This window comes from Streptomyces sp. PsTaAH-137, assembly GCF_003259365.1.
Taxonomy (GTDB): Bacteria; Actinomycetota; Actinomycetes; order Streptomycetales; family Streptomycetaceae; genus Streptomyces.
Genome location: NZ_QLLY01000001.1, coordinates 172,548 through 230,218 on the forward strand (window position 1 = coordinate 172,548; position 57,671 = coordinate 230,218).

General features: G+C 72.7%; 42 protein-coding genes (2 of these 42 cut by a window edge). 25 read left to right on the plus strand and 17 right to left on the minus strand.

Annotated features, from left to right (window positions below; all coding sequences use genetic code 11):
- Positions 1-32 carry the 3' end of an ABC transporter ATP-binding protein gene (locus tag K377_RS00695; protein ID WP_111661076.1) on the plus strand. It extends 1,873 nt beyond the left edge of the window, so only the last 32 of its 1,905 coding nucleotides appear in the window; its start codon lies off the left edge, out of view; it ends in the stop codon at positions 30-32.
- Between the two features lie 89 nt (positions 33-121).
- Entirely contained in the window at positions 122-718 is a 597-nt protein-coding gene (locus K377_RS00700) for an XRE family transcriptional regulator (protein ID WP_258394939.1), read from the plus strand.
- A 10-nt stretch (positions 719-728) separates the two neighbouring features.
- Here the strand turns inward: K377_RS00700 and K377_RS00705 are convergent, their stop codons facing one another.
- Positions 729-1,586 carry an SIS domain-containing protein gene (locus tag K377_RS00705; protein WP_237551856.1) on the minus strand — a complete coding sequence of 286 codons (858 nt, stop codon included), beginning with the start codon at positions 1,584-1,586 and terminating at the stop codon, positions 729-731.
- Positions 1,587-1,727: 141 nt separating this feature from the next.
- On the opposite strand from K377_RS00705, the gene K377_RS00710 reads away from it, so the two are divergent.
- From K377_RS00710 to K377_RS00730, 5 genes are all read left to right on the plus strand, one after another.
- The gene (locus tag K377_RS00710) at positions 1,728-2,138 is read left to right on the plus strand and encodes an SRPBCC family protein (protein WP_111661078.1); all 411 of its coding nucleotides are present in this window, start codon (positions 1,728-1,730) and stop codon (positions 2,136-2,138) included.
- 62 nt (positions 2,139-2,200) lie between these two features.
- A complete protein-coding gene (locus K377_RS00715) occupies positions 2,201-3,394 on the plus strand; it encodes a damage-control phosphatase ARMT1 family protein (RefSeq protein WP_375605888.1) in 1,194 nt (397 codons plus the stop codon).
- Between the two features lie 80 nt (positions 3,395-3,474).
- Positions 3,475-4,347, plus strand: a complete 873-nt coding sequence (locus K377_RS00720; protein WP_111661079.1) for a hypothetical protein — start codon at positions 3,475-3,477, stop codon at positions 4,345-4,347.
- A 113-nt stretch (positions 4,348-4,460) separates the two neighbouring features.
- On the plus strand, positions 4,461-6,077 hold the full coding sequence (locus K377_RS00725) for an MFS transporter (protein WP_111661080.1): 1,617 nt from the start codon (positions 4,461-4,463) through the stop codon (positions 6,075-6,077).
- Positions 6,078-6,137: 60 nt separating this feature from the next.
- A complete protein-coding gene (locus K377_RS00730; RefSeq protein ID WP_111661081.1) occupies positions 6,138-6,560 on the plus strand; it encodes a PPOX class F420-dependent oxidoreductase in 423 nt (140 codons plus the stop codon).
- Positions 6,561-6,562: 2 nt separating this feature from the next.
- On the opposite strand, the gene K377_RS00735 is transcribed toward K377_RS00730, so the two are convergent.
- Positions 6,563-7,618: a biotin/lipoate A/B protein ligase family protein gene (locus K377_RS00735; RefSeq protein ID WP_111661082.1), complete on the minus strand. Its 1,056-nt coding sequence runs from the start codon at positions 7,616-7,618 to the stop codon at positions 6,563-6,565.
- A gap of 272 nt (positions 7,619-7,890) precedes the next feature.
- On the opposite strand from K377_RS00735, the gene K377_RS00740 reads away from it, so the two are divergent.
- From K377_RS00740 to K377_RS00760, 5 genes are all read left to right on the plus strand, one after another.
- Positions 7,891-8,889 carry a LacI family DNA-binding transcriptional regulator gene (locus K377_RS00740; RefSeq protein ID WP_258394940.1) on the plus strand — a complete coding sequence of 333 codons (999 nt, stop codon included), beginning with the start codon at positions 7,891-7,893 and terminating at the stop codon, positions 8,887-8,889.
- 125 nt (positions 8,890-9,014) lie between these two features.
- Positions 9,015-10,352, plus strand: coding sequence for an extracellular solute-binding protein (locus K377_RS00745; RefSeq protein ID WP_111661083.1), 1,338 nt, complete (start codon positions 9,015-9,017; stop codon positions 10,350-10,352).
- A gap of 6 nt (positions 10,353-10,358) precedes the next feature.
- Positions 10,359-11,363, plus strand: a complete 1,005-nt coding sequence (locus tag K377_RS00750; protein WP_111661589.1) for a carbohydrate ABC transporter permease — start codon at positions 10,359-10,361, stop codon at positions 11,361-11,363.
- 122 nt (positions 11,364-11,485) lie between these two features.
- On the plus strand, positions 11,486-12,250 hold the full coding sequence (locus K377_RS00755; protein ID WP_237551881.1) for a carbohydrate ABC transporter permease: 765 nt from the start codon (positions 11,486-11,488) through the stop codon (positions 12,248-12,250).
- Between the two features lie 50 nt (positions 12,251-12,300).
- Positions 12,301-14,529 carry a glycoside hydrolase family 3 N-terminal domain-containing protein gene (locus K377_RS00760; RefSeq protein ID WP_111661085.1) on the plus strand — a complete coding sequence of 743 codons (2,229 nt, stop codon included), beginning with the start codon at positions 12,301-12,303 and terminating at the stop codon, positions 14,527-14,529.
- Positions 14,530-14,710: 181 nt separating this feature from the next.
- Here K377_RS00760 and K377_RS00765 read toward each other — a convergent pair whose 3' ends face one another.
- The 4 genes from K377_RS00765 to prcB form a co-directional block, all read right to left on the minus strand.
- Positions 14,711-15,499, minus strand: coding sequence for a helix-turn-helix transcriptional regulator (locus K377_RS00765; RefSeq protein ID WP_111661086.1), 789 nt, complete (start codon positions 15,497-15,499; stop codon positions 14,711-14,713).
- A 348-nt stretch (positions 15,500-15,847) separates the two neighbouring features.
- Positions 15,848-18,013, minus strand: coding sequence for a DEAD/DEAH box helicase (locus tag K377_RS00770; protein WP_111661087.1), 2,166 nt, complete (start codon positions 18,011-18,013; stop codon positions 15,848-15,850).
- A 246-nt stretch (positions 18,014-18,259) separates the two neighbouring features.
- Entirely contained in the window at positions 18,260-20,053 is a 1,794-nt protein-coding gene (locus K377_RS00775; protein ID WP_111661088.1) for an ABC transporter ATP-binding protein, read from the minus strand.
- A gap of 83 nt (positions 20,054-20,136) precedes the next feature.
- Positions 20,137-20,964 (minus strand): proteasome subunit beta, encoded by an 828-nt coding sequence (gene prcB / locus K377_RS00780; protein ID WP_111661089.1) that lies wholly within the window; start codon positions 20,962-20,964, stop codon positions 20,137-20,139.
- A gap of 117 nt (positions 20,965-21,081) precedes the next feature.
- Here prcB and K377_RS00785 point away from each other — a divergent pair, with 117 nt between their 5' ends.
- The 3 genes from K377_RS00785 (at position 21,082) to K377_RS00795 (ending at position 24,223) form a co-directional block, all read left to right on the plus strand.
- Positions 21,082-21,822, plus strand: coding sequence for a Mut7-C RNAse domain-containing protein (locus K377_RS00785; RefSeq protein WP_111661090.1), 741 nt, complete (start codon positions 21,082-21,084; stop codon positions 21,820-21,822).
- Between the two features lie 230 nt (positions 21,823-22,052).
- On the plus strand, positions 22,053-23,597 hold the full coding sequence (locus tag K377_RS00790; protein ID WP_111661091.1) for a polysaccharide lyase family 1 protein: 1,545 nt from the start codon (positions 22,053-22,055) through the stop codon (positions 23,595-23,597).
- 86 nt (positions 23,598-23,683) lie between these two features.
- A complete protein-coding gene (locus K377_RS00795) occupies positions 23,684-24,223 on the plus strand; it encodes a hypothetical protein (RefSeq protein ID WP_258394941.1) in 540 nt (179 codons plus the stop codon).
- Positions 24,224-24,226: 3 nt separating this feature from the next.
- Here the strand turns inward: K377_RS00795 and K377_RS00800 are convergent, their stop codons facing one another.
- The 3 genes from K377_RS00800 to K377_RS00810 all read right to left on the minus strand — a co-directional run bounded on the left by K377_RS00800 (position 24,227) and on the right by K377_RS00810 (position 29,380).
- Positions 24,227-26,383, minus strand: a complete 2,157-nt coding sequence (locus tag K377_RS00800; RefSeq protein WP_111661092.1) for a PQQ-binding-like beta-propeller repeat protein — start codon at positions 26,381-26,383, stop codon at positions 24,227-24,229.
- A 91-nt stretch (positions 26,384-26,474) separates the two neighbouring features.
- Positions 26,475-27,974 (minus strand): hypothetical protein, encoded by a 1,500-nt coding sequence (locus K377_RS42115; RefSeq protein WP_237551858.1) that lies wholly within the window; start codon positions 27,972-27,974, stop codon positions 26,475-26,477.
- A gap of 158 nt (positions 27,975-28,132) precedes the next feature.
- The gene (locus tag K377_RS00810) at positions 28,133-29,380 is read right to left on the minus strand and encodes an MFS transporter (RefSeq protein ID WP_111661094.1); all 1,248 of its coding nucleotides are present in this window, start codon (positions 29,378-29,380) and stop codon (positions 28,133-28,135) included.
- Between the two features lie 160 nt (positions 29,381-29,540).
- Here K377_RS00810 and K377_RS00815 point away from each other — a divergent pair, with 160 nt between their 5' ends.
- Together K377_RS00815 and K377_RS00820 are read left to right on the plus strand one after the other, a co-directional pair.
- A complete protein-coding gene (locus K377_RS00815) occupies positions 29,541-30,236 on the plus strand; it encodes a FadR/GntR family transcriptional regulator (protein WP_111661095.1) in 696 nt (231 codons plus the stop codon).
- Positions 30,237-30,302: 66 nt separating this feature from the next.
- A complete protein-coding gene (locus K377_RS00820) occupies positions 30,303-31,943 on the plus strand; it encodes a cytochrome bc complex cytochrome b subunit (RefSeq protein WP_111661096.1) in 1,641 nt (546 codons plus the stop codon).
- Positions 31,944-32,378: 435 nt separating this feature from the next.
- On the opposite strand, the gene K377_RS00825 is transcribed toward K377_RS00820, so the two are convergent.
- The 3 genes from K377_RS00825 to K377_RS00835 are packed head-to-tail and all read right to left on the minus strand — an operon-like array spanning position 32,379 to position 37,835.
- Positions 32,379-33,512: a serine hydrolase gene (locus K377_RS00825; protein WP_111661097.1), complete on the minus strand. Its 1,134-nt coding sequence runs from the start codon at positions 33,510-33,512 to the stop codon at positions 32,379-32,381.
- 56 nt (positions 33,513-33,568) lie between these two features.
- Positions 33,569-34,972 (minus strand): hypothetical protein, encoded by a 1,404-nt coding sequence (locus K377_RS00830; protein WP_111661098.1) that lies wholly within the window; start codon positions 34,970-34,972, stop codon positions 33,569-33,571.
- A complete protein-coding gene (locus K377_RS00835) occupies positions 34,959-37,835 on the minus strand; it encodes a peroxidase family protein (RefSeq protein ID WP_111661099.1) in 2,877 nt (958 codons plus the stop codon). Before K377_RS00835 ends, K377_RS00830 begins: the two co-directional genes overlap by 14 nt.
- A 353-nt stretch (positions 37,836-38,188) precedes the next feature.
- Between K377_RS00835 and K377_RS00840 the strand changes: the two genes are divergently transcribed.
- Positions 38,189-39,451 (plus strand): hypothetical protein, encoded by a 1,263-nt coding sequence (locus tag K377_RS00840; RefSeq protein WP_111661100.1) that lies wholly within the window; start codon positions 38,189-38,191, stop codon positions 39,449-39,451.
- A 29-nt stretch (positions 39,452-39,480) separates the two neighbouring features.
- On the opposite strand, the gene K377_RS00845 is transcribed toward K377_RS00840, so the two are convergent.
- From K377_RS00845 to K377_RS00865, 5 genes are all read right to left on the minus strand, one after another.
- Positions 39,481-42,291, minus strand: a complete 2,811-nt coding sequence (locus K377_RS00845; protein WP_111661101.1) for an NHLP bacteriocin export ABC transporter permease/ATPase subunit — start codon at positions 42,289-42,291, stop codon at positions 39,481-39,483.
- A gap of 1 nt (position 42,292) precedes the next feature.
- Positions 42,293-44,518 carry an NHLP family bacteriocin export ABC transporter peptidase/permease/ATPase subunit gene (locus K377_RS00850; protein ID WP_258394942.1) on the minus strand — a complete coding sequence of 742 codons (2,226 nt, stop codon included), beginning with the start codon at positions 44,516-44,518 and terminating at the stop codon, positions 42,293-42,295.
- The gene (locus K377_RS00855; RefSeq protein WP_111661592.1) at positions 44,515-45,315 is read right to left on the minus strand and encodes an HlyD family efflux transporter periplasmic adaptor subunit; all 801 of its coding nucleotides are present in this window, start codon (positions 45,313-45,315) and stop codon (positions 44,515-44,517) included. The genes K377_RS00850 and K377_RS00855 overlap by 4 nt, the downstream gene beginning before the upstream one ends.
- Positions 45,316-45,455: 140 nt before the next feature.
- Positions 45,456-45,671, minus strand: a complete 216-nt coding sequence (locus tag K377_RS00860) for a type A2 lantipeptide (RefSeq protein WP_111661102.1) — start codon at positions 45,669-45,671, stop codon at positions 45,456-45,458.
- A 284-nt stretch (positions 45,672-45,955) separates the two neighbouring features.
- Positions 45,956-46,684: a DUF1275 family protein gene (locus K377_RS00865; protein WP_111661103.1), complete on the minus strand. Its 729-nt coding sequence runs from the start codon at positions 46,682-46,684 to the stop codon at positions 45,956-45,958.
- 262 nt (positions 46,685-46,946) lie between these two features.
- On the opposite strand from K377_RS00865, the gene K377_RS00870 reads away from it, so the two are divergent.
- The 7 genes from K377_RS00870 to K377_RS00900 all read left to right on the plus strand — a co-directional run.
- The gene (locus K377_RS00870; RefSeq protein ID WP_111661104.1) at positions 46,947-48,395 is read left to right on the plus strand and encodes a hypothetical protein; all 1,449 of its coding nucleotides are present in this window, start codon (positions 46,947-46,949) and stop codon (positions 48,393-48,395) included.
- Positions 48,392-49,417 carry a MoxR family ATPase gene (locus tag K377_RS00875; protein ID WP_111661105.1) on the plus strand — a complete coding sequence of 342 codons (1,026 nt, stop codon included), beginning with the start codon at positions 48,392-48,394 and terminating at the stop codon, positions 49,415-49,417. Before K377_RS00870 ends, K377_RS00875 begins: the two co-directional genes overlap by 4 nt.
- The gene (fxsT, locus tag K377_RS00880; protein WP_111661106.1) at positions 49,417-53,754 is read left to right on the plus strand and encodes an FxSxx-COOH system tetratricopeptide repeat protein; all 4,338 of its coding nucleotides are present in this window, start codon (positions 49,417-49,419) and stop codon (positions 53,752-53,754) included. Before K377_RS00875 ends, fxsT begins: the two co-directional genes overlap by 1 nt.
- Positions 53,755-53,875: 121 nt before the next feature.
- Positions 53,876-55,036 (plus strand): hypothetical protein, encoded by a 1,161-nt coding sequence (locus tag K377_RS00885; RefSeq protein ID WP_111661107.1) that lies wholly within the window; start codon positions 53,876-53,878, stop codon positions 55,034-55,036.
- Positions 55,033-56,133: a caspase family protein gene (locus K377_RS00890; RefSeq protein WP_111661108.1), complete on the plus strand. Its 1,101-nt coding sequence runs from the start codon at positions 55,033-55,035 to the stop codon at positions 56,131-56,133. The genes K377_RS00885 and K377_RS00890 overlap by 4 nt, the downstream gene beginning before the upstream one ends.
- A gap of 148 nt (positions 56,134-56,281) precedes the next feature.
- Positions 56,282-56,473 carry an aldo/keto reductase gene (locus K377_RS00895; protein WP_237551859.1) on the plus strand — a complete coding sequence of 64 codons (192 nt, stop codon included), beginning with the start codon at positions 56,282-56,284 and terminating at the stop codon, positions 56,471-56,473.
- A 66-nt stretch (positions 56,474-56,539) separates the two neighbouring features.
- Positions 56,540-57,671, plus strand: partial view of an HEXXH motif domain-containing protein gene (locus K377_RS00900; protein ID WP_111661109.1) — the 5' portion only. Its footprint extends 560 nt past the window's final position; 1,132 of the gene's 1,692 nt are visible here — the first part of the coding sequence; its start codon is at positions 56,540-56,542; its stop codon lies beyond the right edge, outside the window.

Consider the following 57,671-nt stretch of genomic DNA (forward strand, 5'->3'; position numbering starts at 1 on the left):
GGACCCGGAGGATGCTCGCCGCCGCCGACTGAACAACCGCCGCCCGACCCCCTAGACTGACGCTGACCAGCGCATGTTCCCTGTACGGCCCGGCGTGCAGGCCAGTTGCCGAGGAGAAACGGTGCCCACGGTTCCCACGACGCCCGCCGTCCCCGCCCAGGCGGCCGCCGCGCCCGACGTGGCGCGGGACGCCCTGTCGGTGAACCTCAACAGGCGCCGCCTGGCAGGGGGTTGGAGCCTGCGCGAGCTGTCGGCCGCAACCGGCGTCAGCAAGGGGCTGCTCTCCCAGATCGAGCGCGCCGAGGCCAATCCGACCCTCGACGTGCTCCACCGGGTGGCGGCGGCGCTCGGCACCGATCCGGCGGAGCTGCTGCGGCGCTCCCTGCTGCCCCCGCACATCGTGCGGGCCGGTGATCTCGACGAGCCGGACGACGAGACGAGCGTGAACCTCCTGTTCGCCACCCCCGGTCACGGCCGCACGGAGATGTACCGCTCCCGGCTCCACCCGCACTCGCAGAGCCAGCTCAGCACGCACGGCGCCGGTTCCGTGGAGTACGTGATGGTGGTGTCCGGCCGGGTCGATCTGGTCGTCGACGACGTACGTCACCATCTGGAGGCGGGGGACAGCGCCCGCTTCGACGCCCGGGTCGGCCACTTCTACTCGACGCAGGACGTCCCGGCCGTCACGTACAGCATCGTCGGCTATCCGATGAGCTGACGCGGCCCGTTCAGGCGGCGGGCCCCGCCGCCCCGGCGACCGCGAGCCGCTGTACGCGGACCAGCTCGGCCAGCGGATCGCGGGCGGACGACACCAGCGTGCCGCCTGCCTCCCGCACCGCCTGGGCCAGCCGCTCCGGCACATCGCCGAACACCCACGTGACCTCGCCCGGATCCTGCCCGGGACCGGCGGGCCGCGGGCGGTACTCCGGCTCCTGGTACGCCTGCGCCCAGGTGCCCGCGTTGTCCCGCATCAGCTGCGCGGCCGCCTCCGCGATGCCGTACGTCCAGCCCGACCCGAGAAACGTGAACTGCCGTGCCCCGAGCAGCACTTGGGGCAGTGACTCCTCGATCGCCTCGTACGCGTCGTCGGTGGCGTCGTCCAGGTTCTCGCCCAGGTGCGCCCGGAGCAGCGCGAGCACGGTGGTGGGGAAGAGGGTCGCGATCGCCTCCCGCGGCTCGTCGGCGAAGTCCAGGCGCAGCGTGTGATCGGCGATGCCGGGCGCGTCCGGCGACGCGGTGATCGCGACGCTGGGCACACTGTCGTGCACCTTGCCGAGCAGCCGCTGCATCACCGGCGCCGTGCCGGTGCGGGTGAGGGCCACGATGCGGTCGTACTCACGGCCGTACAGGAACGCCGACGCGCTGAAGGCGTCCGTCTCGCCGTGCCCCTCGGCCTCGCGCAGCGCCGCGTACGCCTGGGCCATCGCGTACGACGCCCCGGACCCGACGACCGCGACCCGCTCGCCGCGCCGCGGCAGCACCTCACGGTGGCGCACGGCCAGTTCGGCGGCGCGCGTCCAGCAGTCGGGCTGTCCCTCGACCCCGTGCGCGGCACCTGGCGCGTCATGGGCGCTTTTTCTGTTCATGGCCCCCCCGGGCTGTTCAGCGCAACTCATCCACCTGCGCGTTCTCTCCCAGGACGGTACTCGACGTGCCCCGGGCATCCGTCGCGGGCCCGGTCCGATTCGTAGCGGAGGACGGCGCGTGCGGTCCCTTAGCATCGCCCCATGAACAGCTCCGACCGAGAGTCACGCCACATCGGCGTGCACGTCCACCGCACGGCCGACGAGGTCTACGCCTACGCGGCGGACCCGCGGAACCTCCCCGCGTGGGCCCATGGCCTGGGCACCTCCATCGAGGAGATCGACGGCGCGTGGGTCGCCGACTCCTCCCCGCTGGGACGGGTCGTGGTGAGCTTCGTGCCGCGCAACGACCTGGGGGTCCTCGACCACCACGTCACGCTGCCGTCCGGGGAGACCTTCCACAACCCGGTCCGGGTGATCCCCGACGGCGACGAGAGCGAGGTCGTCTTCACCCTGCGCCGCCAGCCGGACATGAGCGACGCCGACTTCGAGCGGGACGCGGACACGGTCGCCGCCGACCTCCACCGCCTCCGGGGGCTGGTGGAGGGCGAGTAGAGCAGCAGCGTCCCCCGGTCCATGCCCACCGCCCGCAGCATGACGACGTACGACGAGGACGCATGATGTCCGACCCCACCCCCGACGCCCCGGTCATCGTGAGCGACGAGCCCGGCTCCTTCCCGCGCAGTGTGTTCCTCGACCGGCACCCTGCCCTGGTCCGACGGCTGCTCGACGCCTTCCCGTACCCGCCCGCGCGGCGCCGCGCCCTGGACGCGCTGCTGCGCGAGAGCACCGGGGGAGTGATCGCACCCCTCGCCGCCGACGCGCCCGGGCGGGAGCGGTGGGACGCCTGGGGCGGGCCCGAGCACATCGGCAGGCCCTGGCTCGAAGCGCCGTTCCTGTGGGCCGAGAGCTACTTCTACCGCAGACTCCTCGACGCCGTCGGGTACTTCGGCCCGGGAGCCTGGCAGGGCGTGGACCCGTTCCGCCCCTTCAAACTGGCCGAACTGCACACCGCCGAGGCCGACGAAGAGCGGGCTGCCCTGGACCGTCTCACCGCACGGCCCGTCGACGAACAGGCGGCGGCCCTGCTGCACGGCTCCCTGTGGGGCAACCGCGCCGACCTCGGCTTCCGCATGGGAGCCGAGCAGGCAGAGGACGGCGGCACCGAGTCACCCGTCGTCGTGGACGACTCCGCCGACCTGTGGCGGCTGCTGCCCGCCGGAGCGCCGAGCACGGTGTACCTGGTCGCCGACAACGCGGGCCGCGAACTCGTCCCCGACCTGCTGCTCGCCGACCACCTGCTGCGGCACGGCCGGGCCGCCCGCGTCGTCCTGCACGTCAAGCCGTACCCGTACTACGTCTCCGACGCCACGATCGCCGATGTCCTCGACGCCCTGCGCCATCTGACCGCGTCCGACACCCATCGTGCCGCGCACGCGGCGGGCACCCGGCTCTGGACGGCGATGCGCGACGGCGTCCTGGAGGTGCGCGCCCACCCGTTCTCCTGCGCGCCGCTGCCCTACGCGGACATGCCCGACGATCTGCGCGCCGACTTCGCCCGCGCCACCGTCACCGTCCTCAAGGGCGACCTCAACTACCGCCGCCTGGTGGGCGACCGGCTCTGGCCGCCGACCACGCCGTTCGCCGCGCGCACCGCCTACTTCCCCGGCCCGGTGGCAGCGCTGCGCACCCTGAAGTCGCAGGTGATCGTGGGCCTCGACGCGAGTACGGAGCGGGCGCTCGACGCGTCGGCCCCGGACGGCGCCTGGCGCACCGCCGGGACGCACGCCGTGATCCAGGTCCGCCCGTGACGGGCTGAACGTTCCGGTCCCCTCCCGCGTCCCAGGGCGGGACGGCGCACCGGGCGCCGTGCGGGGAGGGTGGTACGAGGATGCGGAACGCACTGCGCCGGGCGGTTCCGGCCGCTGCCGGCCTGCTGGCGCTCACGGCGTGCGGCACCGAGGTGCCCGACGGGCTGATCGTGACGCAGCCGTCGGCGGCGCCCGCGACCCCGTACAGCGGTCCGCTGAAGACGAAGACGCCCGAACAGGTCGGCGAGGACAGCCCGTTGGAGGGCGGCGGCGCGGCCCTGCTGGCACTGGAGTGCGCGGGCAGGCCCAGCGAGGCGGGCTCGTTCGCCGACGAGGGCCCGGGGGACGACGGAGCCGGCTCGGCGGCCGAGGCACTGGCCCGGCACCTGGCGAACGGATCCGGCGAGGTACCCGACCGCGGCTACCGCGTAGAGGCCCGGCGCGGGCACCGTGTCCTGTACTCGCACGACGTCGCGGGCCGCACCCGGGCGGCCGTGATCGTGGCCGAGGACCGGCGCGGCTGGTTCGCGGAGACGCACGCCGCTTGCGACCCGTCGGAGTTCCGGGCCCGCGACCGGGCGCGCCTCTCGATCATGGTGTGGCAGGACACGCGGGGGAGGGCCGTGTCCACCGCGAAGGTCGTCGGGTGGATGGGCGCCGAGCACTGCGACTGGCAGTCGGTGGAGTTCGTGACCCTCGGCAGCGGCGACGACGGGCGATGGCGCGGACGGCAGTATCTCCGCGATCCCGAGGGGAAGTTGGCCGGCATCGACGGTCTGTCGTCGACGTACGCGAAGGACGTGCCGCTGCCCGCCGACGCCGTCGACACCGGCTACCGCCAGGACGGCCGGGAACTGTGGCTGGCCCCTGACAAGTCGCGGGCGTACGTGCGCGACGCCGACAAAACCGTGGAGCGCTGGCCGGGAAGGGCCGAGCCCGTGGGCTGCAAGTAGCGGTTCCCGGACCCGCTCGTTCATCTTTGGTTGCAGGTCCGAGGGCATCTCCCGGGGGCACCCGCCGGTATACGGTCCGAGCGGTTTCCCCCTCAAGGACAGTGCGAGGTGCCATGCAGACCACCGCTTCCCCCGAACCGCGGACGCCCGGCGCGCCGGTGTCCGCGATACCGGCGGCGCCCCGTCGTGCGGCCGCCACCGTCGCGCTCGCCTGCGTCGGCGTCTTCGTCTCCTATCTCCCGGTCGTGGGCGTCTCCACCTCGCTGCCGGTGCTCCAGCAGGCCCTCGGCGCGTCCACCGTCGGGCTCCAGTGGATCACCGACGCGTTCATCCTGCCGACCGCCGCCCTGCTGCTGACCTGCGGAATGCTCGGCGACCTCTACGGCCGCAAGAACGTGTACCTGGCCGGGCTGCTGCTCTCCGTGCTCGGCTGCCTGGTCTGTCTCACCGCGAACGGCGTCGCCCAGGTCTGCGCCGGGCAGGCGCTCACCGGGGTCGGCACCGCCGCCCTGCTCCCGTCGACCCTCGCCCTCATCAGCCAGGCCCGCCCCGCCCCGCGCGAACGCGCCACGGCGATCGCCCTGTGGACCGCCGCGCTGGGCCTCGGGCTCACCCTCGGCCCGCTGCTCAACGGCCTGATCGTGGAGCACGCGAGCTGGCGCTGGATGTTCCTGCCCGCCCTGCTCGTCGCCGTGGTCACCGGGGTGACCGGCGCCCTCGTCCTCGCCGAGTCCCGCTCCACGCGCGAACGCCACCCGGACCTCCCCGGCCAGCTCCTCGCGATCGTCGCCGTCACGGCCCTCGTCTACGGGGTCATCGAGGGCGGCAGCGCCGGCTGGGGCTCCATCGGGGCCCTGCTCGGGTTCGTGGTCCCGGCGCTCGCCCTGCCCGCCTTCGTCGTCGCCGAACTCCGCTCGCCCTGCCCGATGCTGGACATGCGGCTCTTCGCGTCGCCGGCGTTCTCCGGCGCCGCGTTCGTCATGGCGCTGACCCTCTTCGCCCAGGTCGGCCTGGTCTTCGCGCTCAGCGAGTACTTCGGCCTCGTCCACCACGCCTCGACCTGGGACATCGGGCTGCGGCTGCTCGCCCTGAACGGCTTCACCGTCGTCCTCGGGCCGCTCGTCGGACGGCTGATGCGACGGTCGACCCCGCCCGGCCTGCTCCTGGTGAGCGGCCTCGCCGTCGGCGGCGTCGGCGCGCTGTGCGTCGGCCTCTTCCACGCCGACACCGGGACCGGCACCGCCGCCCTGGTCATCGCGGTCCTCGGCGTCGGCATCGCGCTCGCCATGGCCCCGATCACCACCATCGCCATGGACAGTCTGCCGGGGCGGCTCGCGAGCACGGCGGGGGCCGCCAACAGCGCGCTGCGGCAGATCGGCAGCGCGCTCGGCCCCGCCGTCTTCGGCGTCGTCCTCACCGAGCGCACCCTGTCCGCACTGCCCGGCGAACTCGCCGACTCCGGGCTCGACCACGCCGGACAGGCCCAGGTCCAGGGCCTGGTCTCCGACGCCGGCATCCAGGCGGGCGCCTTCCTCCACCTCGACTCGGCGCGGGACACCGCACGTGCCCTCACCGCATACGGCGACAGCTTCACGGCGGCGCTGCACACCTGCGCCCTCGTCGGCGGTACGGGCATGCTGCTCGCCGCGGTCGTCGCGGCCGTGACCATCGGCGTACGGCCCGAAGCCGCGCGCCGAGGCGAGGGGGACTACGGTCGAGACGGACCTTGATCACCCCGCAGGACATCCCGCAGGGCATCCCGCAGGACATTCCGTAGGACAGGAGAGACCGTGTCCAAGCCCCCGCTGCCCGACGACGCCGTCACCATGCTGAGCCGCGCCAACCCCTGCACCGTCACCACGCTGCGCTCCGACGGCGCGCCCGTCTCCACCGCGACCTGGTACCTGTGGGAGGACGGCCGGATCCTGCTCAGCATGGACGAGGGCCGGGTGCGCCTGAAGCATCTGCGCCGCGATCCCCGGCTCACCCTCACCGTCCTCGACAAGGACGACTGGTACACCCACGTCAGCCTCATCGGCCGGGCGGTGGAATTGCGCCCCGACGAGGGTCTGGCGGACATCGACCGGATCGCCCGGCTCTACACGGGCGGCCCCTACCCGGACCGGGTGCGCAGCCGGGTCACCGCGGTCGTGGAGATCGACCGGTGGCACGGGTGGGGCACCTTCCGCGACAGCGACCAGGCGTCGACGTAGCCCTACGGCACCCGAGCGGTCCACTCCGGGGTGCCGAACTTCGTCCGCACCAGTTCCTCGGCCCGCGCCAGCTCGGCCTCGGTGACCTCGCCGTCGGTCAGCCCGTACCGCCCCCGGAACGAGTCGATCATGCGGGTGATGACCTCCTCGCGCGGCAGCCCCGTCTGCCGGCGCAGGGGGTCGACCCGCTTCTTGGCGCTCTTCGTGCCCTTGTCGGAGAGCTTCTCGCGGCCGATGCGCAGCACCTCGGTCATCTTGTCCGCGTCGATGTCGTAGGACATGGTCACGTGGTGCAGCACCGCGCCCTGCCCGGCGGCGACCCGCTTCTGCGCGGCGCCCGCGACCTTGCCGACGTCCGTGGCGATGTCGTTCAGCGGCTGGTACCAGGCCTTGATGCCCATGTCGGAGAGCGCGTCGAGCACCCAGTCGTCGAGATAGGCGTAACTGTCCTGGAAGGAGAGCCCGGAGACCAGTGACTCGGGCACGGCCAGCGAGTACGTGATCGTGGACGTCGGCTCGGCGAACATCGCGCCGCCGCCCGAGATCCGGCGCACGACGTCCACCCCGTGCCGCGCGACGCCCTCCTGGTCCACCTCGTTGCGCAGCGACTGGAAGCTGCCGATGATCACCGCCGGGCGGTCCCACTCCCAGACCCGCAGCGTCGGCGGACGGTGCCCGAGCGCGACCTGTTCCACCATCACCTCGTCCAGGGCCATGTGCAGCACCGGCGACTGCGGGGCGTCGTGGATCAGCTGCCAGTCGAAGTCCCGCCAGTCCGTGGCGCGGGCGAGCGCGCGCCGCACGGCGGTGGCGACGCCCTCGGTGGTCAGGCCCAGCATGACCGTCCCGGCGGGCAGCGCCGCGTCGATGCGGGCGGTCAGCGCCGCCGTGTCCGCGTCGGCCGGGGCGCCCTTCAGTGCGGCGTCGATCGCGGGCAGCGCCTCGTCGGGTTCCAGGAAGAAGTCACCGGCGACCCGGACTTCGCTGAGGACACCGTCGGCCACCTCCACATCGACCACGACCAGCTTGCCGCCGGGGATCTTGTACTCGCCGTGCACTGTGGGCCGCCTTCCACCGCGGGACGCTCGTATTTCGGCCAACGCTAACCGGAAGGCGGACATTCCGGTGCCGACACGGTGTCCGAGAATTTCCGGAACACTTCCGGTAGCGTCGCCGCAAGGTGAAGCCGCCGGTCCGCGACGTGTCCTACGGTTCTCCGCAAGGCGCCCGGAGGCTCTTTCGGGCGGAGTTGTCGACGGAGGTGGGGAACGTGGCCGGGGATGGCGCTCAGCGCAGGACAGCCACGCGGCGCCCGGACGGGCCGGCCAAGGTGACGATCACCGATATCGCACGGGAGGCCGGGGTCTCCGTACCCACCGTCTCCCGTGTCGTGAACGGACGCTCCGACGTCTCGCCCGCCACCCGGGCCCGCGTCGAGGACCTGCTGCACCGGCACGGCTACCGGCGCCGCCCGCCCGCGCCCGGCGACCGCGCCGCCCTGCTCGACCTGGTCTTCAACGATCTGGACAGCCCCTGGGCCGTCGAGATCATCCGGGGCGTGGAGGAGGTCGCGCACGAGCAGGGCGTGGGCACGGTCGTCTCCGCGATCCACGACCGGGCGGGCGACGCACGCCAGTGGATGACCAATCTGCGGGCCCGCGCCTCGGACGGCGTGATCCTCGTGACGTCCGTGCTCGAACCGGGCCTCCACGACGAACTGCGGCGCCTGGGCGTGCCGTTGGTGGTGATCGACCCGGCCGGCTCGCCCACCTCGGAGATGCCGACGATCGGCGCGACCAACTGGGCGGGCGGCATGGCCGCGACCGAGCATCTGCTGGAACTCGGGCACCGCAGGATCGGGTTCATCGCGGGCCCGCCCCGGCTGCTGTGCTCACGGGCCCGGCTCGACGGCTACCGCGCCGCGCTCGACGTGGCGGGCGTGCCGGTGGACGACGACCTGATCGTGCCCGGCGACTTCTACCACGAGTCCGGGTTCACCGGCGCCGGCCACCTCCTCGACCTGGCGGAACCGCCCACCGCGGTCTTCGCCTCCAGCGACCAGATGGCGCTCGGCGCGATCGAGGCGCTGCGCCGGCGCGGCCTGCGCGTGCCCGAGGACCTGAGCGTCGTCGGCTTCGACGACCTGCCGGAGGTCCGCTGGTCCTCGCCGCCCCTCACCACCGTCCGCCAACCCCTGTCCGACATGGGCAAGTTGGCGGCCCGTGCCGTGCTCGACCTGGCGCGCTCCGTCGAACCGGCTTCGCCGCGCGTCGAGTTGGCGACGGAACTCGTGGTCAGGGCCAGCACGGCGGCCCCGCGTACGGCCTGAGCCGCCGGACCCCACCGGGGGTGTCAACGGCCCTTTTCGTCAAGGGCGTTGACACCCCCGTCGCATGCCCGTAACTTCCGTGGCCATCTCCCGATAATTTTCGGATCGCTTCCGGAAGGTGCGCCATGCCAGCCACTGCTCCGCCGTCTTCGCCCGAGTCTTCGCCCACGTCCTCGTTCTCGTTCTCCCGCCGTCGGTTCCTCGGCGTGGTCTCCGTCGCCGGACTGGGCACGGCCGTGCTCACGGCCTGCGGGGGCTCCGACTCCGGCGGGACCGACAGCCAGGGCAGGACCGTCTTCGAGTGGTGGCACATCCAGACCAACGACCCAGGCAAGAGCCTGTGGGCCGAGCAGGCCAAGGCGTTCGAGAAGGCGCACCCCAAGGTCAGGATCAAGGTCGTGACCCTGGAGAACGACGCCTTCAAGTCGAAGATGACCGCCCTGGTCAGCTCCGGCAAGCTGCCTGACCTGTACAACACCTGGGGCGGCGGGGTGCTCAAGCAGCAGATCGACGCCGGTCTCACCGAGGACATCACCGACCGGGTCAGGGACTGGATCGGCGAACTCGTGCCCGCCGCCCGGGCGGCCTACGAGTTCGACGGCAGAACGTACGCCGTCCCGAACGACATCGGCGCCGTCGGCTTCTGGTACAACAAGGCGCTCTTCAAGAAGGCGAAGATCGACGGCCCGCCGGAGACGTGGACCGAGTTCCTCGACGCCGTCCGCAAGCTGAAGGCCGCGGGCGTCACCCCGATCGCCCTCGCCGGCAAGGAGAAATGGCCCGGCATGTACTACTGGGCCTACCTCGCGATCCGGATCGCCGGGATCGACGGCATGCAGAAGGCCGCCGACGCCAAGGACTTCACCGGCGACGACTTCGTGAAGGCGGGCGAGCACGTCAAGGAACTGGCCGACCTCGGGCCGTTCCAGAAGGGCTTCCTCGGCGCCGCGTACGCGGGCCCGACCGGCCAGGCCGCCACGATGGGCAACGCCGGGGCGGCGATGGAACTGATGGGCCAGTGGGCGCCCGGTACCCAGAAGGCCGAGGGCAAGGGCATCGGCGACGACCTCGGCTTCTTCCCGTTCCCCTCGGTCGACGGCGGCACGGGCAAGTCCACCGACGTGTTCGGCGGAGGCGGCGGCTACGCGCTGCGCAAGGGCGGCCCGAAGGAGGCCGTCGACTTCCTGAAGTTCTTCGTCAGCGCCGACACCAACCGCGAGCTGGTCAAGGGCGCCGGAGTGATCCCGGTGAACAAGGCCGCCCAGGACGCCCTCACCGACCCCAACCTCAAGGCCGTCTCCGACCTGCTGAACGCCGCCACCGGCTTTCAGCTCTACCTCGATCAGGCCTACCCGCCGGCCGTCGGCCAGGAGGTCAACGACTCGGTGGCCGCCCTCATCGCGGGCTCCAAATCCCCCGAGCAGGTCACCCGTTCCATCACCCAGGTCGCCAAGAGCCAGTAAATGACGATGACTTCTTCGACCCGGACCGACGAGACCGCTGACCCGCGCCCCGCCGTGAGCAAGGTGCCGCCGGCCGGTCGGGAGGGGAACCGGCGGCCCCTGGCCCGGCGGGCGCGCGACTGGCTGACCGCCTTCCTCTTCACCGTCCCCGGCCTCATCCTCTTCACCGTCTTCGTGATCGTCCCGATCCTGTACGCGGGATACGTCTCCCTCTTCAACTGGGGCGGCTTCGGCTCGCCCTCGGACTTCGCGGGCCTGGACAACTTCAGCCGCCTCTTCCAGGACCCGGTCTTCCTCGGCGACCTCTGGCGCGGACTGCTCCTGGTCCTGCTCTCGCTCGGCCTGCAACTGCCGTTCGCGCTCGCCATGGCCGTGCTCCTCAACCAGAAGCTGCGCGGCCGCGCCGTCTACCGGATGCTGTTCTTCGCCCCGTACGTGCTGTCGGAGGTCATCACCGGCGTCCTGTTCAGCATGATCTTCGCGCCGGACAGCGGGCTCGCCGACAAGGTGCTCGGCTCGGTCGGCCTCGACGGGGCGGGCGGCCTGTGGTTCTCCGGCCAGAACACCGTCATGGCCACCCTCTTCCTGGTCATGACCTGGAAGTACTTCGGCTTCCACATGATGCTCTACCTGGCCGGACTGCAAGGTGTCCCGCCCGAACTCACCGAGGCCGCCCGGATCGACGGCGCGAACGCCTGGCAGCGCTTCCGCCACGTCACCCTGCCGCTGCTCGGACCCACGCTCCGGATGAGCGTCTTCCTCTCCGTGATCGGCGCGATCCAGCTCTTCGACCTGGTGTGGGTGGCCACCCAGGGCGGGCCCGACCACCACTCCGAGACGATGGCGGTCACCATGTTCCAGTTCGGCTTCAAGCGCTACCAGATGGGGTACGCCAGCGCGATCTCCATCGTCATGTTCCTCATCAGCCTCGTCTTCGCGGTCATCTACCAGCGCTACGTGCTGCGCCGCGACACCGAAGGCGCCCTCACGACCATGCGAGGAGCCCGATGAGCACCCAGACCGCCCGGACGCCCGTGCCCTCCTCGGGCGCGCTCACCGCACGCACCGCCGCGCGCCGCCGCCGACTGCGCTCGGTCCCGCTGTACGTGACCGTGTGGGTGATCGGCGTCGTCATGATCACGCCGCTGCTCTACGCGCTCGTCTCCGGCTTCAAGTCCACCGACCAGCTCTCCGCGAACACCTTCGGCCTGCCCTCGCCGTGGGTGGTCCACAACTACACGTCGATCCTCCAGGACAGCGTGTTCTGGCGCGCGCTCGGCTCGTCGACGCTCATCGCCGTCGGCACCACCGCCCTGACCGTCGGGGTGGCGGCGCTCGCCGCGTTCGCCCTCGCCCGATTCGCCTTCCGAGGGCGCGAGTTCCTCTTCACGCTGTTCACCGTCGGCCTGATGTTCCCGTTCGCCGTCGCGATCCTGCCGCTGTTCGTGCTGCTCCGCACCTTCGGCCTGCTCGACAACCCGTGGGGCGTGATCCTGCCGCAGGCCGCGTTCGGCCTGCCCATGACCATCGTCATCCTCCGCAACTTCTTCCGGGAGATCCCCGGCGAACTGGAGGAGGCGGCCACCCTCGACGGCTGCTCGGCGTTCGGCTTCTTCTGGCGGATCCTGCTGCCGATGGCCCGCCCCGCGCTCGGCACCGTCTCCGTCCTGGCCGTCGTCACCAGCTGGAACAACTTCCTGCTGCCGCTGCTGGTGTTCAGCGAACCCACCTGGTGGACGATCCCCGTCGGCGTCCAGCAGTTCCAGGGCCAGTACTCGGCCGACACCGCCCGTGTCTTCGCGTACCTGGTCCTGTCCATGGTGCCCGCGCTCGCCTTCTACGCCGTCGCCGAACGGCAGTTGATCGGCGGCATCACGATGGGCGCGACCAAGGGCTGACCCCCGCCGTCGACCGCCGCTTCCCGCACATCCCGTACCTGAGGAGTTCCATGGTCGAGCCCTGGCAGGACACCGCACTGCCCGCCCACGTCCGGGCGGCGGACCTGCTCGCCCGGATGACCCCCGAGGAGAAGGCCGCCCAGCTGTCCAGCGTGTGGCTCGGCACCGAGGACGACAGCGGCGCCGTCGAGGTGGCGCCGGGGCAGCACGCCTACGCCGACCGCTCCGCCGCCCTCGACAGCCTGCTGCCGTACGGGCTCGGGCACCTGACCCGCCCCTTCGGCACCGTGCCCGTCGAACCGGCCGAGGGGGCCGCCCGGCTCGCCGCGCTCCAGCGCACGATCCGCGCGGGCAACCGCTTCGCCCTGCCCGCCCTCGCCCACGAGGAATGCCTCACCGGATTCACCGCCTGGCAGGCCACCGTCTTCCCGACCCCGCTGGCCTGGGGCGCTACCTTCGACCCGGCCCTGGTCACCGACATGGCGCAGGCGATCGGCACGTCGATGCGCGCGGTCGGCATCCACCAGGGGCTCGCCCCCGTCCTCGACGTCGTACGGGACCCCCGCTGGGGCCGCACCGAGGAGTCCATCGGCGAGGACCCCTACCTCGTCGGCACCATCGGCACCGCCTACGTCCGCGGCCTTGAAGCAGCCGGCATCGTCGCCACCCTCAAGCACTTCGCCGCCTACTCGGCCTCCCGCGCCGCCCGCAACCACGCGCCCGCGTCGGTCGGCCCCCGCGAACTCGCCGACGTCCTGCTCCCACCGTTCGAGATGGCGGTCCGCGACGGAGGCGCCCGGTCCGTGATGCCCGCCTACAACGACATCGACGGCGTCCCCGGCCACGCCAACACCGGACTGCTCACCCAACTCCTGCGTGAAACCTGGCAGTTCACCGGCACGGTCGTCTCCGACTACTTCGGCCTGTCGTTCCTGGAGTCCGCCCACCGCGTCGCGGAGTCGACCACGGACGCCGCCCGGCTCGCCCTCGCAGCCGGAGTGGACGTGGAACTGCCCGCCGCCCGCTGCGTCGACATCACCGACCTGCCCGCCGACGCGCTCCTCGACCGGGCCGCGCTGCGCGTCCTGACCCAGAAGTGCGAACTCGGCCTGCTCGACCCGGACTGGGAACCGGTCACCGGCGACGCCACCGTCGACCTCGACCCGCCGCACATGCGGGACCTCGCCCGCCGCCTCGCCGAGGAATCGGTGGTGCTCCTCGCCAACGGCTCCGGCGTCCTCCCACTGCCCGCCGCCCCGCGCCTCGCCGTCGTCGGCCCGCTCGCCGACGAACAGGCCGCGATGCTCGGCTGCTACACGTTCCCCCGGCACGTCGGCGTCAACCACCCCGAACTCCCGTCGGGTGTAGAGGTGTTGACCCTCGCCGAGGCCTTGCGCGCGGAGCTGCCCGACGCCGTGTTCGTCGCCGATCCGGCGGACGCGGATCTCTGCCTCGCCGTGGTCGGCGACCGCTCGGGCCTGTTCGGGCGCGGCTCCTCGGGGGAGGGCTGCGACGCCGCCGACCTCGAACTCCCCTACGTGCAGAGGGAGATCATCGATGCCGCGCTCGCCTCCGGGACGTCCACCGTCGTCGTCGTGCTCAGCGGGCGGCCCTACGCGCTCGGCCGCTGGGCGGACCGGGCCGCCGCCGTCGTCCAGGCGTTCTTCCCCGGCCAGGAGGGCGGCGCCGCCGTCGCCGGTGTGCTGAGCGGCCGCGTCGACCCGTCCGGGCGGCTCCCCGTCGGCGTACCGCGCCATCCCGGCGGTCAGCCCGCCCCGTATCTGGCGCCGCCGCTCGGCCGGCACGGCGACCCCAGCAATGTGGACCCGACGCCGCTGCATCCCTTCGGCCACGGCCTGTCGTACACCACGTTCAGCTGGGACGCCCCGCACTGCGACAGCCCCGAACTCGCCACCGACGGCGAGACGACGCTCCGGTTCACCGTCCGCAACACCGGCGACCGGCCCGGCACCGAGGTCGTCCAGCTCTACCTGCACGACCCGGTCGGCTCCGTCGCCCGCCCCGAGGTCCGGCTCGTCGGCTACGCACGGGTGCCGCTCGACGCCGGGGCGAGCGCCGAGGTGCAGGCCACCTTCCCGGCCGACCTGGCCGCGTACACCGGCGCCGACGGCCGCCGCACCGTCGAACCCGGCGCCCTCGAACTACGCGTCTCGGCTTCCGCCGAACACGTCCACCACATCGTGCCGCTCACCCTCACGGGCCCGGTGCGCGAGGTGGGGCACGAGCGCCGGATGCGGTGCGAGATGCGGGTCAAGTAGCTTTTTGAGGCGGTTCGTTCGTCTGCGGGTGCGCTGTGGCTGGCCGCGCAGTTCCCCGCGCCCCCGAAACGAGCTCCGCTCGTCCGGGGGAGGCTGCGCGAAGCGACTGTCTCAGGGGCGCGGGGAACCGCGCGAGAAGCCCCACCGGCCGTCAGCCGAACGACACCCGGATGTCCCGGCATCAGCGCGGCGCCGGGCTCTGGATGAGATGCGCCGCGTGATGGACGATCAGCTGCAACCCACCGGGCAGCCGCGACGTCGTCACCAGAACCGACGCCTCGCCGTACAACGGATGCCGCAACCGCCGCGCCGACGCCTCGGCCGGCAGCCGGGGCGAACGCGAGCGCCACAGCCCGGCCCCCAGCGGATCGGCGGCGATCCGTCCCGCGAGCGCCTGCAGCGTGGCGTCGGCCGGGATCTGCGCGAGGGCCGCGCGAACCCGGGCGACGGCATCGGCGCGGACCTCGTCGACATCGGCGAAGCGCCGCCCCGCGCCGTCGGTGAGCAGCCACAGCACGAGATTGCGGTCCCCGTCGGCCGCCCTGCCCGGGTCGCCGAAGAGCCGCGCCACCGACGCGTTCGCCGCCAGTACATTCCACGCGTGGTCCGTGATCAGCGCCGGGTTGGGCTCCATCAGGTCGATGTGAGCCAGCTCCTCGATGCTCGGCCGGCGTCGCTCCACGAGGTCGTACGGGGTGACGTCCGGGTCCGCCGCGAGCAGCAGGAAGGTTTCGCGCGGCTGTCCGGTCAGACCGAGACCGCCCGCCACGCGCTTGAGGCCGCCGAGGTCGATGCCGTGCCCCGCGCCCCGCTCCAGCGCCGTGTAGCGGTGCTCCGCCAGGCCCGTGGCGCGTGCCGCCTGCTCCACCGTCAGCCCCAGGGTCTGTCTCCGGCGTGTCAACAGACCGCTCAGTTGCGCGGCGCGCGGGTCGTCACAGTGCGTGATCCCGTGCCCCCGGTCGGATGCCATGGTCTCCCCCTTGTCGGCGCTGCCGTACGGGCAGGTGGTGCGGATGCGGACATGGGTGATGATGCGGACCGACGGCGCCCCGGTTCATCATCACGGGCAGTTATCACTCGTAAGAGGTGCCCGAGGCGGGTTCGTTCGGTGAGCGGGGCGTGAACTGGGGCGTCGGCCGCGGGTGCCGGTGCGCCGGAGCGCGTGCCGTCCGGCGGGCGACAGCGGAGCGTGAGCGGGCGCCGCGCGCGGGCGGCTAGCCGGGTGCACGGCCTCGTACTGGACGTACTCGGCCTTGTGCCCGGTGCGGCGAGGGCGCGTGCCGGGCTTCGCGGGGCAGGAGGGATCTGGGAGACAGGCCTAGGACTCGTCCCGCACGCCGAGGCGGGCCCGTTCCTCCGCCACGATCCGCCGGGCCAGCTCCGCGTCCGACACGTCGAACGCGTCCGGACTCGCCTCCGCCGTGGCGCTGCGGCGCGCGTACGCGTCGAACAGCCGGTCCTTGGTGGTGAGGATCCGCACCATGCGCTCGTCGACCCCGCCCGGCGCGAGCAGCCGGTGCACCCGGACCGAGCGCACCTGTCCGATCCGGTGCGCCCGCGCCACGGCCTGGTGCTCCAGGGTCGGCTTGATCTGCGGCTCGCACAGGATCACCACGGACGCGGCCTGGATGTTGAGCCCGATCCCCGCCGCCTGGATCTGCGCCACCAGCACGGCGGGCCCGGACTCGGCCGAGAACGCGTCGACGAGCGCCTGCCTGCGCGCGGGCGGCACACCCCCGGTCAGCGGCCCGAACACCGGGCCGCCGGTGCGGGGTTCGGCATCCAGGGTGCCGTGCACCGCGTCCAGGACATCGCGGAAGTAGGAGAACACCACCACCTTGGCGCCGTTCTCACCCGCCTCTCGTACGAGCTCGCGCAGCCGCTGGAGCTTGGCGGACTTCTCGGGGCGGGCGTAGGCGGCGCGGCGCATCGCCATGAAGTTCCCGGCGGCCACCGCCGCGCGGTAGGCCTCTTCGTCCGACGCGCTCAGCTCCTCCCACTCGTCGGTGTGCTGGAGGCTGGGCAGTTCGGTCAGCACGTCGTCCTGGTTGCGGCGCAGATAGACGGGCGCGACCGCGGTGCGGAAGGCCACCGACCCGGCGAGCCCGGCCTCCGTGTCGAGCCGGTCCGCGAGCGCGGGGTCCAGCATCCGCACCAGGCTGCGGAATTCGGTGACCCGGTTCTCCATCGGGGTGCCGGTCATCAGCAGGACCCGCTCGCAGCGCGCCGCCCACCCGGCGACCGCCTGCGCCCGCAGGGTCTGCGGATTCTTCACGGCGTGCGCCTCGTCGACGACGAGCATGCCGAGCTCGCCGCCGCCGGGCGCGGGGAAACCGCGCAGGGCGTCGAAGGTGGTGACGGCGACGCCGCCGCGCCCCTTCCAGTCGGCGAACGCGTCCTGCCGCCCCGGCCCGTGCAGCGGCACGGCGCGCAGCCGGCTGCGCGTCTCGATCTCCCGCGTCCAGTTGACCAGGACCCCGGCCGGGCACACCACCATGAAGTGGCTCTGCCCCTCGGCGGCGAGATGCGTGAGCACGGCGAGCGCCTGGACGGTCTTGCCCAGGCCCATCTCGTCGCCGAGGACCACCCGGCGCCGGGCGAGCACGAAGCGCGCGCCGAACGTCTGGTAGCCGCGCAGCGACACCCGGAGCCCGGTGTCGGTGAGCTGCTGCGTCCGCACCTCGTCGGCGATGCCTGCGGGCAGGAACCCCTCGGCCGCCTCCGTGTCGGGGGCCTGCCCGGCGATCTCCCCGAGCACCCCGTAGTACTCGGCGGCGCGCAGCTCGAAGTCGACCCAGGCAGCGGCCTCGGACGCGGGTCCGCGCAGCAGGTCCACGGACGCCTGGGCGAGCAGCTCGCCGGTTCCGGCCCGCGCCGCCTCCTCGGTGATCCCGCGTACCTCGGCCACGGCCGCCAGGGCCCGCGCCCGCCCCTCCCGCCCGGTGACCAGCATCCGCAGCCGCCCGGCGACGGGCCGGGCCGCCTCCAGGAGCGGGCCGAGCCGCCGGTCGAGCGTGCCGGCCTCGGTCACCGCCCGCCGCCCGTCCGGGCCCGCCGCCACCAGGACGTGCAGGGCGGCGACGAGCGCCGTCGTGCGCGGCTCGGGCCGGTCCACGTCGATGTGCACGGCGGCGCTCTCGCGCACGGCGTCCGCGAGCCGTCGCGCCGCGCCCAGGAGATGGACCGACGTCACCCGTCCCACGCCGGGGATCTGCTGGAGCCGCCCCGGCCCGGCGTCGAGCACCTGCCGGACCGTGCGCAGTCCGCTCTCCTCGACGGGGTCGAGCCGCAGCCTGCCCTCGGTCGCCTCCTGGAGCCGGGACACCGGCATCGCGTCGAGCGTCTGCGTCACCTCGTCGTCGAGGAGCGGCGCCAGCGCCTCCCGCGCGGCCCGCACCGCCCGCTCGTGATCGTCCAGCAGCGACCGTGCCGCGGTGTGCAGCCGAACGCCACCCGCGACCACCTCCCGCTCCGCGCGCCCCATCCGCCCCGGCTCCTCTCCCTCGGTCCCGCATCCTCTCACCGGGGGCATCGACCGGCGCGCTCCGGACGTCTGCCTTCTGCCCGGTCGACCGAACGCACGCTGGGAAATCGAGCGGCGCCGTTCCGCACCGGGAGCGCCCTCGTCGAGCACGCCCGCGGCACCGTCGGCGACTGGTGCGACCCGGCCGACGGCGCCGCGGTCGTCGCCGCCGCGCACGCGGGCACGTACGCGCTCTGCCGGAACGGCTCAGGCGGCCGGCTGGAGACGGGCGTACACCCCACCCCTGGCCAGGAGTTCGGCGTGCGTGCCGGTCTCCGCGATCCGGCCGCCCTCCATCACCACGATGCGATCGGCGCCCCGGATCGTGGAGAGCCGGTGCGCGACCACGAACACGGTCCGGCCGTGCACGAGCCGGGCCAGCGCCTCCTGGACCAGTGCCTCGGAGCGGTTGTCGAGCGCCGACGTCGCCTCGTCGAGCACCAGGACGCGCGGATCGCGGATCAGCGCCCGCGCGATGGCGAGCCGCTGCCGCTGGCCGCCGGACAGCCGTGCGCCGCGCTCCCCGACGACCGTGTCCAGACCGAGCGGCAGCCGCCGCACGAACTCCAGTGCGTTCGCGTCCCGCAGCGCCGCCAGCAGCGTCTCCTCGTCGGTGTCGCCGAGGCCGTACGTGACGTTGTCGCGGATGCTCCCCTCGAACAGGATCGACTCCTGTGGGACCACCGACAGGAACCGCCGGTAGCTGCGCAGATCCAGGCCCGCCATGTCCGTGCCGTCCAGCAGGATCCGGCCCGAGGTCGGCCGGATGAACCCGATCAGCAGGTTCAGCACCGTCGACTTGCCCGCGCCGGACGCGCCGACCAGCGCGATCGTCTCGCCGGGCCGCGCGCTGAGCGTGAACCCGCTGACGGCGGGCTCCTCCGGTTTGTCGTCGTAGGAGAAACCGACGGCATCGAAGTCGATCCGGCCCGTGACCCGCTCCACGGCCGACTTGCCCGCGTTGCGCTCCAGGTCCGGCGCCTGCAACACCTCGCCCGCCGAGCGCACCGACTCAAGTCCCTTGCTGATCACGGGAGCCAGGCCGAGCAGCGTCGTCACCGAGCCCGTCAGGATCGTGAAGAACGAACTCAGCATCACCACGTCACCGGGCGACACCGGCAGCCAGCCGTGGTACGCCACCAGCGCCGAACCCGTCAGGCAGGCGACACCGAGGATGTTCAGCAGCACCCAGGCCGCCGAGTTGAAGCGGCCGTTGACGGTGTCGAGCCGCACTCCGGCGGCGAACACCTGGCGCAGCGAGCCGTCGACCCGGCCCAGCGCCGTGCGCTCCAGGCCGTGCGCGCGGGTGATGGGGATCAGTGTCGTCATCTCGCCGACCTTCGTGGAGAGTTGCTCCACCTCACGGCGGAACTCCTCGTTGTGGCTGCGCATCCGCATCCGCAGCCGCATGACGAGCAGGCCCGCCACGGGGACGACGACGAGGAACACGGGCAGGAACGCGGGCACCCGTACTGCGATGACCACGAGACCGCCGATGAGCGTGACCACGGCGCCCAGGCCCATGTCGGCGCTCTGCTGCACCATCTGCTCCACCGACTCGACGTCCCTGACCACCTTGGCCTGCAGGACACTTGAGCTGACCCGGGAGTGGTAGCCGATGTCCAGCTGCTGCATCCGGCGGCACAGCGCCGAGCGCAGCGTGGTGCCCATCCGGCGGATGCTGCCGGCGAGCAGTCGCACGTACCACTGGTGCAGCGGATAGTTGATCACCAGGATGAAAAGGAGCACGCCGGTGGCCTGCCACAGCCGGTCCTGCGGCCCGTGCTGCACCACCACGTCCAGGACCACCGCGGTGATCATCGGCAGCAGCCAGATCGGGCTGTGCTTGACGACGAAGAGACCGACCGCGCCGAGGAGCCGGCCGCGGTCGGGACGGAAGAGGTGGCCGAGGGTGCGCAGAGGGTTCTCGCCGCGGTAGCGGTGGTCGAGGTGGTCGAAGTCGGGGGCGGTGTGCGGATCGGCAGAAAGCGGTTGCTGCATGGCACGATCTCACCCCGTACGGCGCCGCGCATCAACCCCCTTCTGCTGGAAGGGGGTTACGCACGTCCGCCTGCGGGCTCGCTTCAGAGCAGCGGCGCCCTCGGCCCCTCCGGCGCCACCGCCCGCGCCGCCACCACCGACGCGGCCACGGCCCGCACCTCCTCCTCCGGCACCGGCCGGTAACCGTCCTCCGTGACCAGGGCGACCGACGGATAGATGTGCCGGCTCAGATCGGGGCCGCCGGTCGCCGAGTCGTCGTCCGCCGCGTCGTACAGCGCCTGCACGGCCACCGTCGTCGCGTCCGCCGCGGACAGCCCCGGCCGGTACAGCTTCTTCAACGCCCCGCGCGCATAAGGGGATCCGGACCCGTCGCAGTGGAAGCCGACCGCCTCGTACGGACCGCCGGTGACATCGAAACTGAAGACGCGGCCCGCGCCCCGCGCGGTGTCGTACCCGGCGAGCAGCGGCACCACGACCAGTCCCTGCATCGCCTCCGCGAGATGGTCGCGGATCATCGCGGCCAGCCGCTGCGCCTTTCCGTTGAGGGTGAGCGGTCGGCGCTCCAGCTTCTCGTAGTGCGCGAGCTCCAGTTGGAAGAGGCGGACGAGTTCCTTGGCCAGCCCGACCGTCCCGGCGAACGCCACCGCCGTGTGGTCGTCCGCCCGGCTCACCTTCTCCAGGTCGCGCTGGGCGATCACGTTGCCCATGGTGGCCCGGCGGTCTCCGGCCATCAGGACACCGCCGTCGAAGGTCAGCGCGAGCACGGTGGTGCCGTGCGGCACGTCGTGCACCGGCCCCGTACCGCGGTTCCACGGCAGGGTGTGCGGGGCGACGTGCTCGACGAAGCGGGTGAACGACGACGTGCTGCTGTCCAGGAACACGGACGGCAGGCCGCGCGGGTGCTCGGTCATGGGTGCTCGCCTTCTCTGGGTTCCTTCTGGCGGGGCGTGCTGGTGCTCCGTACGCCTATCTGTCCCGCAATCTGCCGCTCGGAACCTCTCTTCGCGCCATCGTGGCATCCTGTGCCGATGAACGGTCCGGAGATCCTCGTCCACGTCGCCCCCGAGCTGGGCCTTTTCGTGCCCCGAGCCTTCCGCGGCGGCGCGCCCGCCCCGCTCACCGTCGACGGCGTCTCCACGCTCGGGCACGTCGTCGAGTCGCTGGGGGTGCCGCTCACCGAGGCCGGCACGCTGCTCGTGGACGGCTCCGAGACGGGCGCCGCGCACATTCCGGCGGCGGGGGAGCGGGTCGAGGTGCGTGCCGTGGCCCGGCCGCAGGAGGTGCCCGGCGCCCCGCTCCGCTTCCTCCTCGACGTCCACCTCGGCACCCTCGCCCGCCGCATGCGGCTGCTCGGCGTCGACACGGCGTACGAGGCCGTCGACATCGGCGACCCGGCCCTCGCCGCCCGCTCCGCCGCCGAACAGCGGGTCCTGCTCAGCCGCGACCGGGGCCTGCTGCGCCGCCGCGAGCTGTGGGCGGGCGCCTACGTCTACAGCGACCGGCCCGACGACCAACTCCGGGACATCCTCGGCCGGTTCGCGCCCGAGCTGTCTCCCTGGACGCGCTGCGCCGCTTGCAACGGCGCCCTGTCCGAGGCGCGCAAGGAGGACGTCGCCGACCGGCTCCAGGGCGGCACCCGGGCCGCCTATGACGTCTTCGCGCAGTGCGAGGCGTGCGCGCGCGTGTACTGGCGCGGTGCTCACCACGACCGCCTGGAAGCCATGGTGGGGGCCGCGATGGCCGAGTTCGGTCCGTCAAGCAAGGCTTAGATCAGCCGAGTTGGGATTCCCGACGCGTGCGTCCGGCACCTTGCGCACGTCACGGCAGGCCCCTATTCTCGCCGCCAGAAAGCGCTTTCTCCGCGCTTTGTTTCTGTGACGATCCGTCCCGTGGAAGCGCCCGGCCGCTTCCGGATCCGGCACAGCTGCTCCATCCCGCGGTGCCGCTCCCGGCACCCAGGAGCACCATCCGGAATCCGAGTAGGAACAGGGACACCAGCATGAGACGACGAGTCGCACGGAAGATCTACGCGGCGACGGCCGCCATGGGCGTGGCCGCCGCCACCGGCGCGATCCTGTCGATGCCCTCCGCATCGGCGGCGGTGACCGGCAGCGCCTCCGGATACGCCACCCAGAACGGCGGCACCACCGGCGGCGCCGGCGGGGCCACGGTCAGGGCCACCACCGGCACCCAGATCCACGAGGCCCTGTGCGACCGGGCCGCGAGCGACACCCCGATCACCATCGAGGTCGAAGGCACCATCAACCACGCCAACACCGCCAAGGTGTCCGGCGACAGCTGCAACACCGCCGCAGGAGTGATCGAGCTCAAGCAGATCAGCAACGTCACCCTCGTCGGCGTCGGCAGCGGAGCCGTCTTCGACCAACTGGGCATCCACGTGCGGGAGTCCAGCAACGTCATCATCCAGAACGTGACCGTCCAGAACGTCAAGAAGTCCGGCAGCCCCACCTCCAACGGCGGTGATGCCATCGGCATGGAGAGCGACGTCCACAACGTCTGGGTCGACCATGTGGACCTCATCGCCTCCGGCGGCGAGTCCGACGGCTACGACGGGCTCTTCGACCTGAAGGCCAACACCCGCTACGTCACCCTGTCGTACAGCACGCTCCGCAACTCGGGCCGCGGCGGCCTCATCAACTCCAGCGACAGCGACATCGACAGCAGCTTCGTCACCTTCCACCACAACCTGTACGAGAACATCGACTCGCGCGCACCCCTGCTGCGCGGTGGCACGGCCCACATGTACAACAACTACTACGTGAGCCTGAACGAGTCGGGCATCAACTCCCGCGTCGGAGCCAAGGCCAAGGTCGACAACAACTATTTCAAGGACTCCAAGGACGTCCTCGGCACCTTCTACACCGACCTGGCCGGATACTGGCAGGTCAGCGGCAACATCTTCGACAACGTGACCTGGTCGTCGCCCGGTGACGACACCAACCCGGCCGGACCCGCCCCGGTCTCCAACACCACGGTCTCCATCCCGTACGCGTACACCCTCGACACCGCGAGCTGTGTGCCGGACGTGGTGACGAGGACCGCCGGCGCGGACACCGGCCTCAAGGTGTCGGACGGCAACTGCTCCCCGCAGAGCCCGGATCCGACCACCACCCCGACGGCGAGCCCGACCACGCCGGAGCCGACCGAGCCCGCGGGCGCCAACCTTTCGCTGAACGCGGGCGCGGGCGCCGACGGCACCAGCAAGGCATCCGGCACCAGCTACGGCAACGTACGCGACGGAGACCTGGGCACCTCCTGGTCGCCGTCCGGCACGACCGGCGCGGTCTCCGTCAAGTGGGGCTCGGCCACCACCGTGTCCTCCGCCCGCATCCGCGAGGCGGCCGGCGCCACCGGTGCCATCGGCACCTGGCGGCTGCTGAACGCCGACACCGGAGCGGTCCTGAAGACCGGCAGCGGCGCGGGCACGATCTCCTTCACGGCCACCTCCCTGAAGAAGATCACCTTCGAGATCACCGGCGCGACCGGAACCCCGAAGGTCGCCGAGTTCGAGACGTACGCCTGATGCCCCTATGACCTGGTGCGGGGCCGCCGCCCATGATCGGATACGCTTCCGCTCCCCTGACATGTACAGCAAGAGGAGCTACGTCCGTGAAGCGGCGCCCCGCACTGGCCGGACTCACCTTGGCGCTCGTCGTCACGCTCACGGCCTGCGGCGGCGGTGACACCGGCAAGGTGACGTCGTCGTCCGGCAGCGGCAGGACGGGCAGCGTCACGGTCGACCAAGGGACACCCCGCAAGGCGCAGAGCACCAAGGTCACCGGCGTCCGCGACACCGAACGCCACGTCACCCGCAGGACCTCCACCGCCACCCGCCCGCACTACGTCAAGAAGTGCGAGACCGACACCCACCGGGTCAAGCACACCAGGCGCAGCAAGGGCCGCACCAAGACCTGGTACACGACCGAGACCGACCGCGACTGCCACAAGGTCCGCCGCGGCACCGAGAAGTACACCCGCGTCGTGCGCCGCGAACGCTGGTGCGTCCGCCTCGACGACGTCTCCGGCGCCCACGTCACGACCGGCAAGGACGACGTCTGGTTCCGGGTGCCGCACACCGAGTACAGCGACGTGCGGATCGCCGACCGGCGGGCGAAGGTGACCATCGAGCCCACTGCGCAGGGGTGTTGAGCCCTACGGGGCGTTGGTGCGCGGCCGCGCCGACGGTGCCGTCGGGGACACCGACAGCAGGCGGCCGTGTGCCGCGACCAGCAGGGTGTCGTCGACCAGGGTGAGGGACGGCGCCGAGCGCATGCCGCCGGCCTCCTTGGGGGCCGGGCGGTCCGGGCCGCGCCACTTGATGAGGCCCGTGCTCGGCTCGATCGCGGTCAGGCGGTCCTTGGCGGAGAGGAAGTAGGCCTCGTCGCGCCGCGCGTTCAGCACCGGCGCCGCGGCGGCCCCGAGGCTCTCCGGGCCGCCGGGGCGGGTCCACAGGTGGCGGGCCGAGACCGCGTCGACGGCGTCGACCTTGCCGGTGCCCAGGACGAAGTAGACGATGCCGCCCACCAGATGGGGCGTGGCGCGCGTGCTCGGGACGATGCCGGTGATCGGTGTGGTGGTCGGTTCACCGGTCGTCGCGCCGATGCGGACGAGCTTCGTGTACGAGCCCGGTTCGTCGGTCTTGTCGGTGACCAGTGCCACGATGTCGTTGCCTGCCAGCCCGATCGGCTCGACGGGGTCGGGGGTGGAGGCGAGTTGTCGCGCCGCGCCGTCGTCCTGCCCGAACCTGAGGATCCGGTGCGGGCCGTCGCCGGTCTCGCACGCGCCGTAGAGGGTGCCCCCGTACGCGTACAGGTCGCAGTCGCCCGCCGGCCGGTCGGCCCGCCACAGCTCCGTGCCGTCCGTGGCCCGCAGCGCCACGATCTGCCGGTCGCCGGGCAGGGCCGCGAAGACGGTGCCGTCGCTCATCGCCGCGAACCGCCGGGTGTTCGTCATGCCCTGCTGCCAGACGATCCCGCCGTCGGCCAGGGCGCGGCCCACGACGACGAAGCCGCCCGCCGGGGTCTTCTCCAGCGTGACCACCGTGCGGTCGGTGACGCCGAGCGGCCGGATCACGTCCTGCGGGATGCCCGTCCGCCAGGCCACCGACCCGTCGGCGGCGTCGACGCGGGCGACGGCGTGCCTGCCGTCGACGCAGTACAGCGCGTCCCCGTGGACCACACAGCCCTGGGCGTCCGCGTGCGCGCCGCTCGTCGTGGTGCCGAGCACCGTCTGCCAGGCGTGCCAGCCCGCGGGCAGCGCGGTGCTCGGGGACGGCTCGGCGTCGGAGCCGCCCGAAGCCGCGTCCGGAGCGTGCAGCAGCACCGCACCGCCGCCCACCACCACGGCGAGCCCGAGCGCGCCGCCCAGCAGCCGGAGCAGCGTACGGGGACGGCGTGCGGGCGGCGACGCGGTGGTCGCCGTCGTCGCGGACCGTGCGGCGCCGGATGTTCCGGCGGTGGCGGCCGCCGTCGGTTCGGGGCCCGGGTGGGGCGGTGCGGCGTCGGTGGTGGGCAGCCGGAGCAGTTCGGTCAGCAGGGTGTCGAGGGAGGCGCGGTCGGCCTCCTCCTTGGCCAGACACGGCTCGACGGCGGCCCGCAGCGCGTCGGGGACACCGGTCAGATCCGGCTGCTCGTGCACGACGTGATACGCGGTCAGGTACGGGCTGTCGGCGTCGAACGGGCCGCGTCCCGTCGCCGCGAACACCAGCACCGCCGCCAGCGAGAAGACATCGGACGCCGGACCCGCCGCGCGCGGGCTCTGCAACTGCTCCGGCGACATGAACGGCGGGGTGCCGAGCACCCGGCCCGTCATGGTCAGGGCCTGGTTGTCGGCGGCCCGCGAGATCCCGAAGTCGATGACGCGGGGCCCGTCCTGCGACAGCACGATGTTGGCCGGCTTCAGATCGCGGTGGACGAGCCCGGCCCGGTGGATGTCCCGCAGCGCCTCCACCAGACCGACCGCGAGATCCCGCAGCTCCCGCCCGTACAGCGCGCCCTGATCGCGCACCCGGTCGGCGAGCGTGGGCCCGTCGATGAACGCGGTCGCCATCCACGGGCGTACGGCGTCGGGGTCCGCGTCGACCACGGCCGCGGTGAACGCCCCGCTGACCCGGCGCGCGGCGGCGACCTCCTGGTGGAAGCGGCCGCGGAACTCCTCGTCGTCGGCGAACTGCTGGTGCACCACCTTGAGCGCGACCCGCCGGCCCGTCGGAGAGCCGGCCGCGTAGACGGTTCCCATGCCGCCCGAGCCGATCCGGTCGAGCAGCGTGTAGTCGCCGATCGCCTGCGGATCCTCCCCGCTCAGTGGCACTTCGCCCGCCCTTCCGCTCGCCCGTGATCTTCGCGCCACCAGCCTAGGCGACGGCTTCCACGGGCTCCGCGGGGGCGGTGGACGCGGGTGCTCAGCGCGCTCGTACCGCCCGGTCGAGTGCTTCGGCGGCGAGTTGCGCGGCCGCCCGGCGGGTCGCCGAGGAGAGCAGTTCCTCGCGGATCGGACCGCCTGCCGCGAGATGACGGTCGTAGGGCAGGTGGACCACTCCGACACCGGTCTCCCGCAGATGGCCCATGGCGGTGGCGAGATCGAGGTTCTGGTCGGGGGTGCCGGAGGTGAGGGCCACGACCGTGGAGGAGAGCGCGGAGTGCGGCAGCGCGGACAGCCAGTCGAGCACCACGCGGGTGCCGCCGACGCCCTCGACCGTCATGGGCGCGACGACGATCCGGGCGTGCGCGGTGTCCATCGCGGTCCGCGCGACCTCGCCGGGCAGCGTCTCGCAGTCCGCGACGGTCACCGCGAAGTGGCGGCGCAGGCCCAGCGTGACGGTGCGGTACGTGGGGATGTCCAGGGGAGGCCCGACCCGGCCCTGGCTCGCGGGCAGCAGCCAGCCGCCGTCCGGCAGCGGCACCAGGTATCCGGTGATGTCGAGCAGATGCATCTCCGGCGTGAGGATCTGCGCCAGCTCCGAGACGGACCAGCGCACCGTCGGCGCGCCGAGCCGCACGGCCAGCGTGCCGAGCGCGGCGTCCGCCTCCAGCGCCAGTACGGGGTCCTGCCGCTCGCGCTGCAACGTCCTGGCGACCAGCGCGGCCGCCGTCGTCTTGCCGACACCGCCCCGGATCGAGGTCACGGCGACGATCCGCCCCGACGTGACCGGCACCCGCAACTCCCGTGCCCGCTGCGCCTCCGCGCCGCCCGGCGGTGCCTTGGGCGCGGCGAGCCGCCGGATCGACTGCCCGGTCCGCCGCGCCACCGAGTCCCCGTGCACCGGCCGCCCGACGGCCTGCGCCAGGCGCGGATCGACGGTGGGCACGGACTCGGGTGCCGGGAACGGGATCGCGGGGGCGGCCGTGCGCGGGCGCACCGCGGGCACCGCACTCGTGGACACGGGCGCTGGGGGAGCGGGTGGTGCGGCCTGTGCGGCCGGTGCGGGAGGTGCGGAAGAGGGGGCGGGCGACGGTACGGGCGTCGGCTCGGCGTCCGTCGGCGGCGCGAGGGCCTGCGTCGAGAACGTGATCGTCGCCGTGTCCGGCGTCGGCTGTACGGGCGCTGACGCGGCGTCAGCCGGCCCGGTCTCCGGCCGGGCGTCGAAGGGGCTGACCGGCTCGGGCTCCGGGGCCGCGTCGGAAGCCGCGGCGGGCTCGTCGGCGCTCTCCGGCGCGGGTGCCGGCGGCGGTACGGATTCCGCGGACGGCGCGGCAGTCGTCGGCGGTACGGGTGCCGGGGCGGCCGGAGCCTCCGCGGGCTTCGCGCGTGGGGCCGGGGCGGGCCGCCGTCGGCCCGGGTTCGGGCGCGTGGGGTCCGGGTGGCGGACCGGGAGCGGGGCCTTGGCGGGCGCGGGCGCCGGGCCGCCGCCGGAGGCGGGCCCCTCCACGGGCGTCACCGCGGCACCCGGCCCATGCCCCACGGGCCGGTCCTCACGTCGAACTCCATCGGCGCACCCCCGAAATCGAGCCTCACCGGCCACACCCGCTCGTGCACGGCCCCTGCGGAACACTGGCGGCAAATCCTATCCCCCGCCCGGTGACCGCAGCGGCGAAGCCCCTCCAGGTGCGGGGCCGGCGGTCAGGCGTCGAGGTGGCGGACCCGGCCCGCGCCCACCCCGGCGATGCCCATCGGCACGCACAGCACCGCGAGCAGCGTCAGCGGCACGGTCCAGCCGCCCGTCGCGTCGTGCAGCGCGCCCAGCAGGAACGGCCCGGCCGCGGCGAGCAGATAGCCGACTCCCTGCGCCATGCCGGACATCTCCGCGGCACGCGCGGCGTCGGGGGAGCGCAGCACGATCACCGCGAGCGCCGTGCTGATCAGCAGGCCGGAGCCGAAGCCCTGCATCAGCATCCAGGCGTACGCGCCGCCGACCGGCGCCACGATCAGGCCGATGAGGGAGCCGAGGAAGAGGAGCGTGCCGACGACGGCGAACGGGACCTGGTTGCGCAGCCGGCCCACGAGCGCGGTGAAGACGAGCGAACCGGCGATGCCGACGAGGCTCATCAAGGACAGCATCCAGCCCGCCTCCGTGCTGGACATGCCCTCACTGGTCAGCATCGCGGGGATCCAGGCGGCGCACGCGTAGTACTGGAGGGACTGCAGCCCCATGGTGAGCGTGACCTGCCAGGCCAGCGGTGAACGGCGCAGGGGCGTACGGGCGGTGGGCACCGCGGCTGTCGTCGCGGGCGGGGCGTCGGGGCGGCGCAGTTGCGGCACCCACAGCAGCAGGGCGAGAGCGGAGAGGACGGCCCAGACGCCGATCGCGCCGCGCCAGCCGAGGCCGAGCGCGTCGCCCAGCGGCACCGTGACCCCGGCGGCGAGAGCGGCGCCGCAGAACAGGGCCACCGAGTACAGGCCCATCATCAGGCCGGTGTGCCGGTGGAAGTGGCGCTTGATGATGCTCGGCACCAGGACGTTGGAGAGCGAGATCGCCGCGCCGATCAGGGCTGTGCCGGCGAACAGGGCGGGCAGCCCGGGCGCGAGGCGCAGGGCGATGCCCGCCGTGAGCAGCAGCATCATCGCGCCGAGCGCCCGCGTCATGCCGATCCGGCGGGCCAGCTTCGCGGCGAACGGGGCGAGGATCCCGAAGCACAGGATCGGCAGGGTGGTCAGCAGGCCCGCCATGGATCCGCTCAGCCCCGTGGAGGCGCGTATCGCGTCCAGCTCGGGGGAGACCGCGACGACGCCGGGCCGCAGATTCATGGCGATCAGCAGGATGCCCGCGGCGAGCAGCCCTGCGACGGGCGGCGCGGGGCTCCCGGCGGCCGGGATCGCGGGTGCGGTGGTGCGGGATGGATCAGCTGATTGATCGGCAGTCTGCGGCATGCGCACCAACGTAACATCCCATGTTTCGGCCTTCCTGGATCGCATAAATGGCAATATGGGACAAATCAAGCGAGTGACGCGTCCTAGATATGGGATATTTGGCCGAGGCGCGTGAGGTGAGAACCTGCGTTCACGGAAAAGAGCGAGAGAGGCCGCCACCTTGTCCGAAGCAGCACAGCCGACCCTGGTCCAGCGGACCATCGGGCGCATCGAGCGCTCCATCGAGAGCGGCGAATGGGCCGTCGGCGACCGCATCCCGGCCGAGGGGCAGCTCGTCGAGGCGCTCGGCGTGGGGCGCAACACGGTGCGCGAGGCGGTGCGCGCGCTGTGCCACACCGGCCTGCTCGAGGCGCGGCGCGGTGACGGTACGTACGTCCGCGCGGCCAGCGATCTCAACGCCGCGCTCCAACGCCGCCTGCGCCGGGCCGAGTTGAAGCACGTACTCCAGGTGCGCCTGGCCATCGAGCGGGAGGCGGCACCGGCCGCCGCCGTCCATCGCGGCGAGGACGACCTGGCCCGCATCCTGTCCGCGTTCCTCGCCCGGCGCCGCGCCCAGGAGAGCGGCGACGCGGCCGCCTACGTCGACGCGGACCTGGAGTTCCACCGCGCCATCGTCGCCGCGAGCGGGAACCCGCTGATGGCCGAGCTGTACGAATCCCTCGTCGAGGCCGTACGGGACAGCATCGCCTCGCTGCGCCCGAGCTGGGCGCCGGAGCTCCCCGGCGCGTGCGCCCACGAGGACCTGGCCGACGCGATCGCCCGCCGCGATCCGGACGCGGCGACCAAGGCCGCCTGGGCGCACACCCAGACCGTGGAGGCCGCCATGGAGCGGATGGGGAACGCGACCCCGGACTGACCTCTGTCGAAGGCCCCGTGCGCGGCTCTACTCTGGCTGTGCCTCAACGGTCTTGAGGGGGGTCTCATGAGCGAGAGCAGCGCGCGACGGGAGCCACCGCCGAAGAGCGGTGAACGCCTCGCGGACTGGGCGGACGGCCGGCTCGGCATCTACCAGCTGGCCAAGTCCCAGATGCGGAAGGTCTTTCCCGACCACTGGTCCTACATGTTCGGCGAGATCTGCCTGTACAGCTTCATCATCCTCATACTCACCGGCACGTACCTGACGTTCTTCTTCAAACCCACCGCCGCCGAGGTCGTCTACAACGGCAGCTACGAACCGCTCAGGGGCATCCTCGTCTCCAAGGCGTACGACTCGACCCTGCACATCAGCATGGAGGTGCGCGGCGGCCTGCTGATCCGGCAGATCCACCACTGGGCCGCGCTCGTCTTCGTCGCCGCGATGCTCGCGCACATGATGCGGGTGTTCTTCACGGGCGCGTTCCGCAAGCCGCGCGAGGTCAACTGGCTTTTCGGCTGGACCCTGTTGATGCTCGGCATCGTGACCGGGCTGACCGGCTACTCGCTGCCCGACGACCTGCTCTCCGGAACCGGCCTCAAGTTCGCGCACGGCGCCATCCTGTCGGTGCCGATCGTGGGCACGTACCTCGCGTACTTCCTGTTCGGCGGCGACTTCCCCGGCGACGACTTCATCGCCCGGCTCTATCCCGTCCACATCCTGCTGCTGCCGGGCATCATGATGGGCCTGGTCACGGCCCATCTGATCCTGGTCTTCTACCACAAGCACACCCAGTTCGCGGGGCCCGGACGCAGCGAGAAGAACGTCGTCGGCGCCCCCTTCATGCCGATCTACATGGCGAAGGCGGGCGGCTTCTTCTTCCTGGTCTTCGGCGTCCTCGCGCTGATGGGCGCGGTCGCCACCATCAACCCGGTGTGGGCCTTCGGTCCCTACCGCACGGACCTCGTCACCACCGGCGCGCAGCCCGACTGGTACCTGGGCTTCTCCGAGGGGCTGATCCGGGTGATGCCGGGATGGGAGATCAACGCCTGGGGCCACACCCTCGCCCTCGGCGTGTTCATCCCGTTCTCGCTGTTCCCGCTGATCATGATGCTGATCGCCGTGTACCCGTTCCTGGAGGCGTGGGTCACCGGCGACCGGCGCGAGCACCACGTCAGCCAGCGTCCGCGCAACCATCCGGTCAGGACCGGGCTCGGCGTGGCCTGGCTGGTGCTGTACGCCGTGCTGCTGATCGGCGGCGGCAACGACATCGTGGCCACCCATCTGCGGCTCTCCATCAACGCCATCACCTGGTTCGTCCGGATCGGCTTCTTCGTCGCGCCCGTCCTCGCGTTCGTCGTCACCCGGCGGATCTGCAACGGGCTGCAGCGCCGCGACCGGGAGAAGGCGCTGCACGGCCGCGAGTCCGGCATCATCAAGCGGCTGCCGCACGGCGAGTACATCGAGGTCCACGAGCCGCTCACCCGGGCCGAGCTGTACACGCTGAACGCCCATGAGCAGCCTGCCGCCTACGAGTTGGGGCCGCGCGTCGACAACAACGGGGTGGTGCGCCGGTTCACGGTGCGGCAGCGGGTCCGAGCCCGTCTCGCCAAGGCGATGTACGGGCCCGGGACGTACGTGCCGAAGGCCACCGCGGAGGAGTATCGGGCGCTGCACGCCGGCTGGCACGAGTCCGAACGGGTGGACTGACCGGGCCCCGCCGACTGCGGCGCGGTGGGGGCTGGTCGCGCAGTTCCCCGCGCCCCTGAGATGCGCACTGCGTGCGCCATCTCATCAGAGGAGGCGGCGCGAAGCGCCTGCCTCAGGGGCGCGGGGAACTGCGCGAGAAGCGGCCGCCGGCCGTCGGTCGACGTGCGACTCAGGGGCGCGGGGAACTGCGCGAGAAGCGGCCGCCGGCCGTCGGTCGACGTGCGACTCAGGGGCGCGGGGAACTGCGCGAGAAGCGGCCACCGGCCGTCAGTCGACGTACGACCCAGGGGCGCGGGGAACTGCGCGAGAAGCGGCCGCCGGGGCGCGGCCGACGACGAAACGGATGCCTTTAGGGGCGCGGGGAACTGCGCGACCAGCCCCCACCGGAGCCGCAGACGAAGAGAACCCCGGGCCACCCGCGAAAGCGGCGCAGGCCTACGAGGCGTACGCCCAGAAGTCGCGCATGATCTGCGGCGGCGTCGGCCCGGCCATCGCCAGCTGCGTCAGCAGAATCGTCACCGCCCCCGTCGACGGAGTCAGATGCGCGGCGGTCCCGGTCCCGCCCACCCACCCGTACCGCCCCGGCACCTGCCACTTCTCACGGGGCTCCACGTCCACGGAGCCGCCGAAGCCCCAGCCCTGGCCCTCGGTGAACAGTTCGCTCGCCCGGCGCTGCGCGGCCGTCAGATGGTCCGTCGTCATCAGGCGCACCGAGTCGGACGAGAGCACCGGACCGCCGCCGGCGAGAAGCATCCGGGCGAACGCCCACCAGTCGTCGGCCGTGGAGACGAGCCCGCCCGCGCCGGAGGGGAACGCGGGCGGGCCGCTCCACTGGCCGTCCGGTGTGTCGACCAGCTCGCGGCCGCCGTCGGCCGTGGGGACGTACTGGCTGGTGAAGCGGGCGCGCGCGGCGGCCGGCACCTCGAAGCCGGTGTCCTTCATGCCGAGGGGCGTGAAGATCCGCTCGGCCAGGTAGTCGGGCAGGGAGGTGCCGGTGACGCGCGCGATCAGGACGCCCTGGATGTCCGAGCACGTGTTGTAGAGCCACGCCGTGCCCGGCTGGTGCAGCAGCGGGACCTGGGCGAGCGCCGCGAGCCAGGTGTCCGGCTCGGGCAGCCGCTGCGGGTGGTGGGGATCCATGAGCGGGAACAGGAGCTGCATCACGGGCAGCGAGAAGTCCGACGAGAAGCCCCAGCCCGCGCGGAACGTCAGCAGGTCCTCGACGGTCACCGGGCGGGCCGCCGGGACGACGTCCTCGACCGGACCGGCCGGGTCGCGGACCACGTTCGGCGCGGCCAGCTCCGGCAGCCAGTGGGCGACCGGCGAGTCCAGCGCGAGCCGCCCGTCCTCGATCAGCGTCATGACGGCGGCCGCCACGACGGGCTTGGTGATCGAGGCGATCCGGAAGATCGAGTCCCGCGCGAGCGGGGCGGTGCCCTCGGCGTTGGCGTGGCCGACGGCCGCCACCTCGACCTCGTCACCGCGGGCCACCAGGCCCACGGCGCCCGGCACCGGGCCCTCGTCGACATGCGGTGCGAGTACGCCGGCCAGCCCACTGGTGTCGGTCATCGTCAGTCACCCTTCCCGGAAATGTACGGACGACAAGGGTGACCCCGAAACCGCCCTCAACTCATCGGTCGGACCCCGTCGTCCCACAGCGTGTCGTGCGCGCGGTGCGCGTCGGTCAGGCCGCTGGTGAAGAACCGCTCGTAGTACTCGCCCTCCACATGGTGCGCCTGGAGCCAGATCCCGGGCACGTGGACGGCGTCCGTGTGCGCCGGGAAACGGCGGTGCGTCGCCAGAATGTACGTACAGATGTCCCGGGCGCAGTCGACGACACGCTCGTCGTACTCACTGGCCTCGGCGAGGTACCGCTGCCCGTAGTCGTCCTTGTAGATGCGGGTGAAGACGTCCTTGTCGGCGTAGGTGCCACCGGCGCCGAACTTCGCCGCGACGACCGCGTCCACCGCCTCCGCCATGGAGGCGTGGGTGGGCGGGCAGGCCGCGGCGATCAGCGGTGCGCCCGTCGCCGGGTCCGCCAGGCCCACCGGGTGCGAGCGCAGGTTCGCGTACTTCGGCAGCGGGACGTGCCAGCGCCACAGATCGGCGAGCCGCCAGCGCGGGGTGACGAAGGTGAAGCCGAGCATCCGCCCGTACGCCTTGGTGAACTTCGGGTCGCCGAGTGCGATCTGCGGGTTGAGCGAGGCGTGGATCCAGGCGCCCAGGCCCATCGCCTCGGCCGTCAGCATCACCGTCTGGAGCAGCAGGTCCGCCTCGATCTGGGTGCGCATCGGGCCGAGCGCGCCGAGCGGCAGCTTCAGCTCCTTGTTCAGGAAGCCGTTGGCGATCCACTTCTTCACCCCGGCCGGACGGTACAGATTCCGGTCGTCGACGAGCGTCGGGCGGGATCCGTCGGGCTGGGTGAGCAGATACATCAGGGCGTTGATGTACTGGTGGGACAGGTCGACCACCGGGAAGAGGACGGTCGTCCCGGGCAGATTGGACAGGAAGCGGTTCGAGTCCAGATAGGCCGGGAAGTCGCGCAGACTGTGGGCGACGTCGAGCCGGTGGTCGAGGACCTTCACCTTCGTCTGCCGGGCGCGGGCCACGAGCGTGTCGGCGTCGAACGGCTCGTGCGGAGCAGGGGGCAGCCTGCGCAGGAAGTACGTACCGCTGTCGTTGATGAGGAAGAAGTACGTGCCCTGCGCGTTGTCGGGGCTGCCCGCCGTGCGGCCCGTCATCGTCAGATTGGGCTTGGCCATGATCGGTTTGCCGTCGCGCGGGTCCTCGAACGGCCGGTCCGGCATCGTCAGCCCGGTGGAGCCGGTCACCGCGATGAGCACCGCCTCCTCCAGCTCGCTCAGCGGCGCGGGCCGGTGCGGGGAGCGGTAGCTCATCGAACCGGCCGGCACCGACGCGCCCCGCGAGACACGGTGCGTGCGGCGCCGCCAGACCGTCGGCAGGAGCGGGCGGGCCAGCAGGTCGTCGAGACCCCGATGACCCGCCGACGGTCCGTCAGCCGCCCTCATGCGCGGCCCCGTTCTCGACCGGCGGCACCGGCCGCCAGGGGGCGAACGCGCTCGCGTCGCGCGGCACCAGGCCCGCCAGCTCCGGGCAGTGCCGCAGCACGACCGACTTCATGCCGCCCTTCTCCACCCAGTCGATGCCCAGCGGCGTATAGATCTCCGGGCGGTAGTCCACGGTGAGGAAGCGGTCGCTCTGCAGCCGTCGCGTCGCCATCAGGATGAAGATCCGGAAGGCGGTGTCGGAGAAGCCGAACCCGGTCGGCGGGTTCTCCGCGAACAGGCCGACGACCGTGTCGATCTCGTCGACGTCGCGGTACACGTCCTTGAGGCGGGCCAGCGTCTCCGGGTCCCGCGTCAGGTCCTCGAAGCGGCGGACGCGCTCCTTGTGCAGGCCCGCGCGGAAGTCGTTGTAGCGCGGCACCCCGCGGCGCCGGGTGCGCACCAGGTCGACCACCGAGAGGTCGATGATCTCGCCCTCGCGCTGGAAGTGCCGCAGCGCGTCGGGGTAGTTGTGCAGGGTGATCGCGCCCGGATGGGCGATGCCGAACGAGTACAGCGTGTTCGCCAGGCCCGTCTTGCGGATCTGGCTCTCGGCCGCCGCCCCCTGGATGTCGTGGAAACCGAGCGTCTCCAGGCGCTGCCCGAAGTGGTACTCGCGCAGCTCGTAGTCGTCCGGGATCAGCGGGTGCATCCGGTAGACGGTGACGAAGTCCTCGGTGAGCGAGTACGGCGCCCCGTGGTGGTCCGGCAGCGTCTTCGGGATGCCGGTCAGGGCGTGCGATTCGAGCAGCCACAGGCCGAGCTGGTTGAGCCATTTGCGCGGCGGGCCCTGCCAGTTGGTGTGCAGCCCGACGTCGATGGCCTTCGTCGCGAGGATCGCCGGCGTCCACTCCACGGTGTGGATCTTCGCGATGAGCGCGGACACCACGAGCCGTGCCGTGTGGTAGATCCGCTCCTCGCTCATCGACGGGTACTCGGCGCGCAGCGCGTCGCACACCGTGTTGTGCTCGCGCGCGAACAGCGTGTGCATCGCGCTGAGCCCCATCCACCAGTTGTCCTTGAACCCGGCGAGCGGAATGCCCGTACGGTCGATTGGGATGTGCCCGCCTTCGAGCAACAGCCTTGCTCCGCCGTCGGGTTCGCGCAGCGAGCGGGCCGTCCGCTCGTCGCCGCCGTACACCTCGGAGCCGTCCCACCAGTGCGAGGCGGTGTTCCCGAAGAGGACCGGCGGCCGGTCGCCGGGGAGCTCGATGCCCTCGTTCTCCGCGAACCGCATCACGTTCTCGTCCGGCCCGTTCGGCTGGTTGACCCAGGTGCCGCCGCCCGGTGGCAGCGGTACCTCGACGGTCCTGCCGCCCTCCTTGTACCGCCGGTGGTTCACCCAGTCGTGCACCTGGAACTGGATCCAGGCCGCGGCGAGGATGTTGAGACTCGTCGCCGGGACGAAGCTCTCCCGGGCGAGCAGCTGCCGGCTGACCGTCACCGGGTTCGGGGTGTCGAAGAGATCGGGCCGGTACACGGGCTTCAGATTGCGGCCGAACGCCGCGCCGACCGCGCCCATCGCGGGTGCCGAGAGGTCGTTGTGGGTGCCGTCGTACGAGCGTGCCGTACGCAACCGCTCGTCGACCGGCACCGGCACCTGCGTCGCCTTCGGCGGGGCCTCCGGCGCATCGGTGTCGATCAGGTTGAGCCGCCGCAGCGCCTTGCGCAGGAACACCAGGTTCAACAGGCTCGCGTCCAGCGGGAGCCGGTGCCACGGCACGACCCGGTTGAGGATCTGGAAGGCGAGCCCGACGGGCACGTCGAGCACCTGGTTGCGCAGGGGCTCCTCGGTCGTGAAGCGGGTGCCGCCGCGCTGGGCCGCGCTCGCCTCGTACGCGACCTTGCGGGCCCGGTTCAGATTGCCGAGGGGCCGGAACTCCTCTGTGGTGAACCAGGGGTTGAAGGACAGCTCCTCGATCCGGCGGGCCGCCGACCGGGCCTCGGCCGACGTGATGTCCTGCCGCGGGATCGTCAGCCGCGCCACCGGAACCGGCGGCGACACGGCCTCCCGCCACTCCACCGACCCGTCCTCCACGGGGGTCCTGCGCTCGTCCACGTACCGCTGCACGCACAGGTCGAAGGAGACGTCGTCGCGTGCCAGCCGCCCCGCCAGCTCCGTGTGCAGGAAGCCCGGGTCCTTGCGGTCGGGGCGCGGTTCGGCGGCGCCGCCGACGGAGGGGCGCAGCAGATAGCGGACCGGTCCCGCCTCGCTCCACAGGATCGCGCCACGGCTCCAATACGTCTCGCGCGCCAGGCTGTTGACGGTGTGCCGGGTCGCCGCCTGCACATTGCGCCGCATCCGCGCCGCCGTCCCCAGCCCCACGGCGAGCGGCAGCTTCACGAACAGCCCGAACGCCTTCCGCAGCGGGGTGCGGGCCCCGGCCATCGCCTTGGCGAACGCCACGAACTCACGGGCGTTCCGGGCGTGCGACACGGGGAAGCTCGTCGCCAGCAGATCGTGGCTCTCCTCGCCGGTGACCTGGACGCGCACGGCGACCCCGTGCAGATCGGGAGCGCCGTCCGGACCGCGCATGCCACTGGCGTTGGAGAGCCGCACCGTCGCCGGATAGTCGGCGCCCGCGCGGGCGAAGCCGCCGCTGAGCGCGGCCGGAAGATCGTCGTTGAACCGCAGTCGGGCGTTCTCCACACCGAGCGCCGCCTTCGCGTGGAAGGCGCGCTCGTAGCCCTGGGCGCCGCTCGTCCGGCGGTTCGCCACCTGGACCCGCATGATCTCGCGGGCCAGGCGCTGGAAGACGAGGCGCTCGGCCTCGGGGCTGCCGCCCTCGTACCGCTCGTACTGTGCGTACCGTTCGGTCTCGGCCATCGGTTGCCGTCCCTGTCGTAAGGTGCGGACGTCCTGCGCGTGGATGCACGGCCTGGACGCGCACGGGGAGGGGTCAGCGACGCTAGCGGGGCCGTCTCGCGCCCCGCAGCGCCCGTTCCCGCCATGTCAGGGCGACGGCCGACCAGGTGAACTGACGCGCGCGTACGGGGATTTGGGCCTGTCAGAGGCAGGCGTCCGGGCCGCCGCACGATGGCCGGGACCGGTGCGGGCCACCGTGTGCCGCCCGGCCCACATCCGCCCCACCCGACCGCCCCGCCGATGGCCGGTCGGCGACACCTTGACGGCGCCCGGCGGCGGTGGTGTGCTCGGCAGCCCGCCCCGGGAGGTGCCCCATGCGGGTCACGACCGCGCACGGCCCCGGCTTCGCGGAGCTGCGCCCCCTGAAGGATCCGGTCCTCGTCGCGGCGGACGGCGGCGGCTTCCCCGTCTACCCCGACCTGCCCCACCGGCTGACCGACGACCGGGGCCACCCCGATCCGCACGGGGTCCTGCCGCACGTGATGGCGACCCTGTCCGCCTACGCCTACGCGGGCTTCGGCCAGCAGAGCGACGCCGGAACGGTCGCGACGATGGCGACCCGGCTCGGCCTGGAGAAGAACCGCTGCCGCGCCTTCGAACAGCGCGTCGACGCCCTCTACATCGCCTCGGCGGCGTACCTCGTCCAGGACGCGGACCGCAGGACCGTCGTCCTCTGCTACCGGGGCACCCAGCCCGAGGACATCATCAGCATCCTCACCGACGCCGACGTACGCCCCGACACGCTCCGCGTCGACCTCGGCGACGGCCGGGGACCGTACCCGGTGCACGCCGGGTTCTACCGCAACATGCGGGCCACCCGCTACGCCGTGCTCGACGCACTGGAGCACGCGGTGCGGGGCGAGTCCATCGACCCCGAGGAACACGGCATCCGGGGCGACGGACTCGAAGCGCTCTACATCACCGGGCACAGCCTGGGCGCCGCGATGGCCGCGCTGATGGCCGTCACCCTGCTGCACGAGCCGCGCTACGACCCCGTCGCCCGCTGCCTGCGCGCCGTCTACACGTTCGGGCAGCCCATGCTCGGCGGCCCCGCACTCGCCGCGGCCTGCGAACGCGCCACCGACGCACACGGCCGGCACCCGCTGCGCGACCGGCTCCTGCGCTACATCTACGACCGTGACGTCGTGCCCGCGCTGCCGCCCCGCCCCGTCGGCCCCTACATGCCCTTCGGCCGGGAGTTCCACTTCCGCCGGGCCCGGCAGGGCCTCGACGCCGTGTTCACGGCCACCGCCGACGCCGCGACCGAGGCCGTCGGGCTCCCCGGAGACCTGCTCACCGGCGCCGACCCGATCCGCCGCCTCCGGCGCATCGCCGCCGTACCGGAGCGGGCCGCGGGACACGGCTGGGTGGAGCGCCGCGCCCCGGCGCCGCACTACCCGCAGATGGACAGCCTCGCCGGCCTCGCGGTGGTGGCGCCGCTCGCGTTCCTCGCCGCGCGGCTCGCGCTGACCCGGTCCCTGCCGTTCAAGTACTCCTTCGAGGACCACGGCCCCGGCCACTACGTCAACGCACTCGCCCCGCCGGGGGTGCTGAGCGAGTTCGGGGACCGGCTCTGACGGCTGTCACGGAAGGACCGTGGACCGGCTCACGCCATCTGCCGCCGCACCAGCTCGTGCAGCCGCCCGCCCGCCTCCCGCAGCAGGTCCTGCGGAGCGCCCTGCTGGACGACCCGGCCGGCGGACATCACGATCACCCGGTCCGCGTCGAGGACGGTCGACTGACGGTGCGCGATGACGATGCGGGTCGCGTTCAGCTTGCGGGTGCTGTCGATCACCGTGCGCTGCGTCTCGTTGTCGAGGGCGCTCGTCGCCTCGTCGAAGAAGAGCAGGCGCGGGCGCCGGATCAGCGCCTGCGCGATCATCAGGCGCTGGCGCTGACCGCCGGAGACCGCGCCACTGCCCGCGATCAGCGTGTGCAGCCCCATCGGCATCCGCTTGATGTCCTCGGCGAGCCCCGCCATCGCCGCCGCCTCCCACGCCTCCTCCTGCGTGAACGCCTCCGCGCCGCAGATGCAGTCGAGGATCGAGCCGGTCAGCGGCTGCGCGTTCTGCAGCACGACCCCGCACTGGCGCCGCACCGCCGACTGGTCGAGGGCGGCCAGGTCCTGACCGTCGTACAGGACGCTGCCGTGCGTGGGCGCGTCGAAGCCGATCAGCAGGCGCAGCAGCGTCGACTTGCCGCAGCCGCTCTCGCCGACCACCGCCACGAACTCGCCCGGCCGCACCGAAAGCGACACGTCGTCGAGGACCAGCGGGCCGTCGTCGGTGTACCGGAACGACAGGCCGCGCGCCTCCAGGGCCCCGGTCAGCTCGCCCGGGCGGCCCGCCGCCTCGCGCACCTCGGGCTCCGCGTCGAGGACCGGCCTGATCTGCTCGTACATCGGCAGCACGGCCGCCGCCGAGATGAGCGCGCCGGTCAGCTGCGTCACCGACGTCAGCAGCATCGTCACCGACGTGTTGAAGGTCAGGAACGCCGCCGCCGACAGCGAACCGCGCGCGGGACCCGCGAGCAGCATGAACATCAGCAGCGAACACAGCGGCAGATAGACGGAGTTGAGGACCGTCGTCACGTTCTTGATGCGGCCCGCGCGCCGCTGAAGCTCCCGGCTGCGCGCGAACTGCTCGGCCCATGCCGCGTACGCGAAGCTCTCCGCGCCCGCCACCCGCAGCTTCGGCAGCCCGCGCAGGGTCTGGAACGCCTGGTTGTTGAGCCGGTTGCCGAGCTTCACCAGGCGGCGCTGCCAGCGCAGTTCCCACAGGCCGAGGGTGAGGAAGAGCGCCGCGACCACGGCCAGCATCGCGAGCGCGGCCAGCGCGAGCGGCACGCTGTAGACCAGCAGCAGGACGAGGTTCATCACACCGATCGTCGTCGACTGCACCACCACCGGGCCGACCCCCGAGAGGAGGCGCCGGATCGCGCTGATGCCCATCGCCGCGCTCGCCAGCTCACCCGTGGAGCGCGCGGCGAAGAACCGTGTCGGCAGCCTCAGCAGACGGTCCCAGACGGCCGGCTGGAGGACGCTCTCCACCCGGCCCTCGACCCGTAGCACCGTGAGGTTCTGCACCAGGGTGAAGGCGGCCGACACGACACCGGCGACGACGACCGCGAGGGAGACCTGCGTGACGAGGTCGGTCTGCGCGTTCGGGACGTAGGTGCCGAGGACCTGGCCCGTCGCGATCGGCACGAGGGCGCCGAGGCCGACCGTCACCAGACCCGCGAGCAGCAGCCGGCGTACGTCACCGCCCATGGCCCGCATGCTGAACCGGGCCAGCCGCCACGGACTCAACTCGCCCTCGGGCAGCGGACGGTAGAGCAGGACGGCCCGCTCGTCGAAGTCCTCGGCGTTGTCCTCGCCGATCCGGGTGCGGCGCTCGCCCGCCGGATGCACCGCCTCGTAGCCGCCGCGCCGCCACAGCAGCGCGACCGGCGCCCCGGACGCGGCCCGGAAGCCGACCAGGGGCCCCGAGTCCTGCCGCCACCAGTCGCCGGTCAGCCGCACCGGGCGGGTCCTGATCCGGGACGCGAGCGCGATCTGCTCGACCGGGTCGACCCGGTCGCTGACCGCGCCGCCGCGCCCCGGATCGACGAGCGTGATCCCCGCCGCGCGGGCCACCACCTTGCAGGCCGCGTACGTCGCGTCGACCCCGGCCTCCGCGCCGCGCGCCCGGCGGCGCTGCTTCCCGATGGAGGCGAGCAGCGTGCGGTCGGCCTGCTCGCGGACGGCCTCGCCCGCGCGGATCCCCGCGGCCGCCCGGTCCTCGTGGGCGCTCTCCATCCGCTCGATCCAGCGGTCGAGCGTCGAGAGCAGCCGGTACTGCTGGTTCACCATGCGCTGCCACAGGCCGCCGTCCACCAGCAGATCGGCGGCGGCGTCGGCCGCGTACGCGGAGCCGTACTGCACGCTGCCGGGGGAGAGCTGCGGCCACAGCACGTCCTCGTCGGTGACGGCGTCCTCGGACACGCGGCCGTCCCGCCCGTTGAGCGGCGCCTCGAACAGCACCCGCTGCCCGCGCCCCACCCCGAGCGCGAACGCCTCCTCCAGCAGGCTCCACGCCATGTCGTACGAGCCCTGCGAGGCGTCGTAGGGCAGCTCCCGCAGCGGCACCCGGCGCACCGTGCAGCCCGCCAGCGGACGCCCCACCAGCGTGTGCTGGGTGCCCTCGACCGGGCCGAGCAGCAGCGTGCCCGGCTCCAGACGGCCCAGAAAGTGCCAGTGGCCCTGCGCCAGGACGTCCACCGCGAACAGGTCGAGCGCGCCGCCCGCGACGAGCCACAGCACCTGCGGCCCCTCCAGCGGCAGACTGCGCAGACCGGTGCAGTCGACCGGCGCGCCGAGCCCGCCGAACGCGGCGACGACCTGGTCCGACGTCGTGAACTCCGGTTCCGTGTACGTCACTTCAGTGCTCCCTGACCAGCTCGGCGTAGGCTCCGCCCGCCGCCACCAACTGCTCGTGGCGGCCCCGCTCGACGATCTGTCCCTGGTCGAGGACCACGATCTCGTCGCTGTCGCGGACGGTGGACAGCCGGTGGGCGATGACGACGCAGGCGCAGCCGCGCCGCCGGATGTTGTCCATCACGACTTGCTCGGTCTCGGCGTCGAGGGCGCTGGTCACCTCGTCGAGCACGAGGATGCTGGGACGGCGCACCAGCGCCCGCGCGATCTCCAGACGCTGCCGCTCCCCGCCGGAGAAGTTGCGGCCGTCCTGCTCGACCCGGCCGTGGATCCCGCCGGGCCGCCGCGCCACCACGTCGTACAGGCACGCGTCGCGCAGCGCCTCCATGACGGCCTCGTCGGTGATCGAGGGGTCCCACAGCGCCACGTTGTCGCGGACGGTCCCCTCGAAGAGGAAGACGTCCTGGTCGACGAAGGAGACGGACGCGGCGAGCGCGCCGCGCGGAATGTCGTCCAGGCGCCGGTCGTCGATCCGGATGACGCCCTCCCAGGGCGCGTACAGACCGGAGATCAGCCGGGACACCGTCGACTTGCCGCTGCCGGACCCGCCGACCAGCGCGACCTGCTGCCCGGGCCCGACGGTGAGGGAGAAGCCGGACAGCAGCGGCTTGTCGAGCGGGCTGTACCCGAACGTGATGCCGTCCAGCTCCACCTGCCCGCGCAGCCGCCGTGTGCTGCGCACCTGTTCGGGCCGCGCGTACAGGGTGTCGACGGGGAAGTTCTCCACGTCCTTCAGGCGGGCCACGTCCGCGGCGAAGTCCTGGATGCGGCCCGCGACCCCGTTCAACCGGGTGATCGGCGCGGTGAACCGGGTGACCAGCGCCTGGAAGGCGACGAGCAGGCCCACCGACAGATGCCCCTCGATCGCCCGCAGCCCGCCGATCCACAGGATCAGCGCGCTGTTGAGCGTCGCCAGCGTCGGCGCGACGATCCCCAGCCAGGCGCTCGGCACCCCGAGCCGCTGCTGCTCCTCCAGCGTCGTCGCGTGCTGCCCGGCCCACTTGCGGAAGTAGCCGTCCTCGCCGCCGGTGGCCTTCATCGTCTCGATCAACTGAAGCCCGGTGTACGAGGTGTTGGTGAGCCGCGCCGTGTCCGCCCGCAGCTTCTGCGTGCCCGTCGCGCGCAGCCGGACCACGATCCGCATCGCCACCACGTTCAGCAGCGCGATCCCGACGCCGACCATCGTCAGCTGCGGGTCGTACGACCACAGCAGCGCCGCGTACAGCAGCACCACGATGCCGTCGACTCCGGCCGCCGTCAGATCGCGGGCCAGCGTCTCGGCGACCGCGTCGTTCGACTGGAGCCGCTGCACCAGGTCGGCCGGGCTGCGCTGCGCGAAGAACGTCACGGGCAGCCGCAGCAGATGCCCGAAGAACCGCGCGCTGCTCAACGTGGAGGAGATGATGCGGCCGCGCAGCAGATTCGCCTGCTGCAACCAGGTGAGGACGGCCGTCAGCGCCACCATCGCGCCCATGGACGCGAACAACGCCCCCAGCAGCGAGGTCTGATCACCGATCAGGAAGAGATCGATGTACGTCTTGCTGAGCGCGGGCACCGCCGCGCCCACCGCCACAAGCAGCAGACTCGCGAGCAGCGCGGCCAGCATCGTGCCGGTCGTGCCGCGCAGTCGCCCGGGCAGCGCCTTCAGGACGCCGGGCCGTCGCCCGCCGGTGCTGAACCCGCCGCCGGGCTCCAGGACCAGGACGACACCGGTGAAGCTGGAGTCGAAGTCCTCCATCGGCACGAACCGGCGCCCCTTGTCGGGGTCGTTGATCGACACCCCGCGCCGGCCGAACCGCCGCGTGATGCCCTCGTACACGACGTAGTGGTTGAACTCCCAGAACAGGATCGCCGGACCCTGCACCTCGGCGAGCGCGGCGGGCTCCATCTGCATGCCCTTGGCGGTCATCCCGTAACTGCGGGCCGCCTTCAGGAGGTTGCTCGCCCGGGAGCCGTCCCGCGAGACGCCGCACGCGATGCGCAGCTTCTCCAGCGGGACGTGCCGGCCGTGGTGGGCGAGGACCATCGCCAGCGCGGCGGCGCCGCACTCGACGGCCTCCATCTGGAGCACGGTCGGGGTGCGCACCGTACGGCGGCGTTTACGGGGCGGGGGAGCGGGCCTGGCGCGGCGGCGGCCGCGGCCCGCGGGCGGGAGCGAGGTCGTCGTCACGGCAGCAGCCAGTCGATCGGGCGCTGGGATGCGAGATGCACGGCGCCGGAGGTCAGGGTCATGGAGGTGAGCGCGAAGGGCGGTCCGTCCTCGGTCGACCAGGCGTAACCCGACCTGGTTGAAGCGGACTTGGTGAGCCTGACGAGGACCGGCACGCGCGTGCCGCCCTTCGTGAACTGCTCTGCCAGCTCGCCGTCGCCGAGGAAGTCGGCGACCTGCCGACGTGTCTGCGGGGCGCGGCCGACGCCCTTCACCGTGCCGCGCAGCACCCCGTAACTCTGGGCGGCGGGCACGGTCAGGTCGACGGTCGCACCGGCCGGGATGTTCGCCGCTCCGGTGGCGGGCACATAGACCATGGCCACGAGCGGATCGCGGGCGGAGCCCGTCTTCTCCACGGTCGCCACGTCGGCGCCGGTGCGCACCACGGACCCGATCCGCGCGACGAGCGCGGTGACGCGCCCGGCGTCGATGGCCCGGACGGCGCGGTTGCCCTGCTCGGTACGTATCTTGAACAGGACCGTGTCGGCGGCGACGCGCTGCCCCTCCTTCACGTACACGCCGGTGACCTGTCCCGTCACCGGTGTCTGGAGCACGTAGCTGCCCTGCCCGTAGGTGAGGATGCCGCTCGCCTTCAGCGTCGACGACACCGAGCCGGTCACCGCCCACACGGACGCCGCCGCCATCACCACGACCGTGACGGCGAGCGCGATCAGCCCCTGCGGCCGGGCGAGCCGCACCGGGAGATCGAGGCTCTCGGGTGACTGCAGTTTGGACAGTGCCTGTTGGCGGAACTGCACGGGGGTCTTCCCTTACGTCGCTGAAGTCCGGGCGCGCGACACCGTCGCCCGGACACGACCCAGGGCCCCGGGACACGAGGTCCCGGGGCCTGGGGTGCGCGGCCCGTCAGGTGGGCGGCGCGATGATCCGGTGGATCGGCTCAGAGGCCGGCGACCAGACCCGTGACCGCACCGGTGTTCACACCGGTGAGGCCCTCGACCGTGTTGGTGAGACCGGCGACCGTGCCCGAGACCGGGACGATGCCGTCGACCGTGTCGGTGACCTGGCCGACGAGGCCGCCGACGAGACCGCCGGAGACGTTGTCCAGCTCGGCGTCGGAAATCTCGAGGGTCTCGACCTTGGGGGTGTTGCTCATGAGGAGAGCCGCCCTTCTCATAGGTATCAGAGGGTATTTCGCAAAACGCGGAAGGTGCCGTGATCCGGTGGCGCCGAATCCGTCGCCGTTCCGCGATGCGGTGGATCAAAGCACGTTGACGCGTCGCACAGCCAATCGGATGGTCGCCGGTCAGAGGGGATGTGCGAGCTCAATTGCCAAGACGTGCAGGGCCGTTCACGAACGGGTGGCAACGCCTTCACATTCTTCACGGAGTGAATTGCGCACGGCCGGTTCGGCTATTCACCAAAGGGGACACCCGCGCATCAAAGGGTTTCGTCGTGTGCATCGTGCAATGAATATTCGGAGGCCCCCGTGACTGCTCTGCGCAATCGCTGTGCAGGTTTCTGGCACGCCACCGCGCACGCCGTGAGCACGGCCGGCGGCACGAAGCCCCACGGCGGTGCGGCCGTGTGCACGGCCACGGCGCAGGCGGCCCCGCCGACCACGGCCGCCAGGCGCGCGGCGGTCCACAACTGACCGGCGCCGCGCGCCGTTCCGTCCACCGCGCCGGTCACCAGGGTGGTGAGCGTGCCGGTGAAGTACGTGGTGGGCGCGCCCCCGGCGCCCGCGGCGACCATGGCCGCCGACTGCCCGCCCATCGCCACGGCGGCGGCCACGAGCAGGGCGATCCGCCAGTCCTCGCCGGGCCGCCCGCCGAGCACCCCGGCCGCGACGGCCACGGCGGCGAGCAGCACGCACTGCGCCGCCAGACAGGCGACGACGGCCCCCGGCCACGGCTGCCCCGCGGCCCGCCGCCGCGATCCCCGGCATGCGAGCGCGGCGCAGGCGGCGCCGACGACGTACCCGCCGAGCGCGACCAGCGGGCCGGTCACCTCCGACCCGTCGCCGCGCCCCGCCGAGATCCCGAGCAGCACCAGATTGCCGGTCATCACCCCGGCGAACACGCTCCCCAGCGCCGTGAAGGCGAGCGCGTCGACGGCGCCGGAGGCCCCGGCGAGCAGCAGAAGGGCGAGCTGGGCACGTCTGTTCATGTCCCGACGGTAGGCGCCGCCGCACCGATCCGACGGGAGCCGGGGCGGGTGCTGCCGCGGCGGGTGCCGACCGCCCCGCTCGCCCCGGGTGATCACGGCATCCGTGTCCTGCGTCCCCCAGGACCCGCTGATCTCGGCCGAACCTGTAATCGCCCCTGGTAGCAAGGGAGTTGGCGTGGTAGCTTCACCGGCAGTTCCCAGGGTGGAACCGACTTACGGGGGTTGGTCGGTGAACATGAGCACGCCACAGGAGTCGGGGGGCGTGTTCTTACGCCTGGTCTCGGTCCTCACCGATGAGCTGTGCGCCCTGCAGTGCGTGCGCGAGGCCCAGCAGCGATCCGTCTACACCACCCTGGTCTGCGACAGCCTCGGGATGCAGTGGTGGGAGCGGGGAATACCGGTGCGCGGGGAGATGGCGGCGTTCGTCCGCCAGGTCCTCCAGCACCGGGGCGGACAGGGATACGGGGCGCTGATCGAGGCGGTCGCGGTCCTGGAGGGACGCGAGACGGCCGACGCCCTCGACCGGCTGGTGCGCCGCGAGGTGTACGGGGTGGAGAGCCGCGCCGCCGTGGACCTTCCCGGAGTGTTCGACGGCGACACGCAGCGCAGGGCCTGGGACCTGCTGGCCCACGGATCCGTCCCCCGCCCGGTGCTGCACAGCGTCCTCTCCCGTGAACTGCGGATCGCGCTGCCCGACGGGGAGGGCGCCCTCGGCCTGTTCGTCCACCTGGTCGAGCAGAACGCGCAGCCGGACGGGCTGCCCCCCGCCCTGGTCCTCGTCGAGGTGGTCGCCGCCCTCGGCTCGCCCCAGGCCGCGGCTCTGCGCGCCTGGTCGGACGAGTGGGCCGCGTCCGCGGGGCTCACCGACGCGCTGCGCGAGCGGCGCGCCCAGACGGCGCTGCACGCGACGCCGGACGGCACGGTGCCGCGCGCCCTGGTCGTCATGGTCGACCCGGCACACGACGGCACCGACCGGATCTATGTACGCCACTGGGTGAACGCGGCGGCCGGATTCTGGCAGCCGCGCGCCTTCGCGCCGGAGGAGACCACGCTCGACCGGCTCGGCCCGGCGGTGCTGCGCGCGGTGCGGCACGGCGAGGCGCAGTGGGCCGGGGGAGCCGAGGACAGCCCCGTCCACGTGGAGTTCGTCCTGCCGCACGCCCTGCTCAATCACGACGTGGCGCAACTGAAGCTCACCTCGGACGCCTTCGAACCGCTCCCGCTCCATCTGCGCTTCTACGTCCATCTGCGCAGCCTCGACCGGATGCGCGTACGGGACGCCCAGCAGCGCAGGCTGTGGCACGACCGCTGGCGCACCTTGCAGGAGGCCCCGGCCGCGGAGACGGTCCGGTGGAGCGGTACGACGGATCCGCTCGCCCAGTGGCAGGAGAAGCTGCACAGGAACCCCCGCGCGACGGGCGTCATCCTGCAGCACCCGGCCGAACACGGGCACGGCCTGGAGGCGCTGGTGGCGGCCCTCACCGAGGGAGTCGGCCTCGTCGTGTGGGACCGGCGCCCCGACATGCCCCAGTCGGTCGAGCTGCTGCGCCTTCTGCTCGGCCACAGTCCGAGTCAACTGCCTTTCAAGGTTCACCAGTTAAGGGTTCGTGCGGAGACGGAAGAGGGCGGCCGCCTTCTGGTGGGCAGAAGTATCGCGTTCCTTTGGGACGACCCGAACCGCGTCGTCGACTGTGAGGAGATGCCGGCATGACCGAGCAGCACGGCACCGCGTGGCGTGTGTTCCACGGCGTGGGCAGCGCCCCGGTGGGTGCGGGTCCGACCCTGCCCGAGGCGCCGCCCTGGCGGACGTTCGCGGGCGGCCCGGCGCAACCGCCGCCCGACTGCGACGACTCGCGGGCCACCCGGCGGCGGCTCGGCGACGACCAGGACCTGGTCCATCTGCGCCAGGAGGACATCGACATCGTGAACGCGGCGCTGCTGCTGCGCCGCCCCCTCCTGGTCACCGGACCGCCCGGCGTCGGCAAGTCCTCGCTCGCCTATCTCATCGCCCGCGAACTGGGCCTCGGCCGCGTCCTGCAATGGGGCATCGTCTCGCGCACCGCCCTCAAGGAGGGGCTGTACGCCTACGACGCCATCGGCCGCGCCCAGGCCATCGCCGCCTGGCGCGCCGGAGCCGACCCGGACGCCGGTGAACAGGCGCCCCGGATGGGCGACTTCGTGACCCTCGGCCCGCTCGGCACCGCCCTGCTCCCGTACGAGCAGCCGCGCGTGCTGCTCATCGACGAGCTGGACAAGAGCGACATCGACCTGCCGAACGACCTGCTGCACGTCCTGGAGGACGGCTCCTACGACATACCGGAACTGAAGCGGAGTTCCGAGGACGCGATCAGCGTCTTCACCGACGACCCGGGAGCCCGTACGACCGTCGAGCGAGGTCTGGTCGAGTGCCGCGCGTTCCCCGTCGTGGTGATCACCAGCAACGGCGAGCGCGAGTTCCCGCTCGCGTTCCGGCGCCGCTGCCTCCCGCTGGAGCTGCGGCTGCCCTCGCGCGAGCGGCTGCTGTCGATCGTGGCGAGCCATCTCAGCGGCAGCGAGGACGTGGTCGGGGGCCTGGTGGACGACTTCGAACGACGGGTGCAGGACGGCGGAACGCACTCCGTGGACCAACTACTGAATGCGGTCCTGCTGGTCACAACGGGTGGTTTCCAGGCCGATGCCGACGGGCGTAAGCTCATCGAGATGCTGCTGCGCGACCTCGCGAAAGGCCGCTGATGACCGGCTTGCCCAGGGAGCGCGCCCCCGACCCGAGCGGTGGCGGAGGCGGCGCGCCGACCGGATCGTCGCAGGACGGGCCGGACTGGCGCGACCTCGCCGAGGCCACCTGGCTCGCGGCCGCGTGGCTCGCTTCAGGACGGCGCGGTACCACCCCGTCGCAAGAGCCGGAAGGCGATCATCCGGATGACCCGGCGGAGCCACCCGGCGGCACCGACCCCTCCACCGTTCCCGGCCCCGGCCTGCCCCCCGACTCCGGCCCGGCGAGCGGCAGTACGGCGATCCCGTACGCGACCCTCGTCCCCGGACCCGACCTGACCTCGGCCGAGACCGGCGAGCCCGGCTTCCTGCTGCCGCCCGCCCCCGCGTCACCACCGGCCCGCCCGCTGCGCCTGGCGCGGGTGCTGCGCGCCCTGGGCCGCCGCGTGCCCACGAACGCACCGGGCCCCCTGGACGAGGACGCCACCGCGCAGCACGGGCTGAGCGACGGGCTGTGGATCCCGTATCTGCTGCCCGCCTACCAGCGCGCCCTGGACGTGGTGCTGTTCGTCGACGACACGCTCACCATGCGGGCCTGGCGTGGCACCGTCCGCCGGATCGCCGACGAAGCCACCCGCAGTGGCGCCTTCCGCGACGTACGCATCGCGCGGATCAAGGTCCCCGCCGACGGCCCCGCCGTCGTCCGCACCGCCGACGGCCGGGCGGGCGATCCGCGCGAACTCCTCGACGGCAGCGGCAGGCGGCTGTTCCTCGTCGTCACCGACGGACTCGGCGCGGGCTGGGCCGCACCCGCCGCCGACGAACTGCTCACCGCGCTCGCCCGGGGCGGCCCCACGGCGGTCGTCCACCTGTTACCGCCGTATCTGCGCCACCGCTCGTCGCTGTACCCGTTCCGCGCGCAGTTCGGCGCCGCCGGATTCGGCGCGGCCAACACGGCCCTGGACTGCCGTCCGCCGCAGGACCTCGCCGACCCGCTGCGTCCGCTTCCCGAACCCGACGACGGCACGGTCCCGGTGCCCGTGCTCAGCACCCATCCCGCCTCCTTCACCGCGTGGACCGATCTGGTCACCGGCGAGCCGGGTGTGCACCGCGTCCTGCCGATGCTGCCCGCGGGAGCGCTCGCCAAGGGCACCCCGGCGCCCGGCCTGCGCACCCCCAGGATCGACGGACCGCGCGCGGCGGCCGCCGCCGTGGCCCGCTTCGCCGGACTCGCCAGCCCGCTGGCCCGGCACCTGGCACTGCTGCTCGCCGTGATCCCGCTGGACTTCGACCTCATCGAGGAGCTGCGCGAGCGCGCCGTCCCCGAGGCGGGCCCCGACCACGTCGCCGAGGTCATGATGGGCGGGCTCATCGACTGGGACCACGGGCCCGAGGGGGACGGAAGCGGCCCCGAGTTCGCCGACGGAGTACGCGAGGCGCTGCTCGCCACCGGCACCCGCACCCAGCTCGCCCGCATCATCGACGTCCTGGCCGAACTGCGGCGGGGACGGGGCGCCGCGGCCCCGCTGCGGGCCGCCGTACGCAACCCGGAGAGCACCCCGCTGCCGGACACCACGACCGGCGGCCGCCCGTGGCTGCGGGTCGAACTGGCGGTCCTGCGAGCCCTGTCAGGACCGCACGCGCGACGGGCCGCCCAGATCGTCGCGGGGCTCACTGGGGGCGCGAACGAGGGTCGTACGGGAGTGCTGAGAGATACCCACGTGTCCCGTGGGAATGAGTCCGCTGAGAGCCACAGCGAACCTGGAGACGACTTGGTATCAGCGGCAGGGCCCGACACCACCGAAGACACCGAAGCTGGGAAGGCTGACGCAACCATGGACCTCAAGGCTCCCGAACACCGCTTCGTCCGGAGCGGTCAGCCGAAGATCATGGGGAACGTCCCGCCCAAGAATCCCAACTTCACAGGCCGCGAGATCCTGCTGGAAGCCGTCGACGAGCAGTTGCGGCAGAAGGAGACCGCCGCCGTCCTGCCGCACGCCCTGCACGGCATGGGCGGGGTCGGCAAATCGCAGATCGCCATCGAGTACGTGTACCGGCACAGCGCCGAGTACAACGTGATCTGGTGGGTGCCGTCCGAGCGCGAGTCCCTGATCCTCGCCTCCCTCGCCGAGCTGGCCTCCTTCCTCGGCCTGGACACCGGACCGCAGGCCAACACCGCGGTGCCCGCCGTGCAGGAGGCGCTGCGCTCCGGAAAGCCGTACGACAACTGGCTCCTGGTGTTCGACAACGCCGAGGACATCGACGCCGTCCGCGCCTATTTCCCGAGCGGCGGCCCCGGCAAGATCATCGTCACCTCCCGGAACCGCGACTGGGAGCGCGTGGCCACCCCGCTCAGCGTCGACGTCTTCGAGCGCGAGGAGTCCATCGCCCTGCTCCAGCGGCGCTCGCCCGACCTCGCGACCGCGGACGCCGACCGGCTCGCCGACGCCCTCGGCGATCTGCCGCTCGCGATCGAGCAGGCCGGAGCCTGGCACGCGGCCACCGGCATGCCCGTGACCGAACACCTCGAACTCCTCGCCCAGCGCCGCGTCGAGATCCTCGACCTGGACCCGAACCCGGACTACCCGGTGCCGGTCGCCGCGGCCTGGAACCTCTCCCTCGACCGGCTGGCTCAGGAACACCCCGCGGCCCGTCAGCTCCTGGAAGTCTGCGCCCTGATGGCTCCGGAGCCGATCCCGCTCAGCCTGCTGCGCGGCGGGCGGAACGTGGAGGTCAGCCCCGAACTGGACCCGGTGCTCCGCGACCCCGTCCTGCTGGCCCGGGCCACCCGCGAGCTCAGCAAGTTCTCGTTGATCCGCCTCGACCACAAACGCGGCACCCTCCAGATGCACCGTCTGATGCAGAGCGTGCTGGCGAACGGCCTCGACGAGGCCGCCGAGGCCCAGGTGCGGCGGGCCGTCCACCAGCTCCTCGCCACCGCGAAGCCCGGCGAGGGCGCCTCACCGGAGCTGTGGCCCGCCTACCAGGCGCTGCTGCCGCACGTGCAGGCGTCGGGAGCGGTGCGCAGCTCCGACCCGTGGGTGCGCGACCTCGTCCAGGACGTCGTGTTCTTCCTCTACTACTGGGGCGCGCACGACACCGCGATGAACATGGCCCGCCAGGCATGGACGGTCTGGCAGGCGCAATCAGGCGACGACGACATCATGGTCATCCGGATGGCCAAGCTCCTGGCGTTCATGCTGGGCAAGTTCGGCAGCCAGGAAGAGGCCCTGCGCCTCAGCGAGAAGGCCCTCGAACAGTCGCGGAGCGGGCAGGTGCCCGACGAGGAACTCGTCAGCTCGCTGTCGCAGATGGCCTTCTCCCTGCGCTGCCAGGGCGACTTCGAGGCGGCCCGGGCGCTCGACGACGAGGGTCTGACCATGGCGCGCCGCCTCTTCGGCCCCGACGATCCGGTGACACTCCTCGCCGCGCACAGCGCCGGCGTGTCCCTGCGCTGGGGCGGAGCGTTCGCCGCGGCCCACGCGCTCGACGAGGAGACGGCCCGCCAGTTCGAGGTGCTCTACGGCCCCACGAACGGCCTCACCCTCAACTCGCTGAGCGCTCTCGCCGTCGACCTGCGCGAGTCCGGGGACTACCGCTCCGCCCACCTCCTGATGGAGTCCACCTATGAGGCGTACCTGACCAGCTTCGGCGTCGACAACGCCTCCTCGATCGCGGCCGCGCGGGACCTCGCCGTCTGCCGCCGCCGGGTGGGCGCCACCGCCGAGGCCCGGGAGCTGATCGAGGACACCTTCCTGCGGTTCACCGAGCGCTACGGCACCGAGTACCGGGACACCCTGGCAGCGGCCATGAACGCGGTGGTGGACCGCCGCATCACCGGAGACCTGGCGCAGTCGCGCGACCTGGGCGAGAAGGTCGTGCTCCGCTATCGCAACGCACTGGGCGAGAACCACGCCGCGACCCTGAGCGCGCTGGTCAACCTGGCGGCGACGCTCCGCGCCATCGGCGACGTCGACGGCGCTGAGCGGTGCGACACCGAGGCCGTCGAGCGGTTCACCGCCCAGCTGGGCGAGCGGCACCCGAGCACGCTCACCGCCTGCATCGGCCGGGCCAACGACCATTACGCACGCCTGGACTTCGCGGCGGCCCGTGCCGTCGACGAGGCCGTGCTGCCGCGCCTCACCGACGTGCTGGGCGCCGACCACCCGCTGACCCTGACCTGCACCGCCCACCTCGCCCTCGATCTGCGCGGCCTCGGCGACTCCGCGGCGGCGGACCGCCTCAACGCGCAGGCGGTCGAGGGCTTCACCCGGGTCCTCGGCGCCGACCACCCCTGGCGCACGGCGGCCCAGCTGCATCAGCGCATCGAGGCCGACCTCGCCCCGCTGGCGCTGTGAGCACGGGGTGCGGGGGCTCGCCCCCGCACCCCTTTTCAGTGTCAACTGCCCCTGCTGCAGCCTAAAATGACGCTGCATCATGTCGAGACGCGGCACATCGGACGGGTACGGGGGCGGGCCCATGACCACAGTCGTCTTCATCCACGGTACGGGGGTCAGAGAACCCCGCTTCACCGAGCTGTACACCCGCGTGGCCGAGGGTCTCGGCGCCACGGCGCCGCGGGCCCGGCTGGTCCCGTACTACTGGGGCGAGGAGTACGGGGCCGCGCTCGCCGCGGACGGCGCGAGCATCCCGGGCGCGCCGGGCGGCACCAGCCGCGCTCCCGGCGACGCGGACGAGACGGGCGACGCGGACGGGGCGGACCGGTGGGCGCTGCTCTACGCGAACCCGACGGCCGAGCTCGCGCTCGCCGCGGCCGGTGCGGGACGTGCCGTGACCGCTCCCGGCGCGGAGTTTGCGGACGAGCGCCCACGGCGTCTGCTGGCTCAGCTCGACGACATCGCGCCAGAGTTGGGTCCGGATCTCGCGACACATGCCGCCGCGCTCGCCCGCTCCCCGCTGCTGCCGCCCGCGGCCGCGGCCCTCGACGCGGACGAACTGGCGAGGCTGCTCGCCCGCAGCCTCGCCGCCGCGGTGATCGGCGCCGCCCTCGAAGCGGACGCGCCGGTCCTGTGCACCGGCGCCGTCCGGGACACAGCCGTGGAACGGATCGCCGAGGCACTGGGTGCCACACCTGCCGGAACGGGCCGCGGCCCCCTGCTGCGGGCACTGAAGGGGCCCGCCCTGAAGGTCGGTTCCCGCATCGCGGTGCGCCGCAGGCGCGCCCTCACCGCCGCCGTCCACCCCGCCGCGGGTGACATCCTGCGCTACCTGGCCCGTGGCGCGGACGCCCGCCGCGGGCTGCGCGAGCTGATCGCCCGACAGCCGTCGCCGGTGGTCCTGCTCGGCCACAGCCTCGGCGGCATCATGGCTCTCGACACCCTGGTCCTCGACCCGCAGCCGGGCGTCGACCTCCTCGTCACCGTCGGCTCGCAGGCGCCCTTCCTCTACGAGACCGGGGCCCTGCCCTCCCTCACCCACCCGGATCCGCTGCCCGGCCACGTGCCCGACTGGCTGAACCTGTACGACGCCCGGGACCTGCTGGGTTACGTAGGCGCACCGCTCTTCTCCGGCCGGGTCACCGACGTCGCCACCGACAACGGCCAGCCCTTCCCCGTCGCGCACAGCGCCTACTGGGACGACCCCGCCGTCTACCGGACCATCGCGGCCCGGCTCCCATGACGCACCCGGACATCGACCCGCGCCGGGTCACCGCGCTCGTCGTCGGCATCGAGGAGTACGCGGCGGGCGACGACTGGCGGCTGCCCGGTCCCGCCCACGACGCCGTACGGTTCCGCGACTGGCTGCGCGGGCGCGGCGTACCCGAGGACAACATCCTCTTGCACCTCGCCCCCGCCCCGGGGCAGGTGCCCGACGTACCGCACCGGCCCGCCGACCAGGCCGCGCTCCATCACACCTTCGTGGAAGAACTCCCGCTGCTGAAGGGAGAGTTCCTGTGGGTGTGGTGGGGCGGACACGGGGTCCTCGACCAGGAGGAGCGGATCCGCCTGTACTGCGCCGACGCCACCGCGCAGGGGCGGCGCAACCTCGACCTCGAATCCGCCTGCCGGCTCCTGGCCAGCGACGCCGTCTCCGGATTCGGGCGCCAGATGTGGGTCGTCGACGCCTGCCAGACCTTCGATGAACGGCACCGCTTCCCCCTCTCGCCGTCCACCGAACGGCTCGGCGCGGGCGGGCGCACCACCGTCCACGAACAGGCGCTGCTGCTGGCCGCGTCCCGGGGCCAGCGTGCCGCCAACGACCCGGTCCTGCGCAGCGGCCTCTTCTCCGGACTCGTCCTGGACGAACTCGGCCGGCCGGGCGTCGGTGTCGCCCCCGGCCCGGAGCGGCTCTTCGCCGCCGTCCAGGCCCGGGTGGAGAAGGAGGTCTGGGCCGCGGGCCGCTCGGACCAGCTGCCCACCCTGATCCTGCGACGGCCCGGCCACGAACGCACCCTGGGCCCACCGGCCGGGCCCCGGGCAGGCGCCACCGGCTCCCTGACCGCGCTCAACCGCGTCGTAGAGGCCCTGCTCGCCTACCCCTCCACCCACGGCCCCGACGAGCGCCAGACCCTGGTCCTCATGCTCGATCCGCGACTGACCGCCCGCATGCGGCGCAACCCGGCACCCCGCCCCGACCTGGTCGCCGTCGTGACCGCCCTCCGCGGCCGGGCCGACGCGCTGTGGACCCTGTACACCGCGGTGACCTCGTTCGACGACGACCCCGAGCGGGCCGACGAACTCCGTGCGGCCATCGAGGAGTTCCTCGCCGGAGGCTGATCCGGGCGGGACCCGTCGGGAATCGGCCAACAGCCGCGTCCCGATCATCCGCAGGGTCTACGGGTTACGCGACCGGGCAGGCTTCGTCATGATGGGTAGCAGGACGGACGCGGCATCGCGTGCCGTCGTGGTGAAGGGGGAGCACACCTTGAAAGAGCCGGTACGCGCCGACCGTCCGGCGGATCGGGTGGAGTCGGACCTGGCGGACCTCGGAGAGGTCGGCCTGGCCGAGCTGCGCCGGTACCGCACCCCTGGCCCCAGCCGCAGGCTCCTCGAAGAGACTCGACGGCCCCGCCTGAGCGCCTTGTCGGGCAGCAATCCCGGCGCCCGGGCCGAGTAGGGCGTGGCTCCGTCGTCGGTACCAGGATCCGGAACATCCTCCGCCCCGGCCCCCCGCGCGCTGCGCATGCCGGGGCGCCTCTTCGACGAGCTGGCCGCGGGCGGCGGCTCACAGGAGGCCGTCGCGTTCCTGCTGAAGGGGGAGCGGGCCCGGCGGCTGCTGCTGTTGCGTGACCTGCTCGACCGCCTCGACGAAATCCCGGACGTATTGGGCCCGTTGGGCGAGGTGACGCGAGTGTGGGAGGTTCTTGAGGCGGCGGCCCTGCGCGCGCCCGACGCGGTGGACGGCCTGCTCATGAGCCCGCAGTGCGGTGCCTGGATCGCGCATGCGCTGCGCCGTCTGCACGGCGCCGCGTCCGGCCCGCCGCTGTGGGCCGACGTGGGGCACCTCGCCTGCCTCGCCGCCTCCGCGAGCGTGCTGGCCGGCACGGACGCCGACCTGGCGCTGCCCGCCCGCGCCGGAGCACTGTCCTTGCCTATGTTGGGTCTGATCCAACTCCCGGACTGCGCGTTAGAGTTCAGTGCCGTACCCGTCGTAATCCGGTCGGGCCGGGTGACCGCGGGACCGGTCGCGGTCCGTCCCCTGGGAACCGCCGGCGACGTCCCCGGCTGGCAGCCGCTGCGCACCCTGCGCCCCGGCGGCATCCGCCTCGACGACCTCGACCCGTACCGGGATCTGGACGGCCCGATAGCCCCCGACCGGCTGTCCGCCGACGAAGTCGCCCACTGGGAGAAGGCGGTGGAGGAGGCGCACGGCATCCTCGCCCGCGGCCCGGGCCCCGGCACCGCCGGTGCGATCCGGCCCGGCGACATCACCCGCATCGTCCCCTGGCCCTCCGCGCAGCGGCCCGGCATCCGGCTCAGCGCCTCCACCGGTGATGCCTTCGGCTCGATGGTGGCCTCCCGCCCGGACAGCGGCCTCGACCTCGCCGAGACCCTCGTCCACGAGTTCCAGCACAGCAAACTGGGCGCCCTCCTCCACCTCTTCCCGCTCCTCGCCGACGACCGCACCGAACGCTTCTACGCGCCGTGGCGGGCCGACCCCCGTCATCTGCCCGGACTGCTGCACGGCGCCTACGCGTTCACCGGCGTCGCCGGTTTCTGGCGGGCCCGCATGGGGGACCGGGCGGCCGACCCGGAGAACGTGGCCCCCTTCCACTTCGCGCTGCGCCGCCTGCAGTCCCGCCTGGTGGTGCGCA

What these genes read in the sequence shown, in the direction of transcription:
- K377_RS00705 (WP_237551856.1), bottom strand. Translation starts at nt 1,586, where the DNA reads ATGAACAGAAAAAGCGCCCATGACGCGCCAGGTGCCGCGCACGGGGTC.
- K377_RS00710 (WP_111661078.1), top strand. Translation starts at nt 1,728, where the DNA reads ATGAACAGCTCCGACCGAGAGTCACGCCACATCGGCGTGCACGTCCAC.
- K377_RS00715 (WP_375605888.1), top strand. Translation starts at nt 2,201, where the DNA reads ATGATGTCCGACCCCACCCCCGACGCCCCGGTCATCGTGAGCGACGAG.
- K377_RS00720 (WP_111661079.1), top strand. Translation starts at nt 3,475, where the DNA reads ATGCGGAACGCACTGCGCCGGGCGGTTCCGGCCGCTGCCGGCCTGCTG.
- K377_RS00725 (WP_111661080.1), top strand. Translation starts at nt 4,461, where the DNA reads ATGCAGACCACCGCTTCCCCCGAACCGCGGACGCCCGGCGCGCCGGTG.
- K377_RS00745 (WP_111661083.1), top strand. Translation starts at nt 9,015, where the DNA reads ATGCCAGCCACTGCTCCGCCGTCTTCGCCCGAGTCTTCGCCCACGTCC.
- K377_RS00750 (WP_111661589.1), top strand. Translation starts at nt 10,359, where the DNA reads ATGACTTCTTCGACCCGGACCGACGAGACCGCTGACCCGCGCCCCGCC.
- K377_RS00755 (WP_237551881.1), top strand. Translation starts at nt 11,486, where the DNA reads ATGATCACGCCGCTGCTCTACGCGCTCGTCTCCGGCTTCAAGTCCACC.
- K377_RS00760 (WP_111661085.1), top strand. Translation starts at nt 12,301, where the DNA reads ATGGTCGAGCCCTGGCAGGACACCGCACTGCCCGCCCACGTCCGGGCG.
- K377_RS00765 (WP_111661086.1), bottom strand. Translation starts at nt 15,499, where the DNA reads ATGGCATCCGACCGGGGGCACGGGATCACGCACTGTGACGACCCGCGC.
- K377_RS00770 (WP_111661087.1), bottom strand. Translation starts at nt 18,013, where the DNA reads ATGGGGCGCGCGGAGCGGGAGGTGGTCGCGGGTGGCGTTCGGCTGCAC.
- K377_RS00775 (WP_111661088.1), bottom strand. Translation starts at nt 20,053, where the DNA reads ATGCAGCAACCGCTTTCTGCCGATCCGCACACCGCCCCCGACTTCGAC.
- prcB (WP_111661089.1), bottom strand. Translation starts at nt 20,964, where the DNA reads ATGACCGAGCACCCGCGCGGCCTGCCGTCCGTGTTCCTGGACAGCAGC.
- K377_RS00785 (WP_111661090.1), top strand. Translation starts at nt 21,082, where the DNA reads ATGAACGGTCCGGAGATCCTCGTCCACGTCGCCCCCGAGCTGGGCCTT.
- K377_RS00790 (WP_111661091.1), top strand. Translation starts at nt 22,053, where the DNA reads ATGAGACGACGAGTCGCACGGAAGATCTACGCGGCGACGGCCGCCATG.
- K377_RS00810 (WP_111661094.1), bottom strand. Translation starts at nt 29,380, where the DNA reads ATGCCGCAGACTGCCGATCAATCAGCTGATCCATCCCGCACCACCGCA.
- K377_RS00820 (WP_111661096.1), top strand. Translation starts at nt 30,303, where the DNA reads ATGAGCGAGAGCAGCGCGCGACGGGAGCCACCGCCGAAGAGCGGTGAA.
- K377_RS00825 (WP_111661097.1), bottom strand. Translation starts at nt 33,512, where the DNA reads ATGACCGACACCAGTGGGCTGGCCGGCGTACTCGCACCGCATGTCGAC.
- K377_RS00830 (WP_111661098.1), bottom strand. Translation starts at nt 34,972, where the DNA reads ATGAGGGCGGCTGACGGACCGTCGGCGGGTCATCGGGGTCTCGACGAC.
- K377_RS00835 (WP_111661099.1), bottom strand. Translation starts at nt 37,835, where the DNA reads ATGGCCGAGACCGAACGGTACGCACAGTACGAGCGGTACGAGGGCGGC.
- K377_RS00840 (WP_111661100.1), top strand. Translation starts at nt 38,189, where the DNA reads ATGCGGGTCACGACCGCGCACGGCCCCGGCTTCGCGGAGCTGCGCCCC.
- K377_RS00860 (WP_111661102.1), bottom strand. Translation starts at nt 45,671, where the DNA reads ATGAGCAACACCCCCAAGGTCGAGACCCTCGAGATTTCCGACGCCGAG.
- K377_RS00865 (WP_111661103.1), bottom strand. Translation starts at nt 46,684, where the DNA reads ATGAACAGACGTGCCCAGCTCGCCCTTCTGCTGCTCGCCGGGGCCTCC.
- K377_RS00875 (WP_111661105.1), top strand. Translation starts at nt 48,392, where the DNA reads ATGACCGAGCAGCACGGCACCGCGTGGCGTGTGTTCCACGGCGTGGGC.
- fxsT (WP_111661106.1), top strand. Translation starts at nt 49,417, where the DNA reads ATGACCGGCTTGCCCAGGGAGCGCGCCCCCGACCCGAGCGGTGGCGGA.
- K377_RS00885 (WP_111661107.1), top strand. Translation starts at nt 53,876, where the DNA reads ATGACCACAGTCGTCTTCATCCACGGTACGGGGGTCAGAGAACCCCGC.
- K377_RS00890 (WP_111661108.1), top strand. Translation starts at nt 55,033, where the DNA reads ATGACGCACCCGGACATCGACCCGCGCCGGGTCACCGCGCTCGTCGTC.